Here is a 55,096-nt window from a genome sequence, read left to right as displayed (position 1 = left end):
GTATGCCTTTCCAGGCGACAAGGGGCAGCCCACCCCAGGCCAGTATCGTGAAGGCCACGCCAAAGAAGGTGCCCCAGAGGGTCAGCGCCAACCCACGATCCTTCGGGGCGCAGATCTGTGCGATCAGCGTCGGGGCTGCGACGACAACGGCGAGATGCGACAGCCCCTCCAGCGCGCGGCTGGCCAGCATCCATGGCAGCGGTGGCAGAAACGCCTGAAACAGGGAGATCGCGGCCCCGACCCAAAGCGCCCAGAGCAACGCCCGCCGGTAGCGAATGCGGGCCACCATCAGACCTGCCGCGACACCGAAGAAAATGCCCAGCAGGCCGACGATGGAAACGATGAACCCCAGTGCCGCGCCTGCATCCGGGTAGATGCCCGGCAGCTGATCAAAAATCGCGCTGAACTTGCCATATTGGGCCGCCGCGCCCAGCCCGGCCCCCCAGAGTGCAAGCACCAGTCCCCAAGATGTTGTCTGCATGGCACCAGCCCCCTCTGGCGCGGTATGACAGAGGCGTGTGAGGGTGGCAATCTGATGCTGCGGCGGCCGTGGGTTTGTTCAGCCTAGACCTGCCGTGCCCGCGCGCGAAGCACGCCAAATGTTGCAACCCCGAGCAGGGCAAGCGGCAGCCCGGCTGGTAAGGGCACCGGGGCTGGCTCCGCACTGAGCACTGAGCCCGGGCGGCCGTGCCGCGACGGTGAGCAGCTGCCGCAATCGAGCACACCGGTTGGCGTCATCGTGAACATATTGACGGTATCGGGCACCAGCGGCAGCGCCACCACCGGCGTGTCGAGCACGTCAAAGCCGTTCAATCCGATGCCGAGCCGGAGTGTGCGCGGCCTGTCCGGCCCGTACCAATAGGTGACAACATCGGTCTTGAAGTTGAGAAAGCTGAAGCCGCCCGACGTGAACTCATTTACGATATGTCCGGGGCTTGCGCTGCTGAAAGTCTCCCCCGGCAGGGGCCCGATGAGAACGGAAGTGAGCCCTTCAGAGACCGAAATATCCCAAGAGGTGACGGTGTTCAGGTCGCTGTCCCAGACAAAGCTGCCAATGGCCGAGCCGTTGTTTTCAAGCTCAATATCCATCGTCCAGGTGACAGAGGCTGTCTGCCCGGACGTGGCCCATAGGCTGAAGAGGATGGCTGTCAAAAAACGTGAGATACTCATAACACAGGTCCTTCCCATTGGGAATGTGACGGGTCACCTGACCCAAGGCCACAAAATGAGATCAGACGACCAACACCACAACCCGCATCGCCGCAGGAAGCCCTTGCAAAAACGCAGGACGCGGCGGGGTGTCTTGATCAAATGGCCGGAGTTACACCTCGTCCCCGCGCGCAGGCGGCAACGTCTCGGACCTGCCCCCGTCTCAGGCGCGAGCGGACCTTGTGGCCGCCCCGTCACATGACTATGGCGGTCAGACCTGGCGTTTCCGATCAGACGGTGGGTAATTGTGCGCATCACCGACATGCCGAAAGCCGGGTGTTCGAACTGCAGCTGCATGAACAGCTTCTCATCAATCTCGTGGACCTGCGCATCTTCGGTACAGCGCGCGGTCGCCCTGCGCGCCGCCTGGGCGATAAAAGGAGCCATCTCGCCAAAGATGTTACCCGCCGCGAGCTCGATGTTATGTTCCTCGATGTGCATCTGACCGGTCGACAGACAGTGGAGGCGGCCACCTGATCGCCCTGCTGGAACACAACAGTTCCGGCCTTGATCCGCCACAACCGACCATAGGTTCGGATGACCGAAAAATTCGCCTGCTCTTTATCCGTCGCTCTGCTGAGCTTGCCGCGCAGGGACATGAGCTGCAGAATGGCGGCGTAGACGATGAAACAGAGCGAAGGAGGCGATGGCGAGCATGCGCAACGGCATCATCGTGTTCATCGCGTAGGTGGCGACGGTCAGGATCGAGGCGCGCCAGCCGACGGCCTCGATCCAGTTTAACGTTGTCATCTGATGCATGCGGCTCCCCCTGAAGGCCAGCCTGCATGGCCGCCCACTCCCTTGCTCCGGTCCAGCACCCGGCGCGGCGATGATGTCGCGGAATTGGGACGGTGGGAGATAATTTCATACGCCAAGGTATGGCGCTTTCTGATTGTGACAGCGGCATCTGCGCCCACATCATCCAAGAGGGTACTCCGGCGTCAGAGAGGAATTGGTGCGCGGTCCGTCTGGCCTCACGCACCCGATGTATTGTTGGAAAACCGTGTTGCTGAGCGGCTTACATGTGGATGACGCGGCCGTATGCGTCGAGCACGGATTCATGCATCATCTCGCTGAGCGTCGGGTGCGGGAAGACGGTGTTCATCAGGTCTTCCTCGGTGGTCTCAAGCTGGCGACCCACAACATAGCCCTGGATGAGCTCCGTCACCTCGGCACCGACCATATGCGCGCCCAGCAGTTCACCAGTCTTGGCATCAAAGACCGTCTTGATCATGCCTTCCTGCTCGCCCAGAGCAATCGCCTTGCCGTTGCCGATGAAGGGGAAACGCCCGACCTTGATCTCGTAGCCAAGTTCCTTGGCCTTGGCCTCGGAATAGCCGACGGAGGCGACCTGCGGGTGGCAATAGGTGCAGCCTGCGATGCTCTCGGGCTTCACCGGGTGCACGTCATTCTGCCCGGCCATCAACTCGGCGACCATAACGCCCTCGTGGCTCGCCTTGTGCGCCAGCCACGGGGCACCGGCGATGTCACCAATGGCATAGAGCCCGTCGACACCCGTACGGCAGAACTCATCCGTGACCACATGGGTGCGGTCGATCTTGACGCCGAGTGCTTCGAGGCCAAGCCCTTCCACATTGCCGACAATCCCCACCGCAGAAATGACCGTGTCGAACTCGTGCTTCTCGACCTTGCCGCCCACCTCAATATGGGCGGTGACCTTACCCTTGCCGCGGTCCAGCTGCTTGACCATGGCCTTCTGCATGATCTTCATGCCCTGCTTTTCGAAGGATTTTTTCGCAAAGGCAGAGATTTCGGCGTCTTCCACGGGCAACACGCGGTCCATCACCTCGACCACGGTCGTATCGGCCCCCAGTGTGTTGTAAAAGCTGGCAAATTCAATGCCGATGGCTCCAGACCCGATCACCAGCAGTTTCTTGGGCATGTGCTTGGGCTGCAACGCGTGTTTGTAGGTCCAGACCAGATCGCCATCCGCTTCCAGCCCGGGCAGTTCGCGGGCGCGGGCACCGGTGGCCAGCACGATGTTCTTGGCGGTCAGCTCTTCGCTGCCCTTTTCGGTCTTGACCGTGACCTTGCCCTTGGCGGGGATCGTGGCCTCGCCCATGAAAACGGTGACCTTGTTCTTCTTCATCAGGTGGCCGATGCCGCCCGACAGCTGACCCGCCACCTGACGCGAGCGTTTCACCACAGCGTCGAGATCGTAACCAACGTTATCGGCTTTCAGGCCGAATTCCTTGGCCCGGTGCATCAGATGGAAGACTTCGGAGGAGCGCAGCATCGCCTTGGTCGGGATGCAGCCCCAGTTGAGGCAAATGCCGCCCAGATGCTCGCGTTCGACAATGGCGACGGACATGCCAAGCTGCGCGCCACGGATCGCGGCCACATAACCGCCGGGGCCTGCCCCAATCACAATCAGATCAAAGGATTTCGCAGCCATGACATGTCCTCGCAGATGGGTCCAAAATATAGTTTACCGTTAAACTATATTTTGATCAGCGGCAACATGAACTGCGGCGCGACAAATGCGCACCGCGCAAAGACGTCCTGCAGGACGCGCATGGATAGCGCTCAGGCGGCCTTGTCTGCCTGAAGGCTGCGGACCATTTCGCCGTACCCGCCACGCGCGATGAACTCCAACTCCGCTTGCGTCGCAGGCCGGTCGAGCGCTGCGTTGCGATGCGGAAAGCGCCCGAACTGGCGGATCACCGCGCGATGGGCCTGCGCATGCAGCATATTTTCGGCGCCATGTTCCGGCATCCGTTCACACATCAGACGCACGCAGCGATCCTGATCACAAAGATTTTCAGAATGCATCAGCGGCAGGTAGAAGAACTGGCGCGCGGGTTCGTCGATCCGCATGTCCCAGCCCTTGTCGATGGCTGATTTCGCAGCGGCCAGAGCGGCCCGGTCACTGGCAAAAGCCTGGCCGGTATCGCGGAACATATTGCGGGAAAACTGATCCATCAGGATGATGTAGGCCAGCGCGCCGGAGGGATACGTCAGCCAGAGGGAAAATCGCCCTTCACAGGCCGCTTTCCAAGTTTCTTCGAACCGTGTCCTCATCGCCGTATCCAGCGCATCGGACTGCTTGTACCACCCCTTGGGGCCGATGTCGTCGAGCCAAAAACTCAAGATCTCTTGCGGACCTACCATCACTCACGTCTCCTCATAAACACACCACTAAGGTATGTTACGTCTCGTTTAAGTTAAATGCATAGTCACTTTTTGCATCAGTGCGACACATTCAATCAGGAATAGTTGCATTTTCATCGCTCAAATCGGACTCGATGGCGTATTCTTGAGCATATTCAAGCGCAACGGATGTATAGGACGGCGCCACGGCGACATACGCCCCCGTTTCGTCCACCGGGATGGATTTCCGAACGGTGGAACGGTAGGCCGCATAGAGTACCAGCGCGGCAAAGAGAATGCCGGTGAAGAGGTAGAACCCGCTCGGTCCCACAGTGTCCATCATATAGCCGGTAGTGATCGGCCCGAGGATCGCGCCCAAGCCGTTGATAAAGATCAGCCCGCCCGAGGCCGCCGCCATATCTTCATGCTCCAGGAAGTCATTGGTGTGGGCGATGAGCAACGAGTAGAGCGGGTTCGACATGCCGCCGACAACGAAGGCGGAGACCAGAAGCAGGGTGAAATTGCCGCCCAGCACCATCCCAATCGCGGAGCCTACGACCCCGACGGCAGAAACAATCAGGATCAGGAACCGCCGGTCCATGCGGTCGGAAATCCACCCGATGGGATATTGCAACAGAACGGCACCCACAAAGAACATGGCCACGAAGGTGGAAATTTGCGCCACCGTCAGCCCGGCCTTTGCCCCATAGACCGAGGCCATGCCGAATTGTGCGGAGAAGACCCCGCCCAGCAGGAACATGCCGACACAGCCCATAGGGGAGAAGCCTGCCAGTTCTCTCAGGCTCATCGGTTTGGTGGTGTCAAAGGCCGGGGTCGGGCTGATGGACAACAGGATCGGGGTGACAGCGATCGAAACCAGCACCGAGGGGATCACGAACAGGACGTAGCCAGAGGGATCGGCGGTCAGCAGCAGCGCCTGGCTGAGCACGATGCCCGCCGTTTGCACGATCATGTAGAGCGACAGCGCCTGCCCGCGGTTTTCGTTGGTGGCAGCGTTGTTCAGCCAGCTTTCAGCCGTCACGTAGACGGCGGAGAAGCAGAAACCGATGAGCACGCGGCCCAGCGTCCAGAGCCAGACCTCCGTGACCGTGGGATAGAGGATCATCACCGCCGAGATCAGCGAGGCCAGCGCTGCAAAGACCCGCACGTGGCCGACGCGCCGGATCAGGCCCGGAGCCATGCGCGATCCACCCAGAAATCCGACGAAATAGGCCGACATGACGATGGACATCTCGAAGGTCGAGAAACCTTCGATCTCGCCACGAATGCCCAGCAAGGTGCCCTGCATACCGTTGCCCACCATCAACAACGACATCCCGAGCAAGAGCGCCCAAGCGCTAGACAGGACCTGTAGCATGACAATCTCCATTCGGTCGCGGGAGGGACGACACCCCCTCCTTGCAGGACGACGTGCGGCCCGTCAGGCCCATGTGCGACTTTGTAGGTCGCTTTGCGGCCACGCGGTTATTTCGGGAAGAGCAGCGAGGCGTCTCCATAGGAAAAGAAACGATACTCGCGGGCGATGGCATGCGCGTAAATGCGCCGCACGGTGTCCTGACCCATGAGCGCGGAGACCAGCATCATCAGCGTGGATTTCGGCAGGTGGAAGTTGGTCATCAGGGCGTCGGTGACCTGAAACTCAAAGCCGGGATAGATGAAAATATCGGTGTCCCCTTCCCAGGCGGCGATCTCACCACCACGCGCGGCCGTCTCGATCAGGCGCAGGGCGGTGGTGCCGACCGGGATCACCCGACCGCCCGCCTTTCTGGTCTCGGCAATCTCTGCCGCTGCCTGTGCGCTGACCTGTCCCCATTCGGCGTGCATCTTGTGGGTGGTCACGTCATCGACCTTGACCGGCAGGAAGGTACCCGCCCCCACATGCAGCGTCACATGGGTCAAGGTGACACCGTGATCCGCTATTGTCTGCAGCAGCGCCGCGTCAAAGTGCAAGGACGCGGTGGGCGCGGCCACGGCGCCTTTGTTGGTGGCAAAAACGGTTTGATAGTCATGCATATCCCGCGCATCCGCTGGGCGTTTGGCAGCGATGTACGGCGGCAGCGGCATTGCCCCGGCGGCATTCAGCGCGGCATCGAAATCATCGCCCTCAAGGTTGAAGGCCAGATGCCCCTGCCCGTCCGACGTGCCTTGCAGCGTCGCGCGCAGGTCCGCGCTGAAGATCACCTCTTCTCCTATTTTCAGTTTCTTGAGCGGTTTGATCAGCGCCGCCCAGGTGCCGTCACTGCGCGGCTCCAGCAGGGTAACTTCGATGCGTGCCTGTGTCTGTCCTTGCGCCGATGTCCTGTGGCGCAGTCCGCTGAGACGCGCCGGGATCACGCGGGTATCGTTCAGCACCAGCCGGTCACCGGGGCGCAGGTATTTTGTGATGTCCGAAACAACGGCATCGGTCATGTCGGCCCCTTGCGCAACCAGCAGGCGGGCCGAGGTGCGTGGCACTGCCGGGCGGGTCGCGATCAGCCCGTCCGGCAGATCGAAATCAAAATCACTCAGTTTCATGAGGGGGCCTTTTAGCGATCTTCGCCGCGGGTGAAAGTGGGACGTTCCCGTTCAGGTGCGGGGGGTGGCGGGGTTTCGCCTTCGACCAGCGGCACATCCGGTTTCGGCGGGCGGAAGAGGTCGCGGATCCCGCCCGGGGTGAGCGCCGTCAGCGGGTTCACAAAGACATCCGGATCGCGCACGGTGCCCCCGATGGAATAGTTGAACGCAAAGAGCCCTTCGCCCGGGCGGGTAAAGACGCTGCCGATGCCGTTGAGAATGTAAACTGGCGTGATCACGCCCTGCATCTGCAAGGCCCCGCTGTCCGTGGCGTAGACACCATCCATGGAGATGCCCATGGAGGAGCCCACCGCGCTGCCTTCCCGCAGGGTGATCCGGCGGGGTGACAGGCGAAAATCGGCATTCACTTCGGAGAAAAAGAGGCTGTCGCTGCCTTCGATGTTGAACAGCCCGACGATGCTGACCGCGTTCAGCAGCGCGGCCATGGCGGGCGCGTCCACGACGCTGGTGTTGCGCACCTTCAGCGTGCCGTCAAAGGCGCCACCGGTGCCGACGGGCAGCAACACCAGTTCGAAATTCCCGCCGCGCACCTGTTGCACGACGTTGGCCGAGGCAAAGACGGCACCGGCATCATTGGCCGTCAGTCGAATAGCGCTGCGCGCACCTTGTGGGATCATCCGGCCGTTTACCTGCGCGCCGCCGTTGATCCGCCCGGTAAAGACGCCATCGAGCCCCGCACCGGTGGTGAATTCTCCGCGCAAACCGTTGATGGCAATGGCATCGGTGACCTGCAGCCGGTTGAGCGTCACGGTGAGCGGTGCGGTCTCGCCTGACGCAGCACCCGCCGGGATGTCCGCCCGCCGCAGATCGAGCGTGCCACCCCGCACAACCACCCCCACCGGTGCGCCCCTGCCTCGTCCCACCAGATCAATCGGCGCGTCCAGCCAGTTTCCGACCCGCACCCGCGAGAAGCGCACCCTGTCGAGGTCTCCCCCCTCGGAGAGATCCACCGCCCCAACCGCGTCAAGGCCAGGCGCATCAAGAAAGAGACGCTCCACCACCGGCACCTCCGCCAGCGCGGCCACCACTTCGAAATCGGCGGCAGTGTTCGCGCCCTTGGACCAGCCAATCGGCGGGATCGACATCGTAAGGCCGCGCAGGTCGGAGGTAAGTTGCAGCACAGGCGGCTGATCCTTGGCCAGCGTGATATCAATGTCAGCTTTGCCTTCGCCACGCACATATCCGGGCGGCAGATCGATCCTGAAGGCGTCCAGAGCATCGGGTGTTACACTGATCTCTCCGGTAACACGTCCCGGCGCGCCGGGGCTGTTCAGCGGTTGCGTCCAGGTCACGTCGAAGGGCACACCATCCAGATCCCCCTGCCCGGTGAGATTGACGCTCTCGTCGGAGGCCACCAGCGCCAGACGGTCGGCCTGCAACACCCGATCCTTGATCAACGCCTCGCTGCGCAGATCCGCGATCTCGCCGGAGACATCGAATTCAACCGCCTCCACCTTGACCCCTTTGATGAGCGGCAGCGCCACGGTACCCGACATCTCTGCCCGGCCATCTGCAAGGGCCACGGGCAGGTTTGCCTTGCGCATCACTTCGAGCGGCCGCTGGTTCAGCATCGACAGGGCCGCCGTCACGGAGGACTTCGTAAGCAACCGGATCACGCCCGGCGTGCCCTCCTTGGCCTGCGCGTCGGGGATGATAAAAGACGATCCCGCCAGATCGATATGCCCGCCTTCCTCCGCCTCGACCCCGCCGCTGTCCACCACAAGAACGAAGCGGTCCTTAAGCAGAGAGGCGTGCCCCTTGGCCTCGCGGATATGCGGCATTTCTTTCAAAAATCGAACATGCGCCTCGTCGAAGTCGAACCCAAGATAGGTTTCGGGCTCTTGCCCTGCAGACCAGCGCAGCGCGGCCCCAATATCCCGCATCTGACCGCCGTAGAGGTTTTCGCTCAGCCATTTGCGCGTCTTGGGCACCACGTGTTCCGGCCAAAGTTCCATCAGCCGGTCGGGTTCATAGCCATCCATCTGGGCGTCCACCGCGATGTCCCACCCGCGCGCGTCCGCAGAAAGCTCGCCTTTGGCGGTCAGAATGTGACCCTGGTCGATCACCTGCAGCCGTCCCAGATGCAGGGCAAAAGGCCGTGGCGTGAGACGGAAATCGAGCTCGGCCTCGGCAACCTGCACCGGTTCCTCGTAGAAATCCGCCGGGTTGATCCTGAGATTGGTGAGCCGCAACTGACCCACGAGGTCCTCGATACGGCCATTGCCATCATCGGCTAGCGTGGCTGTCCCGTCCAGCCGCCCGCTGACCCATTTACTTTCGACCGCAAGCTCGTCGAACCGCAACATCCGCGCCGCCGGTTCATAGGTGAAATAGCTGCGCGCGCTGTCGATGGGGATAGCGCGGGATTCCGGCGTGGGCTGGATCACGCCCGCCCCGATCTGGAAAGTCGCGTTCAGCGGATCGAACGTGCCGTTTTCCCGCACACCTCCGCGCAGAGAGCCGGAGATCGGGGCGCGCAGCGCCTGCAACCAGCCAAAGGCCGGACCCTGCACCGCGACGTCGATGGCGTCCACATTGGCGAAAGTGACGCCGAACTGGGAGGCCGTCCGGCCGATCTGGCCGGCGTAATTCGCCGCCACGGTCGCCACCTGCGCCCCGCCGCTCAGCACCGCAAGGTCAACGCCGACTTGCAGCGCGGCCCCGGTCCGCTCCATCGACAGGCTGCCCCCGTCGATAGTCCAGGCGCGATTGGCCCGCTCGTCTTCATAGCGCAGCGTGAGACCGCGCAGATCGGCACTGCGCAGCCGGGCAAGGACAGGGCGCAGCAGCAGATCGTCCAGGTCCGCGACAAGTCGTGCGAGGTTCGGCGCTTCGCGTGAGACTGTCTGGGTCGCGCCGCCCCCCGATAGCGTCACGCCGCCCGGCCCGCGCCGCAGGTTCAGGAAAATCCCATTGAGATCAACCGTCTTCAGCTCCAGCTTGCCCTTGAGCAGCCCGGTCATCGACAGGCTCGCCCGCAACTCAGAAAACGAAACGATATCAACGCCTTCGGGTGTGGCGATACGCACATCGCGGACACGGGCGCGCGGACGCCAGTTCTCATCGACGATCAGCATCATTTCACCAAAAGCGATCCGCGCATCCGGCACGGCCTCGATCAGCCGCGCCTCGATCTGCGCCCGCACCCACGGCGGGATGATGATGTCCCGGTCCTTGACCCACCAGACCGCCCCGCCAACAGCGGCCATCACCAGCACAAGTAAAAGGGCCGGGATCACATACCGCTTCTTGCGGCGTCTTCTGGGGCGATCTGACGGGTTTTGTTCCAAATCGGGCTGCGGGTTAGTGGCTGGGACAGGCGACGGGTTAATCGGCGTGGCAGGCCTTCCCTCTGGCCCGCACAGTCCTAATATGTCACTGCAGTGCAAACCTTTAAACCCACGAGAGTGTCATGCCAGAGATTTCCCAACCTGCCCCCGATTTCACCCTACCCAGCACCGATGGTGGCGATGTCACCCTGTCTGCGCTGCAGGGCCAGCCTGTGGTCCTGTTTTTCTATCCGCGCGACAACACGCCCGGCTGCACCAAGGAGAGCATCGGCTTTTCCGAAAGCAAGGCGGCGTTCGAAGCGGCGGGCGCCAAGGTCTTCGGCATATCCAAGGACAGCATGGCGAGCCATGACAAATTCGTGGCCAAGAAAGAGCTGACCGTGCCGCTTCTGTCGGACGAGCACGGCTCGGCCTGCGAAGACTACGGTGTCTGGAAGGAAAAGAGCATGTACGGCAAGAAATTCCTCGGCATCGAACGCTCGACTTTCCTGATTGCCGCCGATGGCACGATTGCGCGCATCTGGCCCAAGGTAAAAGTGCCCGGCCATGTGGATGAGGTGCTGCAGGCGGTTCAGGCGCTGTGATCCCATTGGCGGAAATGGCCGAGGCGGTGTTGCGCACTGCCGACGGTCGCGAAAAGACGGCCCTGTCGCGTCGGTTTGCGGCCGACTGGCAGGCGGCACGTGGCCGGGGTGAGACGCCGCAGATCGGTCGCGCCGACCCTCCGGTGCATCCCGCCCGGCCTGCGGCGCCCGAACTGCTCAGCCCGCGCGACGTGCCGCGCCGTCGCCCTGGCACGCCGGAGGGACGCATCGCGCTGCTGCATGCTGTCGCCCACATCGAATTGAACGCGGTGGACCTGCATTGGGACATCATCGCGCGCTTTGCCCATGTTCCAATGCCGATGGGGTTTTACGATGACTGGGTTAAAGCCGCGGACGAAGAATCCAAACATTTCAACCTGATGTGCGGCTGTCTTGAAGAACTTGGCAGCCACTACGGCGCGCTCCCGGCCCATGCGGGCATGTGGCGTGCAGCCGAAGACACCGTGGATGACTTCATGGGGCGTTTGGCCGTGGTGCCCATGGTGTTGGAGGCACGCGGGCTCGACGTGACACCCGGTATGATCGAGATTTTCCGCAAAGCGAAATCGACCTCGGCGGTCGAAGCACTTGAGACCATCTACGCCGAAGAGGTAAGTCATGTGGCCTACGGATCGAAGTGGTTCCATTTCCTGTGTGGCCGGCACGAAGAAGACCCCAAGGAAATGTTCCACAACCTGGTGCGGAAGTATTTCCACGGCGCGCTGAAACCGCCCTTCAACGAGGAAAAGCGGGCTGAGGCAGGTATTCCCCCGGATTTCTACTGGCCCCTGGCCGAAGGCGCCTGAGAGCGGAAACCCGCAGAAACAAGCAGATTTTTGCCGATTTACAACAATTCAACGCCAAGTTGAGGCAAGGGGTCGAAAGCGGCTTGCCCCGCATGCAACCGCTCTTTAAGCACTCTGCGTGTGGTGTTAACCCTCTTGAGAAAGGGTGCGCACCGGGGGAGACGAGCAGAGGGACGGCTTCGTGCGGACACGTTTGGCAATCAAGGTTCATGGGCTGCTTGAGCAGTATTTCCCTGAACGCCGCGTGTTTCTCAAATCCGATACCGACACAAGATTTATCCGCCTGAAACCGGAAACCCAGTTGATCGCCTTTGCCGGCGGTGCCCTTCTGGTCTCCTGGACGATCATCGCCACGGCCATTCTGCTGATGGACAGCATTGGGTCTGGCAACTTCCGCGAACAGGCAAAGCGCGATCAAGTAACCTATCAGGCCCGGCTGAATGATCTGTCTGCGCAACGCGATGGCCGGGCCGCCGAGGCGCTGGCCGCGCAGGAACGGTTCAACGCCGCCCTTGACCAGATTTCCGTGATGCAATCGGAGCTGCTCGCGTCCGAGACGCGGCGGCATGAGTTGGAGACCGGGATCGAGGTAATCCAGACCACCCTGCGCAGCACGATGAAAGACCGCGAGACTGCGCGCGAGGCACTGGCGGCGCTGCAAAGTGATGCGCCACAGGGCACAGCGCCGACTCTTGCTGCTTCCAAGGATGCGGACGTCCCGGTTGATTTTCTTGCCGATGCGCTGGCGCGCACCGCCGCCGAACGGGATCAGGTTGTTGCAGACGCACAGCAGGCCTTGATCCATGCCGACGAGCTCGCGCTGGAAATCGAGCTGATGAAGGAGAATAACGATCAGATCTTCCGCCAGCTGGAAGAAGCAATGACCGTGTCGGTCGAGCCCCTGGACAAGATGTTCAAGGCCGCCGGGATGCCACCACAGCGCATTCTGGATCAGGTGCGGCGTGGCTATTCCGGCCAGGGCGGCCCGCTGACACCGCTGTCCTTTTCCAGCCGGGGAGAGGAAGTGTCCCCCGATTTCCTGCGGGCCAACCGCATTCTGGAGCAGATGGACACACTGAACCTTTACCGCATTGCGGCCGAAAAAGCGCCTTTTGCGATGCCGGTGAAACGCGCCTTTCGGTTCACCAGTGACTACGGCTTCCGGCGCGATCCCAAGACCGGTGGCCGCCGCATGCACAAGGGCGTGGACTTCGCCGCCCCTGCCGGCACGGATCTGCATGCCACGGCTGACGGCGTGGTGATCCACGCGGGCTGGCAGTCGGGCTATGGCCGCCTGATCAAAATCCAGCACGACTTCGGCATCGAAACCCGTTACGCGCATCTTTCAAAAATTCGCGTCAAAGTTGGGCAAAGGGTCTCGCGCGGCGATCATATCGGTGATATGGGTGCAAGCGGACGGGTGACCGGCGTGCACCTGCACTATGAAGTGCGTGTCGGTGGGAAAGCTGTAAACCCAATGATCTATATCAAGGCTGCAAAAGATGTTTTCTAAGAGCAAAATCAACGAACCGGGCGCCAAACAGGCCGAAGCTGACACAAGCACACCTGCGGCGTCTTCCTCTGCTCCGGCCACACCAAAGCCGGCCGAGTACAAGGCAAGCCCTCCAAAGGCAAAGCCGCCAGCCTCCGTGCTGTCGTCGGATTTGCACGTCACGGGCAACATGAAGACAACTGGCGACATCCAGGTCGAAGGCACAGTCGAAGGCGATATTCGTGCACATCTACTGACCATTGGCGAGACGGCCACGATCAAGGGCGAAGTGATTGCTGACGACGTCGTGGTCAATGGACGCATCGTGGGCCGCGTCCGCGGCCTGAAGGTCCGCCTGACATCAACTGCACGGGTCGAGGGTGACATCATCCACAAGACCATTGCAATCGAAAGCGGTGCGCATTTCGAAGGATCCGTACAGCGTCAGGACGATCCGCTGAACCCGGGCGCGAAATCGACGCCTGCGGCCAAGCCGAATCCCGCATCCTAAAAGGATCGCGCTGAAAAGACGAAAGGCGTCGCGCTGCGGCGCCTTTTTTGAGTCAACCGGGCTAAAACCATATCTCGTGGTTCTTTTCAGACAGCTGCCAGCCCCACACCCCTCCCCGCTGGGCATAGCTTGTTAGTGCAAGGCGACTTCTTGCCAAGCTTACTCGCAATGCATAGCCTCCCCGATGAATTAGGAGGCCAAAATGCCATTCTCAAAACGTCAACTGGACGCCCTTGCAAAGCGATATACAGACGCCTGGAATTCAAAGATTCCGACGCAGGTTGCCGACATGCATGTGCCCGGCAGCAGTATCGCAATCAATCGTGGCGACCCCTCCGTGGGACATACCGGGCTCACCGAGATGGCGGCAGGCTTTCACTCGGATGTGCCGGACTTGCATCTTACGTGTGATGGTATTCGGGGGGCTGGTACGCACGTCATTTATATGTGGACCTTCACGGGCCACCATGCGGAGACGGGCAATCCGCTGAATGTGACTGGTTGGGAAGAATGGGAACTCGACGACGATATGAAAGTCACATCCTCCCTGGGGTGGTTTGACGCTGAGGACTACGACCGCCAAGTCGCTGGATAATCTCCGGGTGATCTTCAGGAAGAAAACAGCCTGCTGTGGGGGGATCCCGCAATCATCACCACATGCAGCTGTTCCGGGCACGCAACCGTCGGCCCTGCCACTAAAATTTGCCTTTGCGCTCACTCGTCCAGCGTCCGAAAGGTGATATTGAATAGACCGGCGCGGCTATGCCCGAAGAACGGCGACAGTCGTGCAATTCAGCCTGACTTGGCGCTGCCATTCTGCAGTATTCGGGCTTTTCGGAGCCGTAGCCAAATGAAGGGTGCAGCCAATGGGCGAAACCAATTGCTTTTTAATCTTTCCACACCAAGGGCCGTCGCAACATAGTTTGCTTCGACCTGGTCGTAGTTAAGTCGCTCATTTTCAGCCCGCTTGCCGATTTCGGCCGCGGCCTGAAACTGCGTGAATGCATCTTCCGACAGAAGTTGCCGTAGCAAAACGACGCCCGGATGATCCACCATGAAACTGTCGAAGTCGTATTCAATAACTTGACCCGATACATGGTGTCGGAAACGCTTGGCGAAACGCGTGAAATCGAAAATGAAGATGTAGTTGAAGTTGACCGTCGACAAGTACAGGCAACCACGCTCTTTCGCTGCTTTTTGCACGACTTCGCGGCTTAGGACGACACCGTGCTTACTCTTCTCCGCGTAGAGTGAAGAGATGTAATCCTCGATTGGCCGGGTCACAACGACCCATGAAATCGCGTCAAACCCGGCCTCATGCGCCAATGCTTCGATTTCAGAAGCAAGCGCAACATCCGCGATACAGTTTTCAAAATCCTCGCCACTCAGAAGCACCGTGTGGCAGTCGGGTTCGGCCTCCCTAAAGCACTCCCCAAGATAAGCTCCGAGCGTTTCCGAACCTCTTCGTTGCACCTCCCAAAGGACATGGCTGTGCTGAAATTGGTCGCCATACTCCGGGTAGTGAATTCCAAAATCACGAAGCAAGAGCCGGTTCGCAAAGCAAAACTTCTGGAAACTTGTGGTGCCCGTTTTGTGCAGGCCACAATGAATTACGAGCTTCAAATACGTCTCCTGTAGAAGCAGCCTTTGGCGTTGCCCACTTGCCATCTTGGGTCGTCGAATATCGCAGCCTGTGCGGAGTTGGGCCGAGGATACGCAATCACACCCCGCCTTACAACACGGGGAACGGGATTGAGCGCATCAGGTTAAAGCTGCAATTGACCGGCCCGCCTGGTGTTTCGTGACGGGCTGGTCAAGATCACACACGCTAGTCCGTCACGGTGACCCTTTGCATCACGTCCGGTTCGCCAACGACGGCGCCATTGGGGCCGGCGCCAAGCTTGATCGCGTCCAGCACGTCGAGCCCTTCTGTCACGCGGCCGACAACGGTGTATTGGCCATTCAGGAAGTACCCTTCCTGGAACATGATGAAAAACTGGCTGTTGGCGCTGTCCGGGTTCTGCGCCCGCGCCATACCCACGACGCCGCGGTCAAACGGCACGTCCGAGAATTCCGCTGCCAGATCCGGCTGCTCCGACCCGCCGGTGCCCGCGCGGCGCATGTCACCGCCCCGTTTGCCGTGTTCGACATCACCGGTCTGCGCCATGAATCCTTCGATCACGCGGTGAAAGACCACACCGTCATAGGCGCCGCTTTCTGCCAGCGCCGTGATCCGCGCCACGTGGCCGGGCGCCACATCTTCGAGTAGGTCGATCTTGATCGTACCGCTGGCCTCGCCCGCAACTTCGATCTCAAGACCCGAGGCCAGTGCCGGGCTGGCCAGCATCAGCGATGCGATGAGCGCCTTATGCATCTGCGGCCACCTTGACGGAGATCATCCGGTCGGGCTCCGCTGGCGGCTCGCCCCGCGTGATTGCGTCGACATGCTCCATACCTTCGATCACCTGCCCGTAAACGGTGTACTGGCCGTTCAGGAAATCATTGTCCTTGAAGTTGATGAAGAACTGGCTGTTGGCGCTGTCGGGGTTTTGCGACCGTGCGGCACCAATCGAGCCACGCGCATGCGGGATCTTGGAGAATTCAGCCGGCACATTGTCCATGTCCGATCCGCCAGTGCCCGCCATACGCAGGTTGAACCCCTCTTCCATGTTGCCGTGCTGCACGTCGCCGGTCTGGGCCATGAAGCCGTCGATCACCCGGTGAAACGCCACGTTGTCATACTGGCCGGACCGCGCAAGCTCCTTCATCCGCTCCACATGTTTCGGGGCCACATCCGGCAGCAGTTGGATGGTCACCGTTCCCCCCTTCAGCTCCATCAGTATCGTGTTTTCGGGGTCTTTGATCTCGGCCATATCGGCGCTCCTGTCTGTTTGCTTGGCCGAGTACCTAAATCCTGTGGCTCTGAATGCCAAGCAGGTCATTGACGCAAGCGGTCATACGCGCAAAACACGGGGGCAATTTTGACGAAAGGATCGGGTGATGGGCTGGAAGACGCTGGACGATATGGAGCTTGCAGGCAAACGTGTGCTGGTGCGGGTGGATATCAACGTACCGGTCGAGGATGGCCGGGTCACCGACACCACCCGCATTGATCGGATCGTGCCAACCATTCGCGATATTCTGGCGGCGGGTGGTTTGCCGATCCTGCTGGCCCACTTCGGACGCCCCAAAGGCAAGGTCGTACCCGAAATGTCGCTGCGGGTGACCCTGCCCGCGCTGGAGGCGGCCCTCGGTCAGGACGTCACTTTCGTCGAGCGCCCCGACCCGGACGCCCTGCAGGCCTTGCCCACGGGGTCCGTTGTGCTGGTGGAGAACACCCGCTTTGCCGCGGGGGAAGAGGCCAATGATCCCGGCATGGCGCAGTTCCTCGCCAGCTTGGGTGACGTGTTCTGCAACGATGCTTTCTCTGCTGCGCACCGCGCCCATGCCTCGACAACCGGTATCGCGCATCTGCTGCCATCCTGTGCCGGCAGGTTGATGCAGGCCGAGCTCTCAGCGCTCGAAAGCGCGCTGGCGCATCCCGAACGCCCCGTCGGTGCGGTTGTGGGCGGCGCCAAGGTCTCGACAAAAATCGCGCTGCTTGAAAATCTGGTGGGTAAACTGGACCTACTGGTGATCGGCGGCGGCATGGCGAACACCTTCCTCGCCGCTCAAGGCGCGCAACTGGGCGCATCCCTGCAGGAACCCGATTTCATCGACACGGCCAAGGCGATCATGGCAGAGGCGGAAAAGACCGGCTGCCGCATTCTGCTGCCCGTGGACGGTTTGGTCGCGCGGGAATTCAGAGCCGCTGCCGATCATGACGCCCTGCCCCTCCGCCCGGATACGGTCCTGGCCGCAGATCAGATGGTGCTGGACGCAGGCCCCGAGACCGCGAAATCCGTCTGTGCGGCTTTTGCCGATCTGAAAACGCTGATCTGGAATGGCCCATTGGGCGCCTTTGAGATCGCCCCTTTCGATAAGGCCACAAATGCCGCTGCGGCAGAGGCCGCACGTCTGACCAAGGCAGGGCAGTTGATTTCGGTTGCGGGCGGTGGGGATACGGTCGCCGCACTCAACCAGGCCGGTGCCGCAACGGACTTTACCTATATCTCCACCGCTGGCGGCGCCTTCCTGGAATGGATGGAAGGCAAGGACCTACCGGGGGTTGCAGCGCTGTCCGACTGACGCGGACTCCGCCAGCAACACGCGCGAAACCGCCTGTTTTTCAAAGGAAATGTGACAAAGGGGATTCCCTTTTCACGGTGCCTGTGCGATAGTACTGCCACGTCCGGTAAGAGGCGACCAAGAGGCACGGCAGATGACCCGCACACCCCGACCTGCATTCGGTACATTCGTGTTCTTCACGCTCGCGTTGGGGTTGGCCACCTATTTCACATTCGCTGCCGTACAGGGCGATTTCGGATTGTTCCGCCGCGCCGAAATCGTAGCCGAAGCCGATGCGTTGCAAAAACAGCTGGCCTATGTGCAGCAAGAAGTCGTCCGGATGGAGAACCTGACCCAACGGCTGTCAGATAACTTTCTCGATCTGGACCTTCTGGACGAACAGGCGCGATCTGTTCTTGGCATGATCCGCGCGGATGAAATCGTTATCCGCTAAGTGCTTAGCCCCTAAAACCTGACGATTACACGGGCTGCTGACCACGCGTCAGATTGCCCCTCGCCTTACGCGCGCGAATCCGATAAAGAATAGTTTAACGCTAAACTATCTGCCCGAAGCCGGGCGCGACGAGGGAGAACCGCTCAGATGGCACCGCGAAAATCCACCAAAAAACCAAATGTTTCTGCGGAAGAGCTCAAAGCCTATTACCGCGATATGCTGCTGATCCGGCGGTTCGAGGAAAAAGCAGGCCAGCTCTACGGCATGGGTCTGATTGGGGGCTTCTGCCACCTCTACATCGGTCAGGAAGCGGTTGTGGTGGGCCTTGAGGCCGCCGCCGAAGAGGGTGACAAGCGCATCACCTCCTACCGCGACCACGGCCATATGCTGGCCTGCGGCATGGACCCCAACGGCGTGATGGCCGAGTTGACGGGTCGCGAAGGTGGCTATTCCAAGGGTAAGGGCGGCTCGATGCATATGTTCTCCAAGGAGAAGCATTTCTATGGCGGCCACGGCATCGTCGCCGCGCAGGTACCGCTGGGCGCGGGACTGGCATTTGCCGACAAGTACAAGGAAAACGGTCGGGTCACCTTCACCTACTTCGGCGATGGCGCAGCCAATCAGGGGCAGGTGTATGAGGCCTTCAACATGGCGGCCCTCTGGAAACTGCCCTGTGTCTTTGTAATCGAAAACAATCAATACGCCATGGGCACGTCCCAACAACGCTCCACCTCCTCCGCGGAAATTTACGAGCGCGGCAAATCCTTCGGCATTCCCGGCGAGGCCGTGGATGGCATGGACGTACTGGCTGTAAAAGAGGCCGGTGAAAAAGCCGTGGCCCACTGCCGCTCGGGCGACGGCCCCTACATTCTTGAGATCAAGACCTACCGCTACCGGGGCCACTCCATGTCGGACCCGGCCAAATACCGGACCCGCGAAGAAGTGCAGAAAATGCGCGACGAACGCGACCCGATCGAGCAGGTGCGCTCGCTTCTACTCACCGGCAAACATGCCAGCGAGGAGGATCTCAAAGCGATCGACAAGGAGATCAAGGAAATCGTGAACGAAAGCGCCGAGTTCGCCAAGACCTCACCGGAGCCGGCTGTTGAAGAGCTCTGGACCGATATTTACGCCACAGAAGTTCCGCAGGAGGCTTGATCCATGGCAACAGAAATTCTCATGCCCGCTCTGAGCCCAACCATGGAAGAAGGCACGCTGGCCAAATGGCTGGTCAAGGAGGGCGACACGGTCTCCTCCGGCGACATCATGGCCGAGATCGAAACCGACAAGGCGACGATGGAATTCGAAGCCGTTGATGAAGGCACCATCGGCAAGATCCTCGTGGCCGAAGGCACCGAAGGGGTGAAAGTGAACACCCCTATTGCTGTCCTGCTGGAAGACGGTGAAAGTGCCGATGACATCAAGACAGCAGCGCCGGAGGCGGCCCCTGCCGCCGACGCGGGCAACGAGGCGGCCCCGGCGGCCTCCGAGGCGCCCGCCCCTGCCCCTGCAGCGCCCCAAACAGACAGCACGCCCGACTGGCCGGAAGGCACCACGCTGAAACAGCAAACCGTACGCGAGGCGCTGCGCGATGGCATGGCCGAAGAGATGCGCCGCGACGACTCTGTCTTCCTGATGGGTGAAGAGGTCGCCGAATACCAGGGCGCCTACAAGATCAGCCAGGGTATGCTCGACGAATTCGGCGCCAAACGCGTGATCGACACGCCGATCACCGAACATGGCTTTGCCGGGATCGCCACAGGTGCAGCCTTCGGTGGTCTCCGCCCAATTGTCGAGTTCATGACCTTCAACTTCGCAATGCAGGCCATCGACCAGATCATCAACTCCGCCGCAAAAACTCTCTACATGTCTGGCGGTCAGATGGGTGCGCCCATGGTCTTCCGTGGCCCCAACGGTGCCGCCGCCCGCGTGGGTGCGCAGCACAGCCAGGACTACGCCGCCTGGTACATGCAAGTGCCGGGCCTGAAGGTCGCGATGCCCTACTCCGCCTCCGACTACAAGGGCTTGATGAAAACCGCGATCCGCGATCCCAACCCGGTGATTTTCCTTGAAAACGAAATCCTCTACGGGCGCAGTTTCGACGTCCCTGACCTCGATGACTATACGGTACCGTTTGGCAAAGCGCGCATCTGGCGCGAAGGCTCGGACGTGACCATCGTCAGCTTTGGCATCGGAATGAGTTACGCGCTGGCCGCCGCGGATCAACTGGCCGAGGAAGGCATATCCGCCGAGGTCATCGATCTGCGTACCCTGCGCCCGATGGACACCGGCAGCATCATCAAATCGGTGATGAAGACGAACCGCTGCGTAACGGTTGAAGAAGGCTGGCCGCAAGGCTCTGTCGGCAACTACATCTCAAGCGTGATCATGCAGGAGGCGTTTGACTATCTCGATGCGCCGGTGATCAACTGTACCGGCAAGGATGTGCCCATGCCCTATGCGGCGAACCTTGAAAAACTCGCGCTTGTGACCACCGACGAGGTCGTCGCCGCCGTGAAACAAGTCACATATAAATAAGGAGCGCGTCAGATGCCGATAGAAATTCTCATGCCCGCTCTGAGCCCAACCATGGAAGAAGGCACGCTGGCCAAATGGCTGGTCAAGGAGGGCGATACCGTCTCCTCCGGCGACATCATGGCCGAGATCGAAACCGACAAGGCGACGATGGAATTCGAAGCCGTCGATGAAGGCACCATCGGCAAGATCCTCGTGGCCGAAGGCACCGAAGGGGTGAAAGTGAACACCCCTATCGCTGTCCTGCTGGAAGACGGTGAAAGTGCCGATGACATCAAGACAGCAGCGCCGGAGGCGGCACAAGCCGCCGACGCGGGCAACGAGGCGGCCCCTGCGGCCTCCGAGGCGCCCGCCATTCCGGCAGCAGGCAGTACCCCTGCCCCACAGGCCGCAGATGGCACCCGGATCTTCGCCTCTCCGCTGGCACGTCGGATTGCGGCTGACAAGGGTCTGAACCTCGCGGATATCAAAGGTTCCGGCCCGCATGGTCGGATCATAAAAGCGGACGTCGAGGGCGCCAGTGCGACCCCCAAACCGGCAGCAGCAAGTACCCCGGCAGCGGCTCCTGCAGCTGCGGCACCGGCCACCGGCCCGGCGGCGGATGCGGTCATGGCGATGTACGACGGACGCGACTACGAGGAAATCAGCCTCAACGGCATGCGCAAGACCATTGCTGCGCGTCTGACCGAAGCCAAGCAGTCGATCCCGCACTTCTACCTGCGCCGTGACATAGAACTGGATGCGCTGCTGAAATTCCGGGGCGAGCTGAACAAGCAGCTTGAAAGCCGCAGCGTGAAGCTCTCCGTCAACGATTTCATCATCAAGGCCTGCGCCCTGGCGCTGCAATCCGTGCCGGACGCAAATGCCGTTTGGGCTGGTGACAGAATGCTAAAGCTGAAACCCTCCGACGTTGCCGTCGCCGTTGCCATTGAAGGCGGGCTGTTCACACCTGTCCTGAAAGACGCCGAGATGAAATCGCTCTCCGCGCTGTCAGCAGAAATGAAAGATCTCGCCGGGCGTGCCCGGGATCGGAAGCTCGCGCCCCATGAGTATCAGGGCGGCAGCTTTGCCATCTCGAACCTCGGGATGTTCGGCATTGACAACTTTGACGCGGTTATCAACCCTCCACATGGCGCCATTCTGGCGGTCGGGGCGGGCGCGAAAAAACCGATCGTTGGAAAAGACGGAGAACTCGCGGTGGCGACGGTCATGTCCGTCACGCTTTCTGTCGATCACCGCGTCATCGACGGCGCATTGGGTGCGAAATTGTTGCAGGCAATCAAGGAAAACCTCGAGAACCCGATGACAATGCTCGCGTAACCGCAGCGCAAACGCAAAAAAGGCCGGGTGCAAAACACTCGGCCTTTTGCATTTTGTCGTTCAGCTACTGATTGTCCGGACCAAACATGTGGTTCATGGAAATCGATGGTTGATCACATCCGGCTTCGCCCACGATCCTTGCAGGAATACCGGCGACCGTCTTGCAGGCTGGAACCTCTTCGAGAACGACCGAACCTGCAGCGATACGGCTGCAATGCCCGACCTTGATGTTCCCAAGCACCTTTGCACCGGCCCCGATCAACACGCCGTTTCCGATCTTGGGATGACGATCTTCTTCCTCTTTGCCCGTGCCGCCCAGCGTCACGGAATGCAGCATCGAGACGTTGTCGCCCACCACCGCTGTTTCGCCGATCACGATCGAATGCGCATGGTCGATCATGATGCCCTTGCCGATGCGCGCCGCCGGGTGAATGTCCACGCCAAAAATCTCTGAGACACGCATCTGAACAAAATAGGCCAAATCGCGATGGCCCTTTGACCAGAGGTGATGGCCGACGCGATAGGCCTGCATCGCCTGATATCCTTTGAAATAGAGGATGGGCTGCAAGAGGCGATGGCAGGCCGGGTCACGTTCGTAAATCGCGGCGAGGTCCGCACGGGCAGCTTGAACAAGAGTCGGATCGCTCGCGTAAGCGTCTTCGACCATCTCGCGCACCACAACCATGGACATCTCATTCGACGCCAACTTCGCCGCAATACGGTAAGACAGCGCTTTTTCGATGCTTTTATGATGCAGGATACAAGCGTGCAGAAATCCCCCCATCAGGGGTTCGTCCAATGCAGCCTGCCGCGCTTCGGCACATATCTGATCCCACGCCGGATCGACCTGGGTGATCTTTGGTTTTAGTTCAGCCATTGCCATCATCCTTTTGCACCGGTTCTTACTTACTTTATCTAGTAAGCAAAAACCAAACGCAAACCTGTGATGTATTCTATTCCAGTTTTGAATGGATCAATCAGCGCCTGTGACAAACACAGCTTACGTGACAATAGAATACCATGTAGCGTCATTCTCTACGTGCCTCACTGCGCAACAAGTCCTCAAAGTGTGATCTCTCTTTGCCGCGACAATCCGGTTCCAAAAACAGCGGAAACCTGCGCAACCTCCACGACAACTGTCCCAACGGCGCCATCCGCCAACTGATCGGCGTGCGCATACGTCCATTCCGGAGAGTGAACGATTGCATCCCGCAATATGGCTTCGCCTTGCCGCACGCGAACCGAGTAGGTTTCGCCTTCTTCGGCCAAAGGTACTTCCGGTACATCCCATCCATCGCCATCCAATCGCGTGCGACGCACCCAGGTCGCGGCGACACTCCCATCCGAGGTACGGTGTGTTCGCAGATGTACCGGCGCGTAAGGCCGTTCGCCGTTTCCGTTGAAGGCATGCGCCTCCTGAACATAGGAAATATCATCCACAGGACGACGCGCTGGACCTATACGATAGGTCTGTTCCACGCGCCGTAAATTCCGGCTGATCTCCAGTTGCTCCGGAAAGCCGTTCAGCAAGACGAACCAAGAACCTGTTGGCCAGACATCCGGCATCAGACCGTCACTGCCGACCTGTCCTCGCAATCTGCGGGAGAGGCGGTAGGTATCCTTGTCCACTAGTTCCGCATCCGCAAACTGAAAAACTTCCCAATTGTCCGGTGTACCATCTCCAATGGCGGCCAGATTGGCACCACTCAGCATCGCCTGAACATCAACTGAACTCAGAGTTCCACTGATGAGCTTGACTTCAAGAGGTGCGCCCCGATCCAAAAGGCTGGCAGGCGCTGCAAACATATCTGACTGTGTGGTGCCTATGATTGAGCGCGCAGAGATCTGGCTCGCGAGCCTGAAATCGCTATCACTCGGAGACTGATAGATCGCGACGGACCCTTGCCAGGGTTGTGCAGTCACCGCGACATGGGGGGCGTGCGGTGTTTCGTCTCCAGTGATCAAAGGCAGGTCCATAAATAGTGGTGAAACCGGTACCGGCGGTACAAAAGCCTTGGGGCTGGGCATATCATCGATCATTTCAGCCGACGTATAGACATCCGGCTCAATCCGAATGGCTTCAACGATCTGCAGCATCCCCTGTTCAACCCGGTCTATGCGGTACAAGGCTCGCCCTTCCGATTGATCGGCCTGCAATTCAATGACATCGCCCGCCCCCATGGTCAGGCAGGAGGGCGGCAGGGCAAAGCGTATCGCATCGCGGGCGATGCGCGCTTCGGTCAACCACCGTTCGGCAGTTTGCCGCCCCTCTCCGCGGGTCAGGGCAATCGGGACTTCAGAGGTGGAGACAGAATGCGTGCGCTCGTCCGCCAAGACAGCCTCTTCGGCAAGCACATCGAAATCGGCATCGGCCTGAACGAAACGCAACCTTACACGTCCTGCCATCTCGGCCTGTGCCGAGCGCGATTGTTCAACGGTCCCGTCCAGCTCATCACTCAGCGCCAGAATACTCCGATCCAGCGGCACAGGGTTCTGACCGTTCCGCATGCGGAAAACCAACTGGCCATCACGCTCCACAGCATCAAAGGAATAGCGCAGCATCAGAGGCTGCAGTGACGCACGTGCATCGTTCACGTCGTTGACCAGGTACCCACGGACATTTCCGTAAAGCTGACTCGTGTCGAAATCTACGACACCGGCCTTATGACAAATCTCGCTTACGACAGACGCCAGAGACCGCGCTGACGTTCTTCCATTAATCCAATGGCCGCGCGCGTAGTTTTCCGAATCGCTCCAAAGCGCTGAATTATTGGGGAAATAGGGATACGGGCGCGCGTCCCATGCCCAGACAAAGGCGCGATCCATGTCTACCATTGGCCCACCGTAGGTGGCGGAAACCGGGTTATTGGTCTCATCGCCCCAGAATGTCACCATCGCACGCAGGTACTGTGCCTGAACAAAATCGTCCCGCGCTCCGTTCGAGAACTTCGGCAGGCTGCTTTCTGAGGATTTCATATCCAGGAACTTATTGGGCTGATTTGTGCCTTTATCAACCGATGCACAGCCCATTTCAGTAAACCAGATCGGCTTGGAGTTCGGCACCCAGGGGGTCGCTGTGGCAGCCCTAATCCCTGCAATGCGCTCGTAATGTTCGTTTGACCACCAGTTTTTGATATCCTTGTACCGATAAACCCATGGCTCGTTGTGCGCACCGTCCTCAATGGGCGTTCGGATCTGGGCTGCCGCATCCTCATCCGACGCATAATACCAATCATACCCTTCCCCCCCGGCGATATTGCTGCGCAGGTAATCGAGATCATAAATGGACCCGACATCGGCATCGAGGTGGTCATCCCCCTCGCGCCAGTCCGACATCGGCATGTAGTTGTCGATACCGATAAAATCGATGTTGGGATCCGCCCACAGCGGGTCGAGATGAAAATACCGATCATTCGACCCATCCTGCGGCTGGTAGCCAAAGTACTCGCTCCAATCCGCAGCATAACTGATTTTGACATCAGGGCCGAGAATACTGCGCACGTCGGCGGCGAGTGCTTGCAAGCGCTCAACGGCAACAAAGCGATTTCCCGATCCTCTGATTTGCGTTAGGCCGCGCATCTCGGTGCCGATACAAAACGCTTCGACCCCTCCTGCAGCTTTGCAGAGCGCCGCATAATGCAGGATAAACCGGGAAAACGACCACTCTTGAGGTCCGCTGTACACAACAGATTTTCCGGAGGTTGAAAAATCGGCAGCCTTCGCTGTTCCGAAGAACGCCTCGACTTCCGCATCTGCGCCTGCAGTCCCATCAGGCGATCCCGCGACGCCAGGTGCCACAGAGAGCGTAATCCGTCCACGCCATGGCAGCCGTGGTTGCGATTCTTCCGGCGTATAAGGGTTCGGCAGGACATTGTCGCTCAATTGATCCATCAGAATGAAGGGGTAAAACAACACTTCCTTGCCCGCCGTATGCATCGCCTGAATGGCCTGTACTACGGATTGATCGGTCGGCGTCCCTCCATAAATTGGGCGTTCGTTTTCCAGCGGCATTGTCTCGGCTGAACTCCGGTTCAACCCCGCGACCGACCAATGCATATTTTCGCCTTCGTACTGCTTTTTCTCAACCTTTGGACGCACTTCGCAGGTTCCGCAGCGCAAATCGTTACCAAACCAGGAAACGACAAGCGATGCCGCCTGACAATTTGGCAGTTCGTCGCTCAAAGTCTCCAGTGATGCTGCAAAATCAGTCTTCTCTGCCGGGGTGTTCACATTGGCACTCCAGCGACTACCGGGACCGCTGGTGTAATGCACCGGCGTCGTGGCCAGCGAATACTCTCCCGTGCCGGGTATCACCGCCACGCTTTTAATTGCATAAGTCAGCGCCTGATCCGCATCGGGTTCGGTAACCTGTTCCGGGCGTGATACCTCAAAGGAAAACTGAGGCACCCGATTTCCGAACCGTTCCAGCGAGAGGTTCTCAAAAACCACGTAGGCTGTGCCACGGTAGGCCGGAACCATACCGGTCCCCTCGATTGCCTCAATTACCGGGTCCGGCAACTGATCAGCCGCGCCACGGTAGACTCGCATGTTCAAGTCATCCGGCGCAATTTCTTCGCCATTGGCCCAGATCCGTCCGATACGCGTGATTTCACCCTCGCAAATGGCGACGGCCAGATTGACCGAGTAGGAATAGCTGCGGGTTTGCGACTTTGGCTGGCTTGGGGCACCCTTACCGCCGCCACCGCCGCCTGCCACGGTGACGGTCTCGGCAAAATCCGAAGCCCAGATCACCTGTCCACCCAGACGCATGCGTCCATAGACCTGGGCCAACGCTTCCCCCTCACCAACACTCGAAATCCGGAACCGGTCGACCTTGCCCGTCTCGACAACGTCGGAGCCTTGCCCCAGGAGTTTCTGATCGATCACGCGACCGATGGTTGCCCCAACAGCCCGCCCGATGACGGCCGTCGATAGACCTGCCACCGTACCCCCGATGGAACCGCCAACCGCAGCGCCTACAGTAGAAAGAACTAGCGTCGCCATCAGCTGGCCTCCTCAGGAAATGTAAACCGAGCAACCACCCGGCGGCGCCACGGCAGGCTGAGAGAGCTCTCCACCACACCAAAGCGCGAATATGCGTGAACGAAACTCGGGTTTGAGCCAACGCGCCCGACGACGCCCAGATGCTTGGCCACCGCACTGCTGCGCATGCGGAAAAGCAGGACGTCGCCCGGGGCCTCATCCTTCAGGTCTTTCGGGTGCAGGTGGCGCAGTGCAGCATTCCACAAACGTTCTTCACCCTGTGGTTCGGACCAATCCATGGAATAGGCCGGCACGTTTTCGGGCTCATCGCCGTAAAGCACCCGCCAAATCCCCCGCAATAGCCCAAGGCAATCAGTGCCCGCGCCCTTGACTGCCGACTGGTGGACATAGGGCGTGCCAATCCAGTCCCGCGCCTCAGTCACGATATTTTGTTGAAGCGGTGTCATCTCAAGCTCCCACCGGTGTTCGCGCCCGTGGATTTCGGTACTGCCATCATCCAGTCTTCGCCCGGGACATCCGGAAAGCCTTGGAAGTTGGCGAGATTGGCGAACTTCACGCGGCAGGTTTCGCTGCGTTTGTCGCATCCGGCGATCAGACGCACGACAGTGCCAGCCTCCAGCGGGCTGCGCATCGGCTCCCAAAGTTCGATCACGCGGTCAGCGCCTTCGAACCGGTCCTGCTTGACCATTCCCCAAAGGCCTTTTGCCGAACCGGTCAGAACTTCCAACCGCCCCCGCGCAAACCAGCTTGCATCGAATCCGCCGAAGCCTGCCCACCGAAACACGCGCGCCTGGGTCACCGTCTCAATCGGCAAGTCGATGGAATACCCCGGCGCCGTCAAATCAAACCGGCAGGCCCTGTCGCCCAAGACAGCCGTACACGGCTTCTGGTAAACGCGCCCCAAGGGCCGGTTCAGCAATTCGGTGAGCCCCCGCAACTCTGCCTGGAAACCACCATCCGCGCGACGCAGTTCACCAATCGTGCCACGGAACTGCAGCCAACGCTGCGATACGTCATTCCAATTCACCAGCCAAGCGCGCACCTCAGCCTCGTCAAAACGGCCTTGCTCGATCTCATCCTCGCGGATCGACAAATCGCTCAGCGCCCCAAGGGCTTCGGTGTTGTCCACCGACAGGCCCGTGCTCTGTGACAGCGCCAGGGCGCTTAGGCCTGTATCCGCGCGAAAGGTGATACCGTCGAAAGTCAGCTCCCGATCATGATCGGTGAAGCCAAGTATAACACCGTCCTTGCGCTCAATAGCCCATGCGTGCGCCACGGTGGTCAGCCCGCCCTCAAGATGGGCCTGCAATCCTGCATCCATTTGCGACATCAGATGCGTACCTCCACAATAGGGACATTGGGCACTTCGCCAGCCTGAAAACTGGCGATACTGGTCTGAATGCGGTCGGTGTCAAAACGCACCGGAACATCAAACTCAAACCCTGCGGAGACATCGGCGCCAGCGACTGGGGGCTGTGCAAAGGTGATTGCGCCGCTCGTAAGATCGAGCGCGTAGTCAATGGTTTCCTGCAGCTCGACACCACCCACACCAACCCGCACGGTTTCCGCAACCGGCTTGCTGATTGGGCGGCTGTATCCATGGGCGCCCGACTGGTAAGTCTTTTGCAGCGCAAACTCGGTTTGCACGCCATCCCCGGTTCCCAAGGCCTGATCGAAAGCGGTGATATCCAGCGACGGCTTGGACGAACGATAATCCGACCAGTCCTTCCAGCGAAACCCGAAAAGCTGGCCGAAACGCGCCTCGAAGAAGGCGATTAAGGTCTCGACGTCATCCAGTGACCGCATGCCCATCCCTGCGTCATACCGCCTGCGCGAATGCGCCCATGGAGAGTTGCGCTCTTCATATCCGTTGCTGATCGTCACAACATCCGTACGGCGTTCCGGACCGCCAACTGACCCAAAGCTCAGCGTGGCTGGAAATCTGACTTCATGAAACTGCATAATCCTGCTCCCCTCGCGTTACCGGTTGCGTTGCCCGCGCCCCAAGGCACGGGTCATCTGGGCAGCGATCTGCCCCTGACTGCGTTGGAACCCCTGAACGTCGGGGGTCGAGATATTCATCACGACGGTCTGACCACCGCCGCCCGCACCGCGCACGCCGAGTTTGCCGTCCGGACCGCGGGCCAGCGGCATGATGGCCTCCGGACCGGCCTCACCCATCACGCCCATACCGCCACGCATGCCAAAAGGTGTGGCACCGCTGACGATCCCACCGGTTGCAAAGGGCATCACACGACCCTGACTAAAAGGGGCGCCATCTGCAAAGGGCAGAATACTACCCAACAACCCGTCGACACCCTGCGCCAACAGCCCACCGGCATGCTTTGTCACCGGGTTGATGGCGGCGCTATAGGCCGTTTCTACCATGCTGTTGGCAAGGGTGTTCAACGCGTCCGATAGACTCGCCCCATCGAAAACGACTCCATCGAACGCACGCCGCAATCCGCGGGTCAGGCCGCGTTCCAGGGCCGCAATATCGCGCCCCGTCGCTTCCAGCGACGTCTTCATCCGCCGCAGTTCGCTATCGAACCCCGAGACGAGAACACTGGTCTGGCCCAACGTGTCGTTTAGCCCCTCCGCGCGCCCTTCCAGATCTTCAAAACCGCTCTCATCCGTCATCGCAATCGTCCTTATTGTCCTTGTCCGGATAGGCCGTCATCAGGGCCTCCAAACCGGTGCTCAACAGCGGTCCGGATTTTGTCGGATCGCCCAGCATCAACTGAAATTCGGCAGGTGTCAGCGCCCAGAACACATCCGGATGCAAGCCAACTCCACGCAGGCCCACCCGCATCAGGGCGGGCCAGTCCAGCCGGCTCATGCCGCAGGCACCGTGAAGGCCCGCGCCAAAAGCTCTGCCGCTGCCTTTGCTGCTGCGATCGGACCGCCTTCGATCTGTGCATGGTAAAGGGCATCATCGGACACCCCGCATTTCCCACCCGTCAGCCCCGCGCGTAACAGCGCAAGGACATCCTGACTGGTGAAACTCCCGCCTTCAAAACGCTCGACCATCGCCATCAGCGAATCCGCCTCCAGCGCGGCCTCCAACTCTGCCAGCGCCCCCAATGTCAGACGCATCACATGAGACTGACCATCTATGATCAAGGCGACATCGCCCCTCCAGGGATTTGCCATGATCAGATCGCCGTGAAGCTCAGAGAACCAGCACTGGCCAACGACAACTCATAAGTTGCCTCGCCATTGTGGCTGCCCCCGTACTCAATGGAGGTCACCTGGAACGGCCCCTCGACAATGCCGAAATCGGGGATCACGACCTGAAAGCTCGGCGCCTCGCCGTCAAAGAACAGCTGACGCGCGCGCTCGTCGGTATCCGCGTCGCGGAACACGCCCGACCCGCTGATCGACACCGACCGCACTCCCGCACCGGACAGCAGCTCGCGCCACCCGCCCTGGCTCTCCAGGCTGGTGATATCAATCGTTTCGGCGTTGAAACTGACCCGCGTGGCACGCAGACCTGCCAGTGTGGTGAACGAACCGCTGTCCGTCATGTCGACCTTCACCAAAAGGTCTTTTCCGTTCTGAGCACCCATGGGTTATCTCCTGTTTGAAGTCTAAAGGTTATTCATCTTCGACGCGGGCTCGAAACCGCATCCGGATCTCGCGCCCGGCATTGGAGTCGATCCGCCGGGCCTCGGCCCGCTGAAATCTGAGAAAGACAAGACGCCCTCGGCTCAGCACCAGATCACTGTCTTGCAACGCGTCCGAGATCGCTGTTGCAACTGCCTTGGCACCGGTAAATCCGGGCTGTTTGGTGAAGACTGAAATCTCGACCGTATGCAGCGCGCCGTTACCGGTCTGATCGGACGCATCACGCGCCTGCTCCCGCCCGAGACTCACGTAGGTTTCGGGCAAATCACCACTGGGTACCGCATCATAGACATCCCGGCCGATCAATCCGCCAAGGGTCGCATCATTAACGAGGGCCTCGTATATGGCGGCCTGAAGCGCGCCCGACATGGCGTAACTCATACCGTACTCTCCTCTGTTGCAAAGCAGGTGATGTACCGGCCATTTGCATCATTCTCAGCCACGGCCTTGATGACGAACACCCGCTCACCTTCGCGAAATCGCTGCTCCGGCCTTGGCCGCTTGGCATCTCCGAAGGGCGCACCCCGGACGACGATCTTGTAGCTCATGGCCGAAACTGGTGCGCCGGACTGCGCGAGCTCCCGACCGGAACGCTCGGTGACCTGCGCCCAAAGCGTCCCGAGCGGCTGCCAGGTTTCGACATATCCGCCCGCGCCATCCTCAATCCGCTGAGGGGCCTCGAGCACAAGCTGGCGGTTCAGACGAGGCGTTTTCACAGGATCGCTCCCGGCCCGAGGCGCATCACCTTGTAACGTTCGATCAGGCTGCTGACGCCAAAGGGCATGCAGCCATCGCTCAGGGATGTCTCGTCGCGATACTCGTAGTAATGCGCGGCCAGCAACAACACTGCCTGACGCAAGTCGGCGGGCAGATCCTGCCACGTCGGACCGTAGCCCGCCTCGAACTCGATGGAGGCCGACCCGTTTTGCGGGATCACTGGCAGGCACGCACCAACGGACCGCAAACGGGGCCGCTGACTGTCGCGCTGCAGCCAGTACTGCGTGGCATCAATCTCGGTTTCGCTGCCATCGCGTGCAATGGTCGACAGTCGCGTCAGCGCCGAAATCGGTGCAACCGGCAGGATCTGCGAATCCCGATCGCGCCAGAAGGTCAGCGACCAGCTAAAAGGCCGGGTCATCAAGACCTTGCCGGTGCGCGATTCAATCGCCGCCATGGCCGCCCGCAAAAACCCGCTCAATACCTCGTCTTGCGCAGAATCCTGACCAAAGCTGGTGCCCAGCCGCAGATGCGCTTTGAATTCATCGACTGGTAGGGCCGCATCCGGCACCGTCGTTTCTTCGATCAACATCATCGAATGTCTCCAATTACTTGTGCTCCACCACTCAGGAACCGGGCGCGCACCCATCTGCATTGCTCGGTCGGAGGGGAGCAGCTAGACAACACAAACGTTCCGGCACGCACCCGGCCCGGCACCAGGGGGCATCCCCCGGCACCGGTATCGTCACATCCTTCAGGAGGTGCCGAATTTCAGCAGCTTGATCGCGGCATAGTCGCTCACATCACCGCCCACGCGCTTGGTCGCATAGAAAAGGACATGCGGCTTGGCGCTGAACGGGTCACGCAGAACACGCAGATCGGGGCGCTCGGCAATGGTGTAGCCGTTTGCAAAGTCGCCAAAGGCAATCGCATTCGCGTCCGTCGCCGCATCAGGCATGTCCTCGGCGATCAGCACCGGATAGCCCATCAGACGCGCAGGTTCTGCCGTTGCCAGACCATCCGACCACAGGAAGCGGCCGTCATTGTCCTTGAGCTTGCGCACCAGACCCGCTGTCTTGGAGTTCATCACGAAGGTTGCATTGGCGCGGTATTCCGCCCCCAGCGCATAGACCAGGTCGATGATCGCATCCGCGTTTACGTCGCCATTCTGACCAGTGGGAACGTAGCCGAGGTTACCCCAGGTCCAGACGTCGTTGTCGACGGAGGCGTGGCTCAGAAAGCCCATGGGCTTATCGGTACCGTCACCGTTAACGAAGGCTGCGGCTTCGGCCCGCGCAAACTTGTCTGCGATGCGGCTTGCCAACCATGTCTCGATGTCAAAGGCGCTGTCATCCAGCAGACGCTGGGATGCTTTCGGCAGCGCGCTCAGCTCGTGCAGCGGAATGGTGATGCGGTCGAGCTGCGGGGTGTCCGTTTCCGTTGTGGTACCGGCCTCGGTCGCCCAGCCTGCACCCACATCGGTGTGATCCACCAGAACGTCATAGGACGTCGCCTCGACATTCACCACGGCGGCAATGGATCGGATGGACGCGGTTGCGTTCAGAACCGATTTCACCGTGTCCGACGTCTGCGGATCGACCAGATAGCCGCCGTCCGAGTTCACCGCCGTCGAGAGTGATTTCACATCCATCTCAAGGCCGCGCAGACCATCATCATCGCCGGAACGCAGATACGCGTTAAAGGCCTTCTGATGGGGTGCGCCAGCATCGACAGCGCCTGCAAGAGGGCTGCGTTGGGGAGTGTGTGTCTTTCGGTCCAGCATGGTCAGTCGCTCTTCTGTTTGTTGAAGTTTCGATTCAATTTCGGTTTGGAAGCTTTTGAAATCAGTGACAAAGCCGGTCACGGCCTGCCTGACATCCTCAGCGGGGGACAAACCTTCCCCACCCGCCGCCTTCGGTGCGGTCTTGCTCATGGGCAAATCCTCTATGTGGTAGTGTGAGAGCCGCACGAACCCCTCGTGCGACCCGGACGACAGGTGCGCGTTAGCGGCGCGCCAGATCAGCGCGCGCGCCTGCGAAGACGGCGGCCATGTCGCGCAGGGAACGGTCAAGGTCGGTCTCCTCCGACTTGCCCGCAACCCGCGCACTGGGCAGCATCGGGAAGGTCACCAGTGACACCTCCCAAAGCTCCAGTTCGGTCAAGAGCCGTTGGCCCTTGGAATTCTTGGTGGCTTTGCGGGTGCGATACCCGATGGACAGCCCGTCGATCGCCCCGGCCTCGATCAGCGCTGCGGCCTCGCGCCCCTTGGCGACACTGTCGAGCAGACGCCCCTTCACCCAGAGGCCCTTGCCATCTTCGCGCACCTCATCCCAGATCCCGATGGGCAGGGTCGGATCGTGCTGCCACAGCATCTTCACCTTGGTGCCCTTGGCCGTCAGCGTCGACAGCGAGGCAGCATAAGCCCCCGCCGCAACCACGTCATTGCCCTGATCCACCGCGCCGAAAAGGCTGGCATATCCGCTGATCACGCAACCGTCTTCGACGGCCAGCGCATCGCCAAATCGGGCGAACTTGCGCTCCAGCCCTGTCTCAATATCCATGGGTCCACTCCTCATGTTTGTAGTCCTTCCCCCGCTCATGGCACCGCCACCAGCACCGACTGCAGCGCCTGGCCCAGGATCATCGCGACGATCCCGTAAACGGTCAGCCACAGCCTTTTCTCCAACCGCTCCATCATCTCCTCGACCCGGTCGAGCCGACGGATGAGGTTGTCATGCTGGATTTGGGCGACCCGCTCGTGGGCCTGCAACCGCAGCCCCGGCGCACATTCGAACCGCTCAAAACCAGGATCACTCATCGGCGCTCACCGCTGGCAACCCCAGAAGCGCGCGCTTTTCGGCCTGGGTCAGAAAATCCGCCTTGGCCACGCGGCTCCACTGGGCATCGCGTTCCGCCGCCAGCGCATGCACCTGATCCAGATCCGGCTTCAGCATCAGCTGCGCGCCCGTATGCCCGGCCAACCACTGCGCCAGCGCCGCCGTCACACGTGTCGCCAAGGGCAACACCGTCAGGCGATAGAAAGCGCGGTGCGCTTCCTGATAGTTGGCGTATGTCGCGTCGCCCTGAATACCCAGCAGCATGGGCGGCACACCAAAGGCCAGTGCGATCTCCCGCGCGGCGGCTTCCTTGGTCTTCTGGAACTCCATGTCGGACGGCGAAAAGCCCATCGGTTTCCAGTCAAGCCCCCCTTCGAGCAGCATCGGACGGCCCGCATTGCGCGCGCCCTGATGATGGCTCTCCATCTCGTTCACGAGGCGCTCGTACTGGTCGTGCGCCATGGTGCCCTGCCCCTCGGCACCCCGGTAGACAATCGCCCCCGACGGACGCGCCGCATTGTCCAGCAGCGCCTTGGACCAGCGGCTGGCAGAATTGTGCACATCCAGCGCCATGGCCGCCGCCTGCATCGGGCTGAAGCCATAATGGTCATCCTGCGGGTGAAAACTCTTGATATGGCAGACAGGCACCTGCGCGCCGCTGGCATCAAAACGATGTTTGCGCCCGCCCACGGCATATTCATAGGCAATCGGCCAGCCGTCAGCACCCGGCACCACGCTCATGCGGTCCGACCGCAGAACATGCAGCTCCACCGGCGCTGCTTCCTCATTCACCACCGCTTCGACATAACCATTCCCGGTCAGCAGCAGCTGGGCGTAAAGCGCTTCGAGCAATTCCGCCCGGCCCTGCATCGGGTTGGGCCGCGCCACCAGATCAATCAGCGGATGCATGTCATAGCGCTGCTCACTGTCCTGCAGCACCAGCGGCAAGGCCGCTGCCGCCTCGGCAATCAGCTTGACCGACCGAAACCCAACCGGGTTGCCGGAAAACCCCGTCCGGGTCAGCGACACGGCATCGCGCGGGCTCCAGGCCACGCGGCCCGAGGTCTGGTAGGCCACGACAGGCCCGGTGGCGCTCGCTTTCTGCTCCGGAGCGTCCAGCGGTGCACCGCGCTTTAGAAAGTCAAAAACCATGTCGTTTGCTCCTCATGTGATCGCCCGCATGCCAAATGCGCCCGCGCCTATGATCTGCGTGGCGGGGCTGATCTTGCTTGCTCGATAATTGTCGAATTCAGATTTCAAAGATGCAAAGGCAGCGTGCGCTGCTGTTAACCCTTGCAGACAAGGCCCAACCACAGAGGGTGGCCAAAACGTTAAAGGGACCGTACGCGCGGGGCGCGCCATTTCGCGACCGGCTCGATCATCAGTTCATGCAGCGCCCAGACCAGCGCATCGACCCGGTCGGGCGAGCCCTTGCCTTCATAGCCCTGCACCGTCATCCGGCACATCTGGTCCTCAAGCCCGTCGAGCTCCGGCATGTGTTTCACCCGCCCCTGTTCATAGAGCGCGGCCACAGGCTCCGCACGCGCCACCTTGCCCCGGCTGGCATGCACGCCCTTGTAGGGCACCAGCGGATCCACCTGCCGCAAAACCTCCTGCACCATCTGACCGCCCTGGTTGACCTCGGCCACCAGCCGGTCCGCGCCGTAGTGTTCCATCGCGGAAATCGCCGCCTGCGCCCAGCCTGCGGGCGTGGCCCCCGCCACCGTGCAATCGGCCAGAACATAGGCTCGCCAATCCTGTGGCGGGCCGGTCATCTTCACCCCGGCCACGACGATCCCGCATTCATCCGATGCAGACCCACCCGTCGTTGCCGGGTCCAGCGCCACAACGATCCGGTCCAGTTCCGGCAGTTTGCGCACCCGGCAGGCCTCAATCCCCGCAGAGGTCCAGAGCGCGCCTTCCGCGTCTTCCAGCAAAACGCCATCCAACTCCTGCCGGCCAAGCCGCGTGCCCTTATAGCGCTCCCGCACCTCTTCGAGGAACGACGCGGCCAGATTGGCGGCATTGGCCTCTGTCGGCGCTTGCGTCAGCACCGTCGAGGGCGATTTCAGCAAGGTCTTCAATACCCCCACATTCCGCGGCGTGGTCGTGACGCAAACCTGCGGTTTCTCCCCAAGCCGCAGCGCGAACTGCAACATATCCCACGTGGCCTCGGCCTTCTTCCACTTGGCCAATTCATCCACCCAGGCGGCATCGAACTGCGGCCCGCGCAACCCCTCAGGGTCAAAGGCCGAATGCACGGTCGCAACCGCGCCATTGGGCCAGACCAGCCTCTTCCGTCCGGCTTCCCACGTCGGGCGCCGGTCGGGCGGCGAACAGGCGAGAATCCCGCTGTCGCCAAAAATCATCACTTCGCGGACCTGATCAAAGGTCTCGCCGACAAGGGCCACACGTCGCGCCCGCCCCTCGTCCATCGGTCGCGCGCCTTCCACCTGCGCACGCACCCATTCGGCGCCCGCACGGGTCTTCCCCGCCCCGCGACCGCCCATGATCACCCAGGACCGCCAGTCTCCCTCCGGCGGCAACTGATGCTCCATTGCCCAGAACTCGAACAAATAAGGGAGAGCCAGAAGCTCTCCCTCAGATAGGTCATTCAGAAATTGGTCCTGTAGGTCGCGGGCAGCGGAGCCGAGCCAGCTTGCACCCAATCGAAGCCCGTGCTCTTTCGAGATCGAGGACATAGCCCCCGTGGGCGATACCTGCGTGTTTTGTGCGGCATTCGACAAGGCGGTTCTCCACTTTCTGGCATGTCTCCAAGAGCGACGCGGCCTGCGTCACTGCCTTGGAGTCCTGCGCTGTCACTGCACCATCCGTTTCGCGGACCCGTTCTTTGAGGTCTTCGAGTTCTTTACGCAAATCTCTGATGGTTCCGATGACCGAGTTCAAAAGGTCTTCGGTTTGCGACTCTACGTGCTCTGGGGTGATTAAAGTCATTCAGGTTTATACCTCTCATGCGCGTAGTCTCCGCACGAGAGAAACGAAAAAACGACCCGTCAGGATCACTCCCGGGGTCGTTTGCCCACTTCTTCTAGCATGTCACAAGTTATACGTGCGACCGTGCGCAAAGTCAAGGAAAATCAGTTTCTTATCAAATGACTACCGTACGGTGCCGTTAACGATTTTCGCGCTGCACCGGCTCGGATCACCCCGTGACTGTCCAGCAAACCACCCGAAACCGGCAGGTAAGGTGGGGCTTGCGCCACCTTAGGCGCAGACCTCAGTTCCCGGAAGGCTGGTTGGCGCGTTCCGCCTCGATCTCACGCCATTTGGCCACGTTCCGGTTATGCTCATCCAGCGTCTCGGCAAAGGCATGCCCGCCCGTGCCATCCGCCACGAAAAACACATAGTCCGTCTCCAGCGGACGCGCCGCCGCTTCAAGGCTCGCGGTGCCCGGATTGGCAATCGGCGTGGGTGGCAGCCCTTCGATCACATAGGTGTTCCACGGCGTCGCCCTGCGCAGCTCGCTTTGCCGCAGCCCACGCCCCAGCACCCCCTTACCTTCGGTCACACCGTAAATCACCGTCGGGTCCGTCTGCAGCCGCATGCCCCGGTTCAACCGATTCACGAAAACGCTGGCCACCTGCCCACGCTCATCGGAGACGCCGGTCTCTTTCTCGATGATTGATGCCAGCACCAGCAGTTCTTCAGGCGTCTCAATCGGCAGGTTTTCATCCCGGTTCAGCCAGGCCTGCGCCACCCGCAATTCCTGCGCGTTTTGCATCTGCGCGATAATCTCCGCCCGGTCATCGCCGGGCCGCACCTCATAGCTGTCCGGTGCCAAGGATCCTTCCGGCGGCAGCTCCTCCACCGACCCTTCAAGCACATCCATCGCCTTGAGGCTTTCCACCACCTGCCAGCTGGTCACACCCTCGGCCAGCGCCACGCGGAACCGCGTATCACGCTCCGCTTTCTTCTCCGTATAAATCTCCGGCGTCTCTTCGTCGGCGGGCGTAAAGCTCGCGCGCTCCTCGAACCGGTTGCTCTGCGGGTCCAGCTCGCGCACCTGCACGCCCAGACGGTTCACCCCGATGCGGTACACCACTTCCGTACCACAGGTGCTCGCCCCGCCGCGTGTCACGATATCCACGATTTCTTCCATCGAGGCACCGGGATCGACCAGAAAGCTCCCGGCTTTCAACTGGCTGGTTTTTTCCGCGTAATCCGCGCCCATGCGGAAGATCGCAGCGGAACTCACCGCCCCCTGATCTTCCAGCGACTGGCTCACCCGCCGCATGTTGCTGCCCCGCTCGACCTGCAAACAAATCGCCTGATCCAGCGGACCCGCAGCCTCGTACTGACCCTTGCCCCACAGGATCACGCCACCGCCCAGAAACAGCAGCACAATCAGCATCGTGACCGCGTTAGAGGCGATGTGCCGCCACATCAGCGCGCCTTCCCAAAGATGACACTGGCGTTGGTGCCGCCAAAACCAAAGGAGTTGGACAGCGCCACATCCACTTTTCGCTCCCGCTTGGCATTGGGCGCGAGATCGATCGGTGTTTCTACCGCAGGGTTGTCGAGGTTGATGGTGGGCGGCGCGACCTGATCGCGGATCGCGAGGATCGAGAAGATCGCCTCGATGGCCCCCGCAGCCCCCAAAAGATGCCCCGTTGCCGATTTCGTCGAGGACATGGTCACATTGCCCGCATGATCGCCCAGCAGGCGCTCCACCGCGCCCAACTCGATGGTATCCGCCATTGTCGAGGTGCCATGCGCGTTGATGTAGTCAATATCCGTCGGCTCCAACCCGGCGTTCTTCAGCGCCGCGCGCATCGAGCGCTCACCGCCTTCGCCATCCTCGGAAGGTGCTGTGATATGATAGGCGTCTCCCGACAGCCCATAGCCCAACACTTCCGCATAGATTTTCGCCCCACGGGCGCGTGCGTGCTCGTACTCTTCCAACACAACGATGCCCGCGCCCTCGCCCATGACAAACCCGTCCCGGTCTTCATCATAGGGGCGGCTGGCCTTCTGCGGGTCATCCCCGCGCTTGGTGCTGAGCGCCTTGCAGGCATTGAACCCGGCGATTCCGATCTCGCAGATCGCAGCTTCGGCCCCCCCGGCAATCATCACATCCGCGTCGCCATGCTGGATCAGACGGCTCGCATCGCCAATCGCATGCGCTCCTGTGGAACAGGCCGTCACCACCGAATGGTTCGGCCCCTTGAAGCCATATTTGATCGATACCTGACCGGAAATCAGATTGATCAGCGCCCCGGGCACAAAGAAGGGCGAGACCCGGCGCGGGCCCTTTTCATTCATCATGATCGCCGTGTTGGCGATGGAATTCAGCCCGCCAATACCGGAGCCGATCAGCACGCCGGTACGCTCAAGGCTCTCCAGATCATCTGGCTGCCAGCCTGCGTCTTCTACCGCCTGTTGCGCTGCGGCCAGACCAAACATGATGAAGGTATCCACCTTGCGCTGGTCTTTCGGCTCCATATAGGCATCCGCGTTGAACGTGCCATCAGACCCATCCCCCAACGGCACTTCGCAGGCGTATTGCGTCACCAGCTTGCTTGGATCGAACCCGGTGATCGGCCCGGCACCGGACTGCCCGTCCAGAATCCGCGACCAGCTCGCCTCGACTCCATCTGCCAGCGGTGTAACCAGGCCCAGACCTGTGACAACTACTCTGCGCATCGCAATGCCCCTTCCAATTTGGTGCCCCCCCATACAGTGCTGCGCGGTTTTGATGCAAGAGCACTCCGCGCAGAGCCCAGGTTACTGCGGGGGACCTTTCCGCGCCATGAGCCGTGCGGCCGATCCGGCAAACTCCGCATCGCGCATCACCTCATATCCCATCGCCTCGGCAATCTTCAGCGAGGCTTTATGCTCCGGCGCGATCATGCAGACCAGCCGACCGGTCACTACCCTGTCGAACCAATCATGCGCCGCGCGGGCGGCTTCCAGCCCAAGCGCCTGCCCATGGGCATCAGGCGCCAGCACCCAACCGGCCTCCGGGAAGCTGTCGAAATCTTCACCCAAGTCACGCTTGGCGTAGAAAAAACCGACCTGTCCGGACATCTCGGGCGCCCGATGGCGATGGATCGCCCATTGACCGAAGCCCGTAATCTGCCAGTGGCCTGCATTGCGCAGAAACGCATCCCAGGCCTTGCTGCGCGGCCAGGGCTCGCCGTTGATGTGCTCCACCACCTCCGGCATCGACCAAATCTCGGCAAAGCGGCTGAAATCCTCGGGCCGCATACCGCGCAGGGTCAAACGCGAGGTGTTAATCGTGGGTATCGTGCGCGACATTCCGCAACCTCTGCTCTCAGGTCGGGGCTTTGCGCCCTCTGGTGCGAGATTTGCGCAACTCGCCCCTGCAATTCAACCCCTGAGAGAAGGCGAAACAAGAAAAGGCGCCCCTCCTCGCGGAAAGACGCCATTTTCAAAGCAATACCGGGCCGTGCCCGGATGCAATCAGGAAGCTTCGGTAATGAACTTCACCGCGTCGCCAAAGGTCTGGATGGTTTCGGCCGCATCATCCGGAATCTCGATGCCGAACTCTTCTTCGAAGGCCATCACCAGCTCAACAGTGTCGAGGCTGTCCGCGCCGAGGTCGTCGATGAACGAAGCGTTTTCGGTCACCTTGTCCTCTTCAACACCCAGGTGCTCCACAACGATTTTCTTAACGCGATCTGCGATGTCGCTCATAATAGTCCCTCATTCGTTCGGGCCGGAATGGCCCCTTTCGGTTGTCCGCTGCCCCGGTTCATGAAGGGCGAAGCAAACGTTTGCCCCAAAGGGCGGCTCTGTCCGCGTCAGCACGCCTGTCGCTGTGCCGTTTCGGATGGGTCCACGCCCAGATATCTGCACGCGGGGTCAAATTCTGCGCCCCCTTTAGCACAAGCGACACAGATGGCAAACGCATTGTGCACGCAAGGGTTGGCAGGCGCAAATCTGACCTACAACATGGCCATGCCGCCATTCACATGCAAGGTGGTTCCTGTCACATAGCCCGCCTCGGGACTGGCCAGATAGAGCACGGCAGCGCCGATTTCAGCCGGTGTTCCCATGCGCCCGGCAGGAATTTGTCCCATGATTCCAGACTTTTGATCATCGGTCAGCTTGTCGGTCATCGCGGTCTCGATAAATCCCGGCGCCACGGCATTTACGGTGATCCCACGGCTGGCGACCTCATAGGCCAGGCTTTTCGACATGCCGACCATGCCCGCCTTGGAGGCCGCGTAATTGGCTTGGCCCGGGTTGCCCGTGGCCCCCACGACAGACGAGATATTCACGATCCGGCCCCAGCGTGCCTTCATCATGCCGCGCATCACGCCCTTGCAGAGCTTGAAGGTCGCGGTCAGGTTCACGTCCAGCACCGATTGCCATTCCTCATCCGACATCCGCATAAACAGATTGTCGCGCGTGATGCCCGCGTTGTTCACCAGAATATCGACCGACCCCATGGCCTCGGCGGCCTGTTTCGGCAGGGCCTCCACAGCCGCCATATCGCTGAGGTTGCAGGGCAGCACATGGGCGCGGTCGCCCAGTTCTGCGGCCAGTGCCTCCAGCGGCTCCACGCGGGTGCCCGACAGGCCCACAGTCGCTCCGGCGCCATGCAGCAGCCGGGCAATCTCTGCCCCGATGCCGCCCGATGCGCCGGTGACCAGCGCGTTTTTCCCTGTCAGATCAAACATAGATGCCTCTCAAGATTCCAATGCCGCTTTGATGTCGTCCGGCGTGCCCACGGCACGGGTACCCGCCTCCTTGGCGATGCGCCGGATCATCCCGCTCAGCGCCTTGCCCGCGCCGATTTCCCAGAAGTCCGTCACGCCATGCGCCGCCATCCATTCAACGGAGGTTTTCCAACGCACCTGCCCTGTCACCTGTTTGATCAGCAGCGCCTTGATCTCTGCCGGATCGCTGACAGCCTCAGCTGTTACATTGGCGACCAGCGGCACGGACGGGGCCTGCATCGAGACCGCGTCCAGCGCTTCGGCCATTTTCTCCGCCGCAGGCGCCATCAGCGCGCAATGGAATGGCGCCGAGACCGGCAGCATCAGCGCGCGCTTCGCCCCCGCCTCCTTGGCCAGCACACAGGCCCGCTCCACCGCAGCCTTGTCACCCGAGACCACATTCTGCGCGGGGTCGTTTTCATTGGCCACCTGACAGACTTCGCCCTCGGCGGCCTTGGCGGCAACATCCGTCACCGTATCGTAGTCAAGCCCCAACACGGCCGCCATCGCGCCCTGCCCCACGGGCACCGCCTGCTGCATGGCCAGCCCGCGCGTGCGCAACAGTCGCGCGGCGTCCGCCACCGAAAACGTGCCTGCCGCGGCCAACGCGGAGTATTCTCCCAGCGAATGGCCCGCCACATGGCTGACCCGGTCGAGCCCGATCCCCTCGGCCTCCAACGCGCGCAGCGCGGCAATGGAGGTGGCCATCAGCGCGGGCTGCGCATTCTCGGTCAGGGTCAGCGTCTCAATCTCGCCCTCCCAGATCAGATCGCTCAACTTTTCGCCAAGGGCCGCGTCGACCTCGTCGAAAACGGCACGGGCTGCCGGATAGGTCTCGGCCAGGGCCTTGCCCATGCCGATGGTCTGTGCGCCCTGACCGGGAAATACAAATGCGATGCTCATGAAAACGCCACCCCTTTTCGTTTCTTGGCCCCCGGCTTAGCCTGCCCGCGCGGGCGAGGCAACGGCCCTGGTGGTGAAACTGGAAACAGGCAGGATTTGCGGATATGCGCAAAGGCTGTGCGCAAGCCGCCATTGTTCTGCGCTCTCAGACCTCTACTCTATAGGCAACGCAGATTTCCCGGAGTTCCTCATGACGCTGGCCAATACCTCCACCCACTACGGCGCGATCACCAAGACCTTTCACTGGCTGACCGCCTTGCTGATCCTGACGCTGATCCCGCTGGGCATCTATGCCAACGGCCTGCCCTACGACACCTCCGAACAGCTGGCGCAGAAGGCCCTGATGTTTTCGCTGCACAAGACCCTCGGGGTGACCATGTTCTTCGTGGCCCTTGCCCGCATCCTCTGGGCGATCAGCCAACCGAAACCGGGCCTGCTGCACCCGGACCGCAAGATCGAAAGCCTCGCGGCGGAAACCGTGCACTGGCTGCTCTACGGCTCGCTTTTGCTGGTGCCGCTCTCGGGCTGGGTGCATCACGCCGCCACCGATGGGTTCGCGCCGATCTGGTGGCCGCTGGGTCAGAATCTGCCCTTTGTGCCAAAATCCGAAGCGCTGGCCAGCACCGCCGCCGGGCTGCACATCGTGTTCGAACGGGTGCTGGCGGGCGCCATCATTCTGCATTTCGCTGGCGCCATGAAACATCACGTCATCGACAAGGACGCCACCCTGCGCCGGATGCTGCCCGGGCGGCCTGCCGTCACCCTGCCCGCGCATGAGCACCGCATGGCCCTGCCGCTGATCAGCGCGGTGGGGATCTGGGGTGTGGCGCTGGTGATTGGCAGCACCTTGGGTCTTTATGAAAAACACACCGTGGATGTAGCCGCTGCGGAACTGCAGGCGGTCGAATCCGACTGGGCGGTGCAGGACGGCACGCTCCAGATCACGGTGCAGCAGCTTGGCTCCGACGTCACCGGCAGCTTTGCCGACTGGACAGCCGCCATCAGCTTTGACGAAACCGTCGCCGAAGGTGTCGCCGGATCGGTCGATGTGACCATCTCGATCGGCTCGCTGACACTGGGTTCGGTGACCAGTCAGGCGCTTGGGGCGGATTTCTTCAATGCCGAAGCCTTTCCGACGGCGCAGTTCACAGCGGAAATCCTCCGGGACGCGGATGGGTATCTGGCCGATGGCACGCTGACCCTCAAGGATCAGACCATGCCCGTGCAACTGCCGTTTACGCTGGAGCTGGCCGACGGGTTGGCCACGATGCAGGGCAGCACGACGCTGGACCGCCGCGCCTACGGGATCGGCGACAGCCAGAAGGACGAGGCATCAGTGGGGTTCAACGTCGAGGTCCGCATTGACCTGACGGCGCTGAAAGGCGGCTAGGCCCTCGAAAACAGAAAAGGCCGCGCAGCACCGGCGCGGCCTTCATGCGTTTTTCTGGACAGGCGGGCTTACTCCGCCTTCATCGCCTCGATGGAGATGACGATTTCGACTTCGTCACTCACATAGGGCGCGAACGCCCCCAGACCAAAATCAGACCGCAATACGGTGGTGGTCGCATCGAACCCGGCCCAGGGTTTGCCCGCCTGCGGGTGGTCCCCGGTCTGGTTCAACACCGCATCCAAAGTCACCGACTTGGTGACATCATTCATGGTCAGATCGCCGGTGATCGTCGCCGTGTTGTCGCCCGTCACATCGATGGCGGTTGACGCAAACGTGATCATGTCGCCTTCTTCCGCACCGAAGAAATCGTCCGACATGAAGTGACCTTCACGCTTTTCCCACCCGGTGAACATGCTCATCACAGGCATCGACACGGTGACGGAGGACGCGCTGGGGTCTTCTTGATCAAACATGATTTCCCCTTCGAAACCGGAGAACATGCCGTAGGTCGTAGAAAAGCCTAAGTGGTTGTAGCTGAACAAAACCTGGCTGTGGCTGGCATCCAGCACATATTTTTCAGCAGCAGCGGACGCCATGCCCGCAGCGGCGGTCAGGGCTGTGGCGAGAAGAAGCGATTTCATTAAGAGAACCTCCAGTTTATGAATTCATGAAGGAGTATGTGGGTCTTTGGCGCGCCGAGACAATTCCATATGCTCAAACAAGTTCTGCGCGCTGATGAACAACGCGCAGATGGGTCGCCTATCGGCGGAATGTCGCAAATTGGATCAGAGTTTGCCCGCAACCCGGAGCGCGGTGACGAGGCTACGGTGCGCAACGCGGTCGCTGGCGGCCACCTCGGCCAGCAGCGCTTCGTTCTTTCCCCAGAGTTTCACGTAGGTGCCCGAATTTTCCACCCGGGTCAGATCTTTGAACGTGCAGCGATCCAACACGAAGCGATCCTTGCCCCGTGTGCGTACCAGACGCACCTCATGACGGATGGTATCAACCTCGACCTTTGGCGCTGCGGGGCGCGCAAAACCCTGCAACAGGGCGATCCCAGCCATGCCGCCAACGGCAGACGCCAGCAGCTTGAACAGCATCAGTTCATGATCCCAGCTTGCACCGGGGGCAATCCAGAGCCCGATGGCGGTCAGGATCAGGGCAACACCGACAACGCCCTGCGCGCCACGCAAAAGCATGCGACTGCCATCCACGGTCCGCACCGGCTGTGGTGCGATGGAGTCAAAGCTGACGGGATCGACTGTGCTGGACATGTGCTTTCCTCTCTTGGTTAACGAGCACAGAAACCCGCAATCAAGACGCAAATAAGACAGCTTTCGGGCACCGTCAGGGCCATTTCGTGGAGCATTGTGCAAATGCCGTCTATTCCAGCCCGGCCATGCAGGCTTGCGCGTTGCGTTAAAGCGTGTATATCGGCGCTTCCTTTTGCAAAACGATTTAACCGCGCAGTCTCTCGTGGCGGGGCCGCAAAAGGAGTAACGGCCTCACCTTTGAAATGCGCCTTGATATAAATGAGGAAGCTACATGCCTAAATATGAGCATGTTATGATCGCGCGTCAGGACCTGTCCAACACGCAAGCCGAAGGGCTGATCGAACATTTCGGCACAGTTCTGTCCGACAATGGTGGTTCGCTGGTGGATCACGAATACTGGGGCGTCAAAACGATGGCCTATAAGATCAACAAAAACCGCAAGGGCCACTACGCCTTCCTGCGCTCGGATGCCCCTGCACCGGCCGTTCAGGAGATGGAACGCCTGATGCGCCTGCATGACGATGTGATGCGCGTGTTGACCATCAAGGTTGATGATCACGCCGAGCTGCCTTCGGTGCAGATGCAGAAACGCGACGAACGGCCTGACCGCCGTGAGCGCCGTTGATCGACATTAGGACAAGGATATAACCCATGGCCGCTAAACCATTTTTCCGCCGTCGCAAGGTTTGCCCCTTCTCGGGCGACAACGCGCCGAAAATCGACTACAAAGACACACGTCTGCTGCAACGCTACATCTCTGAGCGTGGCAAGATCGTGCCATCCCGTATCACCGCAGTCTCCGCCAAAAAGCAACGCGAACTGGCCCGTGCCATCAAACGCGCCCGCTTCCTCGCGCTGCTGCCCTATGCTGTGAAGTAAGGAGAACACCATGCAAGTTATCCTTCTCGAACGCGTCGCAAAACTGGGTCAGATGGGCGAAGTCGTCGATGTGAAACCCGGCTACGCCCGCAACTTCCTGCTACCGCAGGGCAAGGCACTGTCGGCTTCGAAATCCAACATCGAAGCCTTTGAGCAGCAAAAAGCGCAGCTCGAAGCCCGCAACCTGGAAACCAAGAAAGAAGCGGAATCGCTGGCCGAAAAACTCGACGGACAACAGTTCATCGTGATTCGCTCCGCCTCCGACTCTGGTGCGCTCTACGGCTCCGTCACCACCCGCGACGCAGCAGAGGCCGCGACCGAGGCCGGATTCTCGGTGGACCGCAAGCAGGTTGTTCTGGCGCCGATCAAGGAACTGGGCCTGCACGAAGTGCAAATCGTTCTGCACCCCGAGGTCGATGCGACAATCGAACTGAACGTCGCCCGCTCCCCGGAAGAGGCCGAACTGCAGGCCGCTGGTAAATCCATTCAGGAACTGGCTGCCGAAGAAGAAGCTGCTGCGGAATTCGAAATCGCAGAACTCTTCGAAGACATCGGTGCTGCAACTTCCGATGATGAAGAGCTGGCCGAAGCCGTGGCCGATCCCGCCGAAGAAGACACCGCATCCGGCGATCAGGAAGACACTGCGGGCAAGGCCTGAGAGCCTTCTCGATAAACATGAAAGGCCGGTTGCAGATGCGACCGGCCTTTTTTCTTTCAAGAATGGCAATATACCTGCAACGGTACGGTCGCGACGGCCTACATCAGTCCGGGCATGCCACAATCGGCCGCGTCCAGCTCCAGCACCGGGTCTTTGGGACCGCACTGTTCACCGCTCACCGGATATGTATTGGGCTCCGTGCAAGCCATAAGCCCAAGCGGAAGCGCAAGGAATGTGACGCGTATCAGGTGTTTCATAATCTTACCTTGTTCTTTGTGTTTCCTGTAAACGCTCCTTAGTCTTGTTGGCGGAGACGGGAATTGACCCACGTCAAAGAGACGGCAGGTCACGTCACGTCATCTGGACAGAAGCGTCATTTGGAGAAGTGAACACCGACGTGAACAGGTTTGTTGTGATCTCCGGTTGCTCGGGCGGCGGCAAATCCACACTGCTTGCGGCATTGGCCGCGCGCGGCCACACCGTGATCGAAGAGCCGGGGCGACGGGTCGTCGAACGGGAACAGGAAACCGGGGGAACCGCCCTGCCCTGGACAGACATGCGCGGGTTTCTGGACAAGACGCTCGCCCTGGCCGAGCACGATCTGGCACAAACCCGTGCGGACGGTGGTTGGGTGTTTTTCGACCGGGGTGTGATAGACGCAGTCACAGCCTTGGCGCATGTGACAGGGCAGCCTCTGGCAACTTGGCTCAAGAGCGAGAAACTCTACACGAACCAGGTGTTTCTGACGCCGCCCTGGCCGGAAATTTACAAAACCGACAGCGCCCGCCGCCACGGATTTGACGAAGCCGTTGCCGAGTATGACCGTTTGCAGGACGCCTTTGCGACCTTGGGATATGAGGTGGTGCACCTGCCCAGGATTTCGCCGAGAGAGCGCGCTGAGTTTCTCTTGGAACATCTGCTAAAAGATTGACCGGAAACGGTTTTGAGATCGTCGGCGGAGCCTCGCCCATTGGGGCCGCCGTTCTTGTCCTGCCGATGCAATGGGTCATTATCCAAGCGATAGTATCTCCATCACAGGACCCCATTTGTGTTCACCCGTCGCCATTTTCTCTCCACCGCCTCTGCCTTTGCCCTGACCGCCTGCGGTGCATCGAACCCCGCGCCATTTGAACCGCCCCTTTACCCCAACGAGACGCCCGAACTGCGGCGCCTGATCAACCAATACGCGGACTTCTACGAGTTGCCGCGTCCGCTGGTGCACAAGCTGGCGATCCGCGAGAGCACGCACCGCCCCTGGGCACGCAACGGACCCTACTACGGGTTGCTGCAGATCCTGCCGGAAACCGCGCGCACCATGGGTTTTCGCGGCAAACCGAATGATCTTCTGGATGCGGAAACCAATCTGAAATACGCAGGCAAATACCTGCGCGGCGCATGGCTTCTGTCGGACGGCGATCAGGATACAGCCATCATGTGGTACGCGCGCGGCTACTACTACGAGGCCAGGCGGCGCGGCATGTTGGTCGAAACCGGCCTGCGCCCGGGTTGAATAGGACAGTCGCCGCTCATCTGGTTGCGCGGCATCCGACACTTTCAATTTGATCGCTGATCGCCCTGCGGGGCGTGCCCTTGGACTTTGGCCACTGTAGCCCTTGACAGGACCCCACCGTCCCAGAGCGCGGCAACATGCCAACGAAAAAGGGCCGCTGCACAGTGGCGCGGCCCCTTCATCTTGTCGGCACGCGCCGTGATCTATTCGTCTTCCAGCGCCTCGACAGCCTTTTGAAGATCATCCTTGGAGACTTCTTTCTCCTTGATAGTCGCGTTTTCGAAAACGTGGTCGACAACCTTGTCTTCGAACAGCGGCGCGCGCATCTGCTGCTGCATTTGCTGGTTTTGCTGAACGAATTCAAAGAACTGGCGTTCCTGGCCTGGATACTGACGGGCCTGCGCCATGATCGCCTGCGTCATCTCCGCATCGGTCACTTCCACTTCGGCCTTCTGGCCGATCTCGGCCAGCAGCAGGCCCAGGCGCACGCGGCGCGTGGCCAGCTTGTTGTGCTCTTCCGTGGTTTCGATTTCCGGGTGGTCATGACCCTCCACATCCGGGTTGTCCTCATGCCACAGCTGATGTGCGATCTGCTTGGCTTCGGCCTCGACCAGCGACGGCGGCAGGTCGAAATCCACCTGGCCGTCCAGCGCATCGAGCAGACCGCGCTTCATGACGGCACGGGCCGCACCGGCGTATTCCGCTTCCAGACGCTCGGCAATCTGTGTCTTCAACGCGGCAAGGTCCTCAGCCCCGAATTTGGTGGCCAGCTCGTCATTGATCTCCGCGGCAACGGGCTCTTTCACCTCTTTGATGGTGCACTCAAAAGTGGCTTCCTTGCCCTTGAGATTTTCGGCCTGATAATCCTCGGGGAAAGAAACAGTGACCAGTTTCTCTTCTCCGGCCTTCACGCCCACCAGCTGTTCCTCGAAGCCGGGGATGAAGGAGTTGGAGCCCAGCACCAGCGGATAGTCTTCCGCCGCGCCGCCGTCAAAGGCCTCGCCATCGACCTTGCCGAGGAAGTCCATCACAACCTGATCGCCGTCCTTGGCCTTGGAACCTTTCTTGCGCGCTTTGAAATCCTGCGCGGTTTCGGCCAGGTTGCCCAAGGCTTCGTCAACGGCCGCGTCTTCGGCCTTCACCACCAGCTTCTCAAGCTTGATTTTCGCGTACTCCACGTCGGGAATTTCCGGCAGCGCCTCGTAGGACATGGAAACCTCGACATCGTCGCCCTCTTTCCAGTCCTCATTGGTCATCTTGACCTCCGGCTGCAGCGCGGGCCGGTCCCCCGATGCCTCGAAGTGCTCGTTCATCGCGCCGTCGATGCTTTCCTGCATCGCTTCGCCCATCACACGCTGGCCAAACTGCTTTTTCAGCAGCGCCATTGGCACCTTGCCCTTGCGGAAGCCTTTCATTTCGACCTCAGGCTGCGCCTCGGCCAGCTTTTCATTGACCTTAGCCTCCAGCTCAGCGGCAGTGACCGTGATGGCATAGCCGCGTTTCAGACCTTCGTTCAGCGTCTCGGTGACCTGCATGTGTGCTCCATAGAATAAGGCGCGCCGGGTGGGCGCGGGCATAAAATTTCCGCTCTTCTATGTGGCCCGGGGCAAAGGTGCAAGAGGGCGTTGCGGGCAAAGCGCAGAGCACCAGATCCGCATGCCGGATTTGTTCCTATTGGGCGTTCGCTTTATGGTGACGAGACCACCGGCACCGCCGAAAGAGCACAGAAAAACACCTTTTGCCGCAGCCGAGTCAGATTGGATTTCAGCGACAGGACTTCGGCAGAGCCGTGTGCATCTTCGACGGGAGGACAGAGTTGCCTATCAGCACAGCTATGCAGGCACTCCTACCGGTCGATCCAGGACCTTACCGTTGCCTCCCTGTCAAACACCTCGGATCCGCGAACACCCTTGCCCAGCGTCACAATCATAAAGTCCCTTGGCTTTCAATTTCCGCTTCAGCTTGAACAATATCGGGATCGTTCTCCATTTCGCTTGCAGAAACACAAGTGCTCATCTTGAACTCCACATAATCGCGCAACTTGCCTACCATGCCCTCGGCTGCGGTTTCCCAATAAACATAGGGCAATTTTCCAGAAATCTCGTTTAGGTAGTAGCCGGTGTACGCTCTATAGTCCAAATCGTCTTTGACGATAAAAATGGGTATCGCCGGAGTTCCTTCATTAAAATACACCCGGAACTTGCCCGCTGATCTGTCTTCAATCGGACGGAGGGAGTTCTCCAACTTGATGAAGGTACGGGCCTGCATTCGGAAATGCTGCTCGTAGTCGCTGACAGATTTTTCTGGGTAAGCCTCTTCTCGGCGAAAGTTGATATTTGGGTTTCTGTGGTGCGTTGTGACCACATGAACGTGCCCGCCTTGCTTTACGAAGCGTTCAATGGAGTCTTTGAATGTGTCATACTTCTCAATTCTGAAATTCATCCACCAAATAGTCGGCGCTGTTCCAGGTTGATAGGAGCGTCTCGAAAATTCCTCAAAAATGTTCTCCTCTTCTGGGCTCGGCACAATGCCCGCGAGCCCGTTATTCTCTCGGCTGCTCTGAAGCAGCTCAGCAGCGGCAAATACGTTCTCATAACGGCTAAAGTGCTTTGAGAGTTCATCCGCCTTGAGCTTGTTTTGCACATAAAAGAAGATGAATGACACTGATATCCCTATGGCTATAGGTTCGAAAAAACCCAAGAAGAACTGCTCAATTGCAGAGGAGCCATTCGGTGACTTCTCAGCAAAAAACCTCAGCGCAGCCGTCACCAGAGAGACGAGGGTGACCGTTGAAATCAGCACCCATATGTTTGACAAGAAACCAAGTTTCTGTTTTTCGGGCGGATCAATACCTGACTTGTCTTCGGTTCCGTTTTTGTTGGAAAGAAGTTTCTTTTTGTCCATTCGCAGCTCCCTAATTCAATCTCGTACGGCTTAAAGCTTTCTGTGGTAACGAGCAGTACTATCGGTTGAAAATACCTATTCGATAAAACGCTAGGATTGCGCAGCAGCCGCGTTCATGCAAGCTTTCTGCCAGTCTCGATGTGCGCGCTCGCAGTTTGCCAAACGCGACCGAAGCAGGAACCTCAGCAGCCTGGCCTTCGGCCTTGAGTGCAACACCAGGTCCCGCCGCGACCTCGCCGGTCTCCAAAAACTGGGTGCCTTGTGCTGCGTGCGCTTTCCTAAGAGCTTCCGCGCTGTTGTGCTGTAGGCCGCCCTTCTCCGTCTCAAAGCGGCTGATCGTCGTAAAGGAGACTCCAGCCGCTTCCACCAATTCCCTTGTGCCGGGCTGCTATTATCAGATTTGGTAAAATGTCAGGTCGGGAAGGTTACTGGTGATCCAGCCAACTGGTACCTCTTGCTGTTTAAACACGGTGCCGCGAAGCCGCTAGGGCGGGTACAGAGGCGGATTGAAAATCTTGTAGCTTCGTCAAATAGTTGAAATCAAATAAATTCAAAAGATTCCGTGGTGCGGGTGAAGGGACTTGAACCCCCACGCCTTGCGGCGCCAGAACCTAAATCTGGTGCGTCTACCAATTCCGCCACACCCGCACGTTACCGGAATGCAGACCCGGTTGGCGCGCTGCTTAGCAAACCCGCGCAGGCAGCGCGAGAGGAAAATTTCGTGGGACTTTAAGCAGATGTTAGACTAACCTGTGATCAACCTAGAGGCAGGTTGCAAAAGGAAGAACGCCCATGAAGCCGAAAACGGCCGGGCGCGTGGGCAGCGAGCACTGTCCGACGGGCCATGGCGCGCTGCGAGACCACTGTTTTGCCGGGTTGGTCTCTGGAGCGCAGATATTGACACTCAAAGGCGAACGCCCGGTTGAGACGTTGCGCGCGGGCGATCTTGTGCTGACCCGCAGCGGTGCCGTACCCGTGACCCGGATCGACATCGTCAGCGTGATTGCACCCGCTGTTTATGTCATCGCAGGCTCTCTCGGTCACAGCAGACCTGACCGCGATGCCCTGCTGACGGCCCATCAGGCCATCCATCTGCGCGATTGGCGGGCACTTGCGTTTTGCGGCGCGAACAAAGCGCTGGTTGAGGCAGCATGTCTGGTGGATGGTGAGTTCGTGCGCGATCTTGGCCAGCAGCTTTTGACACTGCACCGCATTTTTTGCGCGGCACCGCAGGTGATCTACGCCGATGGCCTGGAGCTTGGAACGGCGGATACTGCTGGCGTCCCCCGCGTCGCCAGAGCAAGCTAGACACCCATCTGGCGAAAGACACCCGGAAGCGCCTCTGGCAAATCCTCCGCAATCAGTCCCGGACCGAAGGATCGCGCGCATTCGCCATGAAGGGTGGTGCCTGTTGCTGCGGCCAACAGGGGCGGCAAGCCCCTGGCGAGCAGGCCGCAGATAAATCCGGCCAGCACATCCCCGGATCCGGCCGTCGCCAACCAGGCGGCGCTATCGTCCGGCGGATTGATAACGCACCTGCCATCCGGACCGGCGATCACGGTATCCGGCCCCTTGAACAGCACAACACAACCCGCCTTTCTGGCCGCGTCGCGGGTTGCATCAACCTTGGAATAGGCCGGGCCCCGCGTCGGCGGCGTGGCGAATTTCTCGGCGATCTCGGGGAAGAGCCGCACGAATTCACCACCGTGAGGCGTCAGTACACAGCTGGGGTGCAAAGCGGCAAAAAGCTTTGGCCGCTCTGCCAGGAGCGTCAGCGCATCCGCATCCAACACCGTCGCGCGCTCCAACGCCAGCACCGCGCCAAGCAGGTCTGCCGCGACATCATCTGTCCCCAAGGCAGGTCCCGCGCAAAAGGCATTCGCACGGGCGTCATCGCCAAACTGGACCTTCAGATCAGCGCCGCCCTCCACCTGCCGGAGCATCACGGCGGTCTGATGTGCCGCGAGTTCGGGCAGCGCCTGTGCGCGCGCAGCGACGGTCACCAGCCCCGCGCCGATCCGCAAGGCACCACGAGCGGCCAAACGCGCGGCCCCTGTGTGCGCAGCGGGGCCACTGATCACAACCGCGTGCCCGTAATCGTATTTATGCCGTCGCCCGGATTTGCGCAGCACATACGGGGCGACAGGCTCATTTTTCAGGATGAAATTGGTATCAGAAGTGCAACGTTGATGCTCTGGGAGGCCAATATCAACGACAACCACTTTTTTTGAGTGAGCCGTAAGTCCATGCGTCAGGAGATGGCCCGGTTTCTCTCCGTGGAATGTCACGGTCAAGTCGGCGCGCAGGCTGTCTCCCAAAACCCGCCCACTGTCGGCACAGACGCCCGATGGGATATCAACAGAAAGGATTTTTGCATCTCCCCCGGCGGCATGCGCATTGATCTTTGAGAACAGGAGATCCAGTGGTGATTCAATGGCGCGCGTAAGACCGGTCCCAAACAGGGCGTCCACCACCAGATCGGGCTTAAAACCCTGATCAATCTTCAACTCTTCTATCGAGACAACCGGCCCTAAATCCGTCCAGCGGTCGAAATTCTGACGCGCATCGGGCGGCAGGTTTTCGGGCGCGGCAAGGCAAAAAACATCCACGGTCCAACCGCGTTCCTTCAACAGTCGGGCCACGACAAAACCGTCGCCGCCGTTGTCGCCCGGACCACAGAGCACAACGGCGCTATGATCGCCCGTCCGCATGTCGGGCCACTTTGCGAACATCGCATCGACAACGCCCTGCCCGGCCCGCTCCATCAAGTCCAGACCTGTGACCACGCCCGACTCAATCGCTGCTGTTTCATGGGCGCGCATCTCTGCGCCGGTCAGAAGTTCAGTCATTTTTGACCCTCGCGATTCATTTTCGCTCATTTTTTGTGCGACACGCCGCAAAAATAAGCGCACATTTGCCAAATGCACTTCGGACAGAAAGCAGTTTACGGCAATCCATGGACCGCTCCAGCCCGAAATGATCTGAACCCAAACGAAACATAGGCAGGGAGGCCCCCATGAAGAAGATCGAAGCGGTGATTAAACCGTTCAAACTGGATGAGGTGAAAGAGGCCCTGCAAGAAGTCGGTGTCCAGGGTCTTTCCGTTATCGAAGTCAAGGGTTTCGGCCGCCAGAAAGGCCATACTGAACTTTACCGCGGCGCCGAATATGTTGTGGATTTCCTGCCCAAGGTGAAAATCGAGATTGTGCTGGACGATGACATGGTCGATGCGGCCATCGAGGCCATCGTCTCCGCCGCCAAAACCGAGAAAATCGGCGACGGCAAGATTTTTGTCACGCCAGTCGAGCAATCGATCCGCATCCGCACAGGGGAAACCGGGTCAGACGCGCTCTGACCGGCCCAAAGATTATCATTCCAACCAAGAGGGATATACGAGAATGAGCAAAGAATTACTGAAGATGATCAAGGATGAGGACGTCGAATATGTCGACATCCGCTTCACCGATCCGCGCGGGAAACTGCAGCACGTGACCGTGATGGCCGATCAGGTTGATGAAGACTTCCTTGAAGAAGGGTTCATGTTCGACGGATCCTCCATCGAAGGTTGGAAATCCATTGAAGCCTCCGACATGAAGCTGATGCCCGACACAGA

At 60.2% G+C, this 55,096-nt stretch carries 60 protein-coding genes and 1 tRNA gene (2 of these 61 cut by a window edge); 20 read left to right on the top strand and 41 right to left on the bottom strand.

Features of this window, described 5'->3' with window-relative positions; genetic code table 11:
* Window positions 1-481, bottom strand: partial view of an MFS transporter gene (locus Q1A52_RS11100; protein ID WP_300014833.1) — the start only. It extends 677 nt beyond the left edge of the window; 481 of the gene's 1,158 nt are visible here — the first part of the coding sequence; its start codon is at window positions 479-481; its stop codon lies beyond the left edge, outside the window.
* Between the two features lie 83 nt (window positions 482-564).
* Window positions 565-1,170 carry a hypothetical protein gene (locus Q1A52_RS11095; protein WP_300014830.1) on the bottom strand — a complete coding sequence of 202 codons (606 nt, stop codon included), beginning with the start codon at window positions 1,168-1,170 and terminating at the stop codon, window positions 565-567.
* 243 nt (window positions 1,171-1,413) lie between these two features.
* On the opposite strand from Q1A52_RS11095, the gene Q1A52_RS11090 reads away from it, so the two are divergent.
* Window positions 1,414-1,686, top strand: coding sequence for a hypothetical protein (locus Q1A52_RS11090; RefSeq protein WP_300014827.1), 273 nt, complete (start codon window positions 1,414-1,416; stop codon window positions 1,684-1,686).
* A gap of 84 nt (window positions 1,687-1,770) precedes the next feature.
* On the opposite strand, the gene Q1A52_RS11085 is transcribed toward Q1A52_RS11090, so the two are convergent.
* From Q1A52_RS11085 to Q1A52_RS11060, 6 genes are all read right to left on the bottom strand, one after another.
* Window positions 1,771-1,968: a hypothetical protein gene (locus tag Q1A52_RS11085; protein ID WP_300014825.1), complete on the bottom strand. Its 198-nt coding sequence runs from the start codon at window positions 1,966-1,968 to the stop codon at window positions 1,771-1,773.
* Between the two features lie 259 nt (window positions 1,969-2,227).
* Window positions 2,228-3,625 (bottom strand): dihydrolipoyl dehydrogenase, encoded by a 1,398-nt coding sequence (gene lpdA / locus Q1A52_RS11080; RefSeq protein WP_300014822.1) that lies wholly within the window; start codon window positions 3,623-3,625, stop codon window positions 2,228-2,230.
* Between the two features lie 131 nt (window positions 3,626-3,756).
* Window positions 3,757-4,341 carry a DUF924 family protein gene (locus tag Q1A52_RS11075; protein ID WP_300014819.1) on the bottom strand — a complete coding sequence of 195 codons (585 nt, stop codon included), beginning with the start codon at window positions 4,339-4,341 and terminating at the stop codon, window positions 3,757-3,759.
* A gap of 91 nt (window positions 4,342-4,432) precedes the next feature.
* A complete protein-coding gene (locus Q1A52_RS11070) occupies window positions 4,433-5,698 on the bottom strand; it encodes an MFS transporter (protein ID WP_299830487.1) in 1,266 nt (421 codons plus the stop codon).
* 107 nt (window positions 5,699-5,805) lie between these two features.
* Window positions 5,806-6,855, bottom strand: a complete 1,050-nt coding sequence (gene queA, locus Q1A52_RS11065; protein WP_300014815.1) for a tRNA preQ1(34) S-adenosylmethionine ribosyltransferase-isomerase QueA — start codon at window positions 6,853-6,855, stop codon at window positions 5,806-5,808.
* Window positions 6,856-6,866: 11 nt separating this feature from the next.
* On the bottom strand, window positions 6,867-10,154 hold the full coding sequence (locus tag Q1A52_RS11060; protein ID WP_300014812.1) for a DUF3971 domain-containing protein: 3,288 nt from the start codon (window positions 10,152-10,154) through the stop codon (window positions 6,867-6,869).
* Window positions 10,155-10,327: 173 nt separating this feature from the next.
* Between Q1A52_RS11060 and Q1A52_RS11055 the strand changes: the two genes are divergently transcribed.
* From Q1A52_RS11055 to Q1A52_RS11035, 5 genes are all read left to right on the top strand, one after another.
* Entirely contained in the window at window positions 10,328-10,789 is a 462-nt protein-coding gene (locus Q1A52_RS11055; RefSeq protein WP_299776686.1) for a peroxiredoxin, read from the top strand.
* Window positions 10,786-11,595: a ferritin-like domain-containing protein gene (locus Q1A52_RS11050; protein ID WP_300014809.1), complete on the top strand. Its 810-nt coding sequence runs from the start codon at window positions 10,786-10,788 to the stop codon at window positions 11,593-11,595. The genes Q1A52_RS11055 and Q1A52_RS11050 overlap by 4 nt, the downstream gene beginning before the upstream one ends.
* 181 nt (window positions 11,596-11,776) lie before the next feature.
* Entirely contained in the window at window positions 11,777-13,108 is a 1,332-nt protein-coding gene (locus Q1A52_RS11045; RefSeq protein ID WP_300014806.1) for a M23 family metallopeptidase, read from the top strand.
* The gene (locus tag Q1A52_RS11040; RefSeq protein ID WP_299776690.1) at window positions 13,098-13,598 is read left to right on the top strand and encodes a polymer-forming cytoskeletal protein; all 501 of its coding nucleotides are present in this window, start codon (window positions 13,098-13,100) and stop codon (window positions 13,596-13,598) included. Before Q1A52_RS11045 ends, Q1A52_RS11040 begins: the two co-directional genes overlap by 11 nt.
* Before the next feature lie 202 nt (window positions 13,599-13,800).
* Window positions 13,801-14,193, top strand: a complete 393-nt coding sequence (locus Q1A52_RS11035; RefSeq protein ID WP_300014803.1) for a nuclear transport factor 2 family protein — start codon at window positions 13,801-13,803, stop codon at window positions 14,191-14,193.
* Window positions 14,194-14,390: 197 nt separating this feature from the next.
* On the opposite strand, the gene Q1A52_RS11030 is transcribed toward Q1A52_RS11035, so the two are convergent.
* The 3 genes from Q1A52_RS11030 to Q1A52_RS11020 form a co-directional block, all read right to left on the bottom strand.
* The gene (locus Q1A52_RS11030) at window positions 14,391-15,221 is read right to left on the bottom strand and encodes a hypothetical protein (protein ID WP_300014800.1); all 831 of its coding nucleotides are present in this window, start codon (window positions 15,219-15,221) and stop codon (window positions 14,391-14,393) included.
* A gap of 205 nt (window positions 15,222-15,426) precedes the next feature.
* Window positions 15,427-15,972 (bottom strand): peptidylprolyl isomerase, encoded by a 546-nt coding sequence (locus tag Q1A52_RS11025; RefSeq protein WP_300014797.1) that lies wholly within the window; start codon window positions 15,970-15,972, stop codon window positions 15,427-15,429.
* Window positions 15,965-16,471, bottom strand: a complete 507-nt coding sequence (locus tag Q1A52_RS11020) for a peptidylprolyl isomerase (protein WP_195822544.1) — start codon at window positions 16,469-16,471, stop codon at window positions 15,965-15,967. Before Q1A52_RS11020 ends, Q1A52_RS11025 begins: the two co-directional genes overlap by 8 nt.
* Window positions 16,472-16,598: 127 nt before the next feature.
* Between Q1A52_RS11020 and pgk the strand changes: the two genes are divergently transcribed.
* From pgk to Q1A52_RS10995, 5 genes are all read left to right on the top strand, one after another.
* A complete protein-coding gene (pgk, locus tag Q1A52_RS11015; protein WP_300014794.1) occupies window positions 16,599-17,786 on the top strand; it encodes a phosphoglycerate kinase in 1,188 nt (395 codons plus the stop codon).
* A 133-nt stretch (window positions 17,787-17,919) separates the two neighbouring features.
* Entirely contained in the window at window positions 17,920-18,219 is a 300-nt protein-coding gene (locus Q1A52_RS11010; protein WP_300014791.1) for a septum formation initiator family protein, read from the top strand.
* Between the two features lie 147 nt (window positions 18,220-18,366).
* Entirely contained in the window at window positions 18,367-19,377 is a 1,011-nt protein-coding gene (pdhA, locus tag Q1A52_RS11005) for a pyruvate dehydrogenase (acetyl-transferring) E1 component subunit alpha (protein WP_300014788.1), read from the top strand.
* Between the two features lie 3 nt (window positions 19,378-19,380).
* Entirely contained in the window at window positions 19,381-20,757 is a 1,377-nt protein-coding gene (locus Q1A52_RS11000; RefSeq protein WP_300014785.1) for a pyruvate dehydrogenase complex E1 component subunit beta, read from the top strand.
* Window positions 20,758-20,769: 12 nt separating this feature from the next.
* On the top strand, window positions 20,770-22,074 hold the full coding sequence (locus tag Q1A52_RS10995; protein WP_300014782.1) for a pyruvate dehydrogenase complex dihydrolipoamide acetyltransferase: 1,305 nt from the start codon (window positions 20,770-20,772) through the stop codon (window positions 22,072-22,074).
* A gap of 64 nt (window positions 22,075-22,138) precedes the next feature.
* Here Q1A52_RS10995 and cysE read toward each other — a convergent pair whose 3' ends face one another.
* The 23 genes from cysE to fabD form a co-directional block, all read right to left on the bottom strand.
* Window positions 22,139-22,951: a serine O-acetyltransferase gene (gene cysE, locus Q1A52_RS10990; RefSeq protein ID WP_299776708.1), complete on the bottom strand. Its 813-nt coding sequence runs from the start codon at window positions 22,949-22,951 to the stop codon at window positions 22,139-22,141.
* Between the two features lie 185 nt (window positions 22,952-23,136).
* Window positions 23,137-27,078, bottom strand: coding sequence for a glycoside hydrolase TIM-barrel-like domain-containing protein (locus Q1A52_RS10985; RefSeq protein WP_300014779.1), 3,942 nt, complete (start codon window positions 27,076-27,078; stop codon window positions 23,137-23,139).
* A complete protein-coding gene (locus Q1A52_RS10980; RefSeq protein ID WP_300014776.1) occupies window positions 27,078-27,524 on the bottom strand; it encodes a peptidase in 447 nt (148 codons plus the stop codon). Before Q1A52_RS10980 ends, Q1A52_RS10985 begins: the two co-directional genes overlap by 1 nt.
* Window positions 27,521-28,408 carry a DUF2163 domain-containing protein gene (locus Q1A52_RS10975; RefSeq protein WP_300014773.1) on the bottom strand — a complete coding sequence of 296 codons (888 nt, stop codon included), beginning with the start codon at window positions 28,406-28,408 and terminating at the stop codon, window positions 27,521-27,523. Before Q1A52_RS10975 ends, Q1A52_RS10980 begins: the two co-directional genes overlap by 4 nt.
* Window positions 28,408-29,040: a DUF2460 domain-containing protein gene (locus Q1A52_RS10970; protein ID WP_300014770.1), complete on the bottom strand. Its 633-nt coding sequence runs from the start codon at window positions 29,038-29,040 to the stop codon at window positions 28,408-28,410. The genes Q1A52_RS10975 and Q1A52_RS10970 overlap by 1 nt, the downstream gene beginning before the upstream one ends.
* A gap of 18 nt (window positions 29,041-29,058) precedes the next feature.
* Complete coding sequence (locus Q1A52_RS10965) at window positions 29,059-29,718, bottom strand: phage tail tape measure protein (protein ID WP_300014767.1); 660 nt, start codon at window positions 29,716-29,718, stop codon at window positions 29,059-29,061.
* A complete protein-coding gene (locus Q1A52_RS10960; RefSeq protein WP_300014764.1) occupies window positions 29,708-29,917 on the bottom strand; it encodes a rcc01693 family protein in 210 nt (69 codons plus the stop codon). Before Q1A52_RS10960 ends, Q1A52_RS10965 begins: the two co-directional genes overlap by 11 nt.
* The gene (locus Q1A52_RS10955) at window positions 29,914-30,231 is read right to left on the bottom strand and encodes a gene transfer agent family protein (RefSeq protein ID WP_300014761.1); all 318 of its coding nucleotides are present in this window, start codon (window positions 30,229-30,231) and stop codon (window positions 29,914-29,916) included. Before Q1A52_RS10955 ends, Q1A52_RS10960 begins: the two co-directional genes overlap by 4 nt.
* 2 nt (window positions 30,232-30,233) lie before the next feature.
* On the bottom strand, window positions 30,234-30,647 hold the full coding sequence (locus Q1A52_RS10950; RefSeq protein WP_299962085.1) for a phage major tail protein, TP901-1 family: 414 nt from the start codon (window positions 30,645-30,647) through the stop codon (window positions 30,234-30,236).
* Between the two features lie 28 nt (window positions 30,648-30,675).
* Window positions 30,676-31,086 carry a DUF3168 domain-containing protein gene (locus Q1A52_RS10945; protein WP_300014757.1) on the bottom strand — a complete coding sequence of 137 codons (411 nt, stop codon included), beginning with the start codon at window positions 31,084-31,086 and terminating at the stop codon, window positions 30,676-30,678.
* Window positions 31,083-31,421 carry a phage head closure protein gene (locus Q1A52_RS10940; RefSeq protein WP_300014754.1) on the bottom strand — a complete coding sequence of 113 codons (339 nt, stop codon included), beginning with the start codon at window positions 31,419-31,421 and terminating at the stop codon, window positions 31,083-31,085. The genes Q1A52_RS10945 and Q1A52_RS10940 overlap by 4 nt, the downstream gene beginning before the upstream one ends.
* Complete coding sequence (locus tag Q1A52_RS10935) at window positions 31,418-32,017, bottom strand: head-tail connector protein (RefSeq protein ID WP_300014750.1); 600 nt, start codon at window positions 32,015-32,017, stop codon at window positions 31,418-31,420. Before Q1A52_RS10935 ends, Q1A52_RS10940 begins: the two co-directional genes overlap by 4 nt.
* A gap of 159 nt (window positions 32,018-32,176) precedes the next feature.
* Window positions 32,177-33,355 carry a phage major capsid protein gene (locus tag Q1A52_RS10930; RefSeq protein ID WP_300014747.1) on the bottom strand — a complete coding sequence of 393 codons (1,179 nt, stop codon included), beginning with the start codon at window positions 33,353-33,355 and terminating at the stop codon, window positions 32,177-32,179.
* 70 nt (window positions 33,356-33,425) lie between these two features.
* Window positions 33,426-33,983, bottom strand: coding sequence for an HK97 family phage prohead protease (locus Q1A52_RS10925; protein WP_300014744.1), 558 nt, complete (start codon window positions 33,981-33,983; stop codon window positions 33,426-33,428).
* 35 nt (window positions 33,984-34,018) lie between these two features.
* A complete protein-coding gene (locus Q1A52_RS10920; protein WP_195822524.1) occupies window positions 34,019-34,240 on the bottom strand; it encodes a hypothetical protein in 222 nt (73 codons plus the stop codon).
* Entirely contained in the window at window positions 34,233-35,411 is a 1,179-nt protein-coding gene (locus tag Q1A52_RS10915) for a phage portal protein (protein WP_300014740.1), read from the bottom strand. The genes Q1A52_RS10920 and Q1A52_RS10915 overlap by 8 nt, the downstream gene beginning before the upstream one ends.
* A gap of 179 nt (window positions 35,412-35,590) precedes the next feature.
* Window positions 35,591-36,817 carry a terminase family protein gene (locus Q1A52_RS10910; protein ID WP_366523778.1) on the bottom strand — a complete coding sequence of 409 codons (1,227 nt, stop codon included), beginning with the start codon at window positions 36,815-36,817 and terminating at the stop codon, window positions 35,591-35,593.
* Window positions 36,818-37,497: 680 nt separating this feature from the next.
* On the bottom strand, window positions 37,498-38,664 hold the full coding sequence (gene mltG / locus Q1A52_RS10905) for an endolytic transglycosylase MltG (RefSeq protein WP_300014734.1): 1,167 nt from the start codon (window positions 38,662-38,664) through the stop codon (window positions 37,498-37,500).
* Complete coding sequence (gene fabF / locus Q1A52_RS10900) at window positions 38,664-39,923, bottom strand: beta-ketoacyl-ACP synthase II (protein ID WP_300014731.1); 1,260 nt, start codon at window positions 39,921-39,923, stop codon at window positions 38,664-38,666. The genes mltG and fabF overlap by 1 nt, the downstream gene beginning before the upstream one ends.
* An 81-nt stretch (window positions 39,924-40,004) precedes the next feature.
* Window positions 40,005-40,538 (bottom strand): GNAT family N-acetyltransferase, encoded by a 534-nt coding sequence (locus tag Q1A52_RS10895; RefSeq protein ID WP_300014728.1) that lies wholly within the window; start codon window positions 40,536-40,538, stop codon window positions 40,005-40,007.
* A gap of 165 nt (window positions 40,539-40,703) precedes the next feature.
* Window positions 40,704-40,937: an acyl carrier protein gene (locus tag Q1A52_RS10890; protein WP_066009325.1), complete on the bottom strand. Its 234-nt coding sequence runs from the start codon at window positions 40,935-40,937 to the stop codon at window positions 40,704-40,706.
* 251 nt (window positions 40,938-41,188) lie between these two features.
* A complete protein-coding gene (gene fabG, locus Q1A52_RS10885; protein ID WP_300014725.1) occupies window positions 41,189-41,926 on the bottom strand; it encodes a 3-oxoacyl-[acyl-carrier-protein] reductase in 738 nt (245 codons plus the stop codon).
* A 9-nt stretch (window positions 41,927-41,935) separates the two neighbouring features.
* Entirely contained in the window at window positions 41,936-42,868 is a 933-nt protein-coding gene (gene fabD, locus Q1A52_RS10880; protein WP_300014722.1) for an ACP S-malonyltransferase, read from the bottom strand.
* A 190-nt stretch (window positions 42,869-43,058) separates the two neighbouring features.
* On the opposite strand from fabD, the gene Q1A52_RS10875 reads away from it, so the two are divergent.
* The gene (locus tag Q1A52_RS10875; protein WP_300014719.1) at window positions 43,059-44,258 is read left to right on the top strand and encodes a cytochrome b/b6 domain-containing protein; all 1,200 of its coding nucleotides are present in this window, start codon (window positions 43,059-43,061) and stop codon (window positions 44,256-44,258) included.
* Window positions 44,259-44,326: 68 nt separating this feature from the next.
* Here Q1A52_RS10875 and Q1A52_RS10870 read toward each other — a convergent pair whose 3' ends face one another.
* On the bottom strand, window positions 44,327-44,899 hold the full coding sequence (locus Q1A52_RS10870) for a YceI family protein (RefSeq protein ID WP_299776754.1): 573 nt from the start codon (window positions 44,897-44,899) through the stop codon (window positions 44,327-44,329).
* 144 nt (window positions 44,900-45,043) lie between these two features.
* Complete coding sequence (locus Q1A52_RS10865; RefSeq protein WP_299830548.1) at window positions 45,044-45,532, bottom strand: hypothetical protein; 489 nt, start codon at window positions 45,530-45,532, stop codon at window positions 45,044-45,046.
* A gap of 271 nt (window positions 45,533-45,803) precedes the next feature.
* On the opposite strand from Q1A52_RS10865, the gene rpsF reads away from it, so the two are divergent.
* Genes rpsF through rplI form a run of 3 tightly spaced genes read left to right on the top strand, consistent with a single transcriptional unit; the run spans window position 45,804 to window position 47,069 of the window.
* On the top strand, window positions 45,804-46,157 hold the full coding sequence (gene rpsF, locus Q1A52_RS10860) for a 30S ribosomal protein S6 (RefSeq protein WP_300014716.1): 354 nt from the start codon (window positions 45,804-45,806) through the stop codon (window positions 46,155-46,157).
* A gap of 26 nt (window positions 46,158-46,183) precedes the next feature.
* On the top strand, window positions 46,184-46,411 hold the full coding sequence (rpsR, locus tag Q1A52_RS10855; RefSeq protein ID WP_005982441.1) for a 30S ribosomal protein S18: 228 nt from the start codon (window positions 46,184-46,186) through the stop codon (window positions 46,409-46,411).
* Between the two features lie 10 nt (window positions 46,412-46,421).
* On the top strand, window positions 46,422-47,069 hold the full coding sequence (rplI, locus tag Q1A52_RS10850) for a 50S ribosomal protein L9 (RefSeq protein ID WP_300014713.1): 648 nt from the start codon (window positions 46,422-46,424) through the stop codon (window positions 47,067-47,069).
* A 98-nt stretch (window positions 47,070-47,167) separates the two neighbouring features.
* Here rplI and Q1A52_RS10845 read toward each other — a convergent pair whose 3' ends face one another.
* Window positions 47,168-47,326, bottom strand: a complete 159-nt coding sequence (locus Q1A52_RS10845; RefSeq protein WP_299869531.1) for a hypothetical protein — start codon at window positions 47,324-47,326, stop codon at window positions 47,168-47,170.
* A gap of 140 nt (window positions 47,327-47,466) precedes the next feature.
* On the opposite strand from Q1A52_RS10845, the gene Q1A52_RS10840 reads away from it, so the two are divergent.
* Together Q1A52_RS10840 and Q1A52_RS10835 are read left to right on the top strand one after the other, a co-directional pair.
* Window positions 47,467-48,000 carry an AAA family ATPase gene (locus tag Q1A52_RS10840; protein WP_300014710.1) on the top strand — a complete coding sequence of 178 codons (534 nt, stop codon included), beginning with the start codon at window positions 47,467-47,469 and terminating at the stop codon, window positions 47,998-48,000.
* 162 nt (window positions 48,001-48,162) lie between these two features.
* Window positions 48,163-48,579, top strand: a complete 417-nt coding sequence (locus Q1A52_RS10835) for a lytic transglycosylase domain-containing protein (RefSeq protein ID WP_300014986.1) — start codon at window positions 48,163-48,165, stop codon at window positions 48,577-48,579.
* A 203-nt stretch (window positions 48,580-48,782) separates the two neighbouring features.
* On the opposite strand, the gene tig is transcribed toward Q1A52_RS10835, so the two are convergent.
* The 3 genes from tig to Q1A52_RS10820 form a co-directional block, all read right to left on the bottom strand.
* A complete protein-coding gene (gene tig, locus Q1A52_RS10830) occupies window positions 48,783-50,114 on the bottom strand; it encodes a trigger factor (protein ID WP_300014707.1) in 1,332 nt (443 codons plus the stop codon).
* 391 nt (window positions 50,115-50,505) lie between these two features.
* The gene (locus Q1A52_RS10825) at window positions 50,506-51,483 is read right to left on the bottom strand and encodes a hypothetical protein (RefSeq protein ID WP_300014704.1); all 978 of its coding nucleotides are present in this window, start codon (window positions 51,481-51,483) and stop codon (window positions 50,506-50,508) included.
* A gap of 563 nt (window positions 51,484-52,046) precedes the next feature.
* Window positions 52,047-52,131 (bottom strand) — tRNA-Leu (locus Q1A52_RS10820).
* Between the two features lie 144 nt (window positions 52,132-52,275).
* On the opposite strand from Q1A52_RS10820, the gene Q1A52_RS10815 reads away from it, so the two are divergent.
* On the top strand, window positions 52,276-52,791 hold the full coding sequence (locus Q1A52_RS10815) for a Hint domain-containing protein (protein ID WP_300014701.1): 516 nt from the start codon (window positions 52,276-52,278) through the stop codon (window positions 52,789-52,791).
* Here Q1A52_RS10815 and Q1A52_RS10810 read toward each other — a convergent pair.
* Complete coding sequence (locus tag Q1A52_RS10810; protein ID WP_300014699.1) at window positions 52,788-54,332, bottom strand: NAD(P)H-hydrate dehydratase; 1,545 nt, start codon at window positions 54,330-54,332, stop codon at window positions 52,788-52,790. The genes Q1A52_RS10815 and Q1A52_RS10810 overlap by 4 nt on opposite strands.
* Before the next feature lie 167 nt (window positions 54,333-54,499).
* Between Q1A52_RS10810 and Q1A52_RS10805 the strand changes: the two genes are divergently transcribed.
* Both Q1A52_RS10805 and glnA read left to right on the top strand, forming a co-directional pair.
* Window positions 54,500-54,838, top strand: coding sequence for a P-II family nitrogen regulator (locus Q1A52_RS10805; RefSeq protein ID WP_195820706.1), 339 nt, complete (start codon window positions 54,500-54,502; stop codon window positions 54,836-54,838).
* A 43-nt stretch (window positions 54,839-54,881) separates the two neighbouring features.
* On the top strand, window positions 54,882-55,096 hold the beginning of the coding sequence (gene glnA, locus Q1A52_RS10800; protein ID WP_299830559.1) for a type I glutamate--ammonia ligase. The gene runs 1,189 nt beyond the window's last position; only the first 215 of its 1,404 coding nucleotides appear in the window; the start codon lies at window positions 54,882-54,884; its stop codon lies beyond the right edge, outside the window.

Source organism: uncultured Roseobacter sp., assembly GCF_947488185.1.
In the GTDB taxonomy this organism is placed as follows: Bacteria; Pseudomonadota; Alphaproteobacteria; order Rhodobacterales; family Rhodobacteraceae; genus Roseobacter.
This window is presented reverse-complemented; position numbering and strand designations above follow the sequence as displayed.

Excerpts from the sequence above, each read along its gene's own strand:
- Q1A52_RS11095 (WP_300014830.1), bottom strand. The coding sequence starts at position 1,170 with ATGAGTATCTCACGTTTTTTGACAGCCATCCTCTTCAGCCTATGGGCC.
- Q1A52_RS11090 (WP_300014827.1), top strand. The coding sequence starts at position 1,414 with ATGGCGGTCAGACCTGGCGTTTCCGATCAGACGGTGGGTAATTGTGCG.
- Q1A52_RS11085 (WP_300014825.1), bottom strand. The coding sequence starts at position 1,968 with ATGCATCAGATGACAACGTTAAACTGGATCGAGGCCGTCGGCTGGCGC.
- lpdA (WP_300014822.1), bottom strand. The coding sequence starts at position 3,625 with ATGGCTGCGAAATCCTTTGATCTGATTGTGATTGGGGCAGGCCCCGGC.
- Q1A52_RS11075 (WP_300014819.1), bottom strand. The coding sequence starts at position 4,341 with ATGGTAGGTCCGCAAGAGATCTTGAGTTTTTGGCTCGACGACATCGGC.
- Q1A52_RS11070 (WP_299830487.1), bottom strand. The coding sequence starts at position 5,698 with ATGCTACAGGTCCTGTCTAGCGCTTGGGCGCTCTTGCTCGGGATGTCG.
- queA (WP_300014815.1), bottom strand. The coding sequence starts at position 6,855 with ATGAAACTGAGTGATTTTGATTTCGATCTGCCGGACGGGCTGATCGCG.
- Q1A52_RS11055 (WP_299776686.1), top strand. The coding sequence starts at position 10,328 with ATGCCAGAGATTTCCCAACCTGCCCCCGATTTCACCCTACCCAGCACC.
- Q1A52_RS11040 (WP_299776690.1), top strand. The coding sequence starts at position 13,098 with ATGTTTTCTAAGAGCAAAATCAACGAACCGGGCGCCAAACAGGCCGAA.
- Q1A52_RS11035 (WP_300014803.1), top strand. The coding sequence starts at position 13,801 with ATGCCATTCTCAAAACGTCAACTGGACGCCCTTGCAAAGCGATATACA.
- Q1A52_RS11025 (WP_300014797.1), bottom strand. The coding sequence starts at position 15,972 with ATGCATAAGGCGCTCATCGCATCGCTGATGCTGGCCAGCCCGGCACTG.
- Q1A52_RS11020 (WP_195822544.1), bottom strand. The coding sequence starts at position 16,471 with ATGGCCGAGATCAAAGACCCCGAAAACACGATACTGATGGAGCTGAAG.
- pgk (WP_300014794.1), top strand. The coding sequence starts at position 16,599 with ATGGGCTGGAAGACGCTGGACGATATGGAGCTTGCAGGCAAACGTGTG.
- Q1A52_RS11010 (WP_300014791.1), top strand. The coding sequence starts at position 17,920 with ATGACCCGCACACCCCGACCTGCATTCGGTACATTCGTGTTCTTCACG.
- pdhA (WP_300014788.1), top strand. The coding sequence starts at position 18,367 with ATGGCACCGCGAAAATCCACCAAAAAACCAAATGTTTCTGCGGAAGAG.
- Q1A52_RS11000 (WP_300014785.1), top strand. The coding sequence starts at position 19,381 with ATGGCAACAGAAATTCTCATGCCCGCTCTGAGCCCAACCATGGAAGAA.
- Q1A52_RS10995 (WP_300014782.1), top strand. The coding sequence starts at position 20,770 with ATGCCGATAGAAATTCTCATGCCCGCTCTGAGCCCAACCATGGAAGAA.
- cysE (WP_299776708.1), bottom strand. The coding sequence starts at position 22,951 with ATGGCTGAACTAAAACCAAAGATCACCCAGGTCGATCCGGCGTGGGAT.
- Q1A52_RS10985 (WP_300014779.1), bottom strand. The coding sequence starts at position 27,078 with ATGGCGACGCTAGTTCTTTCTACTGTAGGCGCTGCGGTTGGCGGTTCC.
- Q1A52_RS10980 (WP_300014776.1), bottom strand. The coding sequence starts at position 27,524 with ATGACACCGCTTCAACAAAATATCGTGACTGAGGCGCGGGACTGGATT.
- Q1A52_RS10975 (WP_300014773.1), bottom strand. The coding sequence starts at position 28,408 with ATGTCGCAAATGGATGCAGGATTGCAGGCCCATCTTGAGGGCGGGCTG.
- Q1A52_RS10970 (WP_300014770.1), bottom strand. The coding sequence starts at position 29,040 with ATGCAGTTTCATGAAGTCAGATTTCCAGCCACGCTGAGCTTTGGGTCA.
- Q1A52_RS10965 (WP_300014767.1), bottom strand. The coding sequence starts at position 29,718 with ATGACGGATGAGAGCGGTTTTGAAGATCTGGAAGGGCGCGCGGAGGGG.
- Q1A52_RS10960 (WP_300014764.1), bottom strand. The coding sequence starts at position 29,917 with ATGAGCCGGCTGGACTGGCCCGCCCTGATGCGGGTGGGCCTGCGTGGA.
- Q1A52_RS10955 (WP_300014761.1), bottom strand. The coding sequence starts at position 30,231 with ATGGCAAATCCCTGGAGGGGCGATGTCGCCTTGATCATAGATGGTCAG.
- Q1A52_RS10950 (WP_299962085.1), bottom strand. The coding sequence starts at position 30,647 with ATGGGTGCTCAGAACGGAAAAGACCTTTTGGTGAAGGTCGACATGACG.
- Q1A52_RS10945 (WP_300014757.1), bottom strand. The coding sequence starts at position 31,086 with ATGAGTTACGCCATGTCGGGCGCGCTTCAGGCCGCCATATACGAGGCC.
- Q1A52_RS10935 (WP_300014750.1), bottom strand. The coding sequence starts at position 32,017 with ATGATGTTGATCGAAGAAACGACGGTGCCGGATGCGGCCCTACCAGTC.
- Q1A52_RS10930 (WP_300014747.1), bottom strand. The coding sequence starts at position 33,355 with ATGAGCAAGACCGCACCGAAGGCGGCGGGTGGGGAAGGTTTGTCCCCC.
- Q1A52_RS10925 (WP_300014744.1), bottom strand. The coding sequence starts at position 33,983 with ATGGATATTGAGACAGGGCTGGAGCGCAAGTTCGCCCGATTTGGCGAT.
- Q1A52_RS10920 (WP_195822524.1), bottom strand. The coding sequence starts at position 34,240 with ATGAGTGATCCTGGTTTTGAGCGGTTCGAATGTGCGCCGGGGCTGCGG.
- Q1A52_RS10915 (WP_300014740.1), bottom strand. The coding sequence starts at position 35,411 with ATGGTTTTTGACTTTCTAAAGCGCGGTGCACCGCTGGACGCTCCGGAG.
- Q1A52_RS10910 (WP_366523778.1), bottom strand. The coding sequence starts at position 36,817 with ATGGAGCATCAGTTGCCGCCGGAGGGAGACTGGCGGTCCTGGGTGATC.
- mltG (WP_300014734.1), bottom strand. The coding sequence starts at position 38,664 with ATGTGGCGGCACATCGCCTCTAACGCGGTCACGATGCTGATTGTGCTG.
- fabF (WP_300014731.1), bottom strand. The coding sequence starts at position 39,923 with ATGCGCAGAGTAGTTGTCACAGGTCTGGGCCTGGTTACACCGCTGGCA.
- Q1A52_RS10895 (WP_300014728.1), bottom strand. The coding sequence starts at position 40,538 with ATGTCGCGCACGATACCCACGATTAACACCTCGCGTTTGACCCTGCGC.
- Q1A52_RS10890 (WP_066009325.1), bottom strand. The coding sequence starts at position 40,937 with ATGAGCGACATCGCAGATCGCGTTAAGAAAATCGTTGTGGAGCACCTG.
- fabG (WP_300014725.1), bottom strand. The coding sequence starts at position 41,926 with ATGTTTGATCTGACAGGGAAAAACGCGCTGGTCACCGGCGCATCGGGC.
- fabD (WP_300014722.1), bottom strand. The coding sequence starts at position 42,868 with ATGAGCATCGCATTTGTATTTCCCGGTCAGGGCGCACAGACCATCGGC.
- Q1A52_RS10875 (WP_300014719.1), top strand. The coding sequence starts at position 43,059 with ATGACGCTGGCCAATACCTCCACCCACTACGGCGCGATCACCAAGACC.
- Q1A52_RS10870 (WP_299776754.1), bottom strand. The coding sequence starts at position 44,899 with ATGAAATCGCTTCTTCTCGCCACAGCCCTGACCGCCGCTGCGGGCATG.
- Q1A52_RS10865 (WP_299830548.1), bottom strand. The coding sequence starts at position 45,532 with ATGTCCAGCACAGTCGATCCCGTCAGCTTTGACTCCATCGCACCACAG.
- rpsF (WP_300014716.1), top strand. The coding sequence starts at position 45,804 with ATGCCTAAATATGAGCATGTTATGATCGCGCGTCAGGACCTGTCCAAC.
- rpsR (WP_005982441.1), top strand. The coding sequence starts at position 46,184 with ATGGCCGCTAAACCATTTTTCCGCCGTCGCAAGGTTTGCCCCTTCTCG.
- rplI (WP_300014713.1), top strand. The coding sequence starts at position 46,422 with ATGCAAGTTATCCTTCTCGAACGCGTCGCAAAACTGGGTCAGATGGGC.
- Q1A52_RS10845 (WP_299869531.1), bottom strand. The coding sequence starts at position 47,326 with ATGAAACACCTGATACGCGTCACATTCCTTGCGCTTCCGCTTGGGCTT.
- tig (WP_300014707.1), bottom strand. The coding sequence starts at position 50,114 with ATGCAGGTCACCGAGACGCTGAACGAAGGTCTGAAACGCGGCTATGCC.
- Q1A52_RS10825 (WP_300014704.1), bottom strand. The coding sequence starts at position 51,483 with ATGGACAAAAAGAAACTTCTTTCCAACAAAAACGGAACCGAAGACAAG.
- Q1A52_RS10815 (WP_300014701.1), top strand. The coding sequence starts at position 52,276 with ATGAAGCCGAAAACGGCCGGGCGCGTGGGCAGCGAGCACTGTCCGACG.
- Q1A52_RS10810 (WP_300014699.1), bottom strand. The coding sequence starts at position 54,332 with ATGACTGAACTTCTGACCGGCGCAGAGATGCGCGCCCATGAAACAGCA.
- Q1A52_RS10805 (WP_195820706.1), top strand. The coding sequence starts at position 54,500 with ATGAAGAAGATCGAAGCGGTGATTAAACCGTTCAAACTGGATGAGGTG.